The sequence below is a fragment of the Mesorhizobium sp. M0761 genome, from assembly GCF_040320205.1.
Classification (GTDB): Bacteria; Pseudomonadota; Alphaproteobacteria; order Rhizobiales; family Rhizobiaceae; genus Mesorhizobium.
The window spans coordinates 169,366-212,936 of sequence record NZ_JAMYPF010000010.1; the positions used below are offsets into that span (position 1 = coordinate 169,366).

Below are 43,571 nucleotides of genomic sequence, written 5' to 3' on the forward strand. Positions count from 1 at the left end.
CTCGCTGCCCGGCACGGCAAAGACGTTGCGGTCCGTCTCGGTCGAGGTTAACGATCCCGATGCCTGGCCGTTCATCGCCCACCAGCGCTACAAGCGCGGCAACGACATTCCCGAGGAGCTGATTGCCGCCGCGCAAGCCAGGCAGAAACAACAGGTCGAGCGCGCCATCGGCCAGCCCATAACCGATCTGGCTTTCCGTGGATTTACCGGCGCTTACAGCTCCGCCTTGATTCACGATGTGAATGCCGTGCACGGACTGCTCGACGCACTCGGCGTGCCGGAGGGCGAGGTTGTCGGCGCGCAGATCTTCGCTAATGGCGATGGCGGCCAGGGCGCGGTAAAACTGCTCGACGGCCGGGCGCTGTGGACGATGACGCATCTCACCGTGCCGAAGCTCGCCGACTACAAGGAACGCATCACGCTCTTCTTCGACGATGCCAGCCTTGAGCTCGAATTCCCCTCGCCCTGGCTCAACCATCATCCGACCCGGCTGACTGTGAAGACCTCGGACGGCCACACACTGTCGACCAGGGATCTGCGCGCCGGCTACGGCGAAGCCTTCGTCGAGGAACTGCGCGGCTTCTGGGGTGCGATCGTCAATGGCGACGAGGTGGTCAACCGCCCCGAGCACGCCGCCCGCGACCAGGCGCTGCTGATCGCGCTGACCAGGCAACATTTGGCCACTTCGCAGACCGGCTGAGCGCTCGCAGGATGTGTTGAGATTCAGGTCAGGCCGCGCCGAAAACATTGGGTTTCGAGAACCGGAGCGGAGCGTACTTAAGTACGTGAAGCGCGAAAGCCGGCGTTTGCAGGCCGGCCTCACCTGAATATCAGCACATCCTACCGGGTGTTGATGACGCCGTCGGTATTGGCGAGCAGCTTGCGCACCGCGTTGCGGGCCGCATCCGGCCGCTGCAGGCGGATGGCCTTCTCGATCGCCTCGTGCAGTTGCTGTGCATGCTGCAGATCGTCGAGTTCGCGCGTCGTATAGGTGAACAGATGATCGAAGGCGGATTCGATCAGCACGCCGAGCGGCACCAGCAGATCATTGCCGGAGGCGCGCAGGATGGCCAGATGGAAACGCGTATCGGCGCGCGTGCGCTCCTGCAGGCTCGACGCCTCGCCCATCTCGCGGCAGGCCTGGCTGATCTCGGCCATCTGCTCCTCGGTGCGTCGCATGGCGGCGAAGGCAGTCGCTTCCGGCTCGATGATATGGCGGAATTCCTGCACCGTCTTCAGGAACACCTCACGGTCGGGCGCGGTCGCGTACCAGGCGAGCACATCGCGATCGAGCAGGTTCCAGCGCTCCCTGGGCTCCACCCAGCTGCCGATCTTGGGGCGCGATGCCAAAAGGCTTTTGGCCATCAGCATCTTGATCGCCTCACGCACCGCCGAGCGGCTGACGTTGAAGGTTTCAGACCATTTGGCTTCATTGGGCAGGATGGTGCCCGGCGGATAGTCGCCGCGCACAATCCGAAGCCCGATTTCGCTGGCCAGTGACGCATGCACGCTGGTGCCGGGCATCCGGGCCGCGTCAGCCCGGCGAAGGGTCGCCGGGCGCTCTGCGGATGCCGCCTTTTCAGGCATCTTTCCCTTGTTCGGCTTTCCGTCCCTCATGCCTCCACAAAGTCCGGATTTCGGAAGCTGTCAAGCAAAGGGCGGGACGTTGACGGCAAAGGCTGCGGCTGTGCACAGATCAGGTCGCAACCTTGCCCCCGGCCGGCCTATTTGACGTATTTGCGCCAGCTGTGCTCGGGACGGAAGCCAAGCATGTCCCTGGCTTTGCGGTTGGAAAGCAGCGTCTCGTATTCGTCGAGCTCCGCCTTGACCGGCACGTCGGGGTAAAACCGCTTCAAAAGTTCCGCTGTCGGCAGGTCGGACGAGGTATCGTCATTGGCCGCGTTGAACACCTGGAAGCCGAGCCCGTCGGTTTCAACGGCGCGCAGCGTGATCTGGCCGAGATCGCGTGCGTCGACATAGCTCCAGGCGATGCGCTTGCGAAAGCCTGGATCGGCGAACCACTTGGGGAACAGCGAATACTCATGCGGTTCGATGACGTTGCCAATGCGCAGCGCATAGATATCGGTGCCGTTGCGCTGCGCAAAGGCGCGCGCCGTGTGCTCGTTGACGACCTTGGACAGAGCATAGCTGTCCATCGGATCGACGTCGTATTCTTCGTCGAGCGGGAAATATTTGGGGTCGCGCGGTTCGTTGGCGAACACCACGCCGTAGGTGGTCTCGCTGGACGCGATCACCACCTTGGGGATGCCAAGCTTCACCGCCGCCTCGATGACGTTGTAGGTGCCCATCGCATTGATGCGGAACACCTCATTGTCGGTCGTGATCATGATGCGCGGTATGGCGGCGAAATGCACCACGGCATCGACCGGCTGCGGGCGCAGCGACGGATCGAATTCATGCAGGCCCATATAGCTCGACAGCGCGTTGAACGCCTGGCCGCTGTCGGTGATGTCGGTGATCAGCGTGCGTACCTTGGGATTGTCGAGCGGCTTGGTGTCGATGTTGAGCACCTGGCAGCCCTGTTCGACCAGATATTGCACGACATGGCGACCGGCCTTGCCGCTGCCGCCGGTGAACATGATCCGCTTCGTCATTTTCGTCTCCAATGCCTAGGATTTCTGTGTATTGTCAGACAATATGGCATTCTGCAACCACCCTCGCCCGCAAGACAGCGGCGCCCAATATCAATCATCGCAACAGGACTTCAAGACATGACCACGACCGCCGCGAGCGAAAAGATCGGCTTTATCGGCCTTGGCCTGATGGGGCACGGCATTGCCAAGAACATCGTCGACAAGGGCTATGGCCTGACCTTCCTCGGCCGCAAGAACCGCAAGCCGGCGGAAGACTTGGCTGGCCGCGGTGCGAAGGAAGTGGCCACCTCGCGTGAGGTGGCAGCGGCATCCGATATCGTCTTCATCTGCGTCACCGGCTCGCGCGAGGTCGAAGCCATCATCCGTGGCCCCGGCGGCCTCAAGGAGGGCCTGAAAAGAGGCTCGGTTGTCGTCGATTGCTCGACCGCCGATCCGGTCTCGACCGTGGCGCTGGCGGCGGAACTGAAGGAGATCGGCGTCGACTTCGTCGATGCACCGCTCAGCCGCACGCCGAAGGAAGCCTGGGAAGGCACGCTCGACGCCATGGTCGGCGCGCCCGACGCGCTGTTTGCCCGTGTGAAGCCGGTCATCGAAACCTGGGCCGGCCGCATCGTCCATATTGGCGACACAGGTGACGGCCACCGCATGAAGCTGCTCAACAACTTCATCTCGCTGGGCTATGCCGCGATCTATTCCGAGGCGCTGGCGCTGGCCGAAAAGGTCGGCATCTCGCCACCGCGTTTCGACAGCGTCATCCGCAACGGCCGCATGGATTGCGGCTTCTACCAGACCTTCATGCGCTGGACGCTGGAGGGCGACCGCGACGCGCATAAATTCACCATCGCCAACGCCTTCAAGGACCTGACCTATCTGGAATCGATGGCGGGTGCGGCCGGCATCGCCAACCCGCTCGGCAACGCCACCAAGAACTCCTTCGCCGGTGCCTATGCCACTGGCCCGGCCGAGCAATTCGTGCCGATGCTGGCGACATATGTCGGCAAGGTCAACGGCGTCGACCTGATGCCCAGCAAGGACGGCAAGAAGCAGACGATTTGAAGGCGGCGAAAAGCCTGTGTCAGCGCCTCGACCGGCCGATAACATCGTCGGTGTTGGCGAGCAGTTTGTGCACCGCATTGCGCGCGGCCGCAGGGCGCTGCAGGCGGATGTTCTTCTCGATCGCCTCATGCAGCGCCTGCGCCCGCCGCTGATCGCTGGTCTCGCGTGTGACGAAGACAAAGAGATGATCGAGCGCCGACTCGATCAGAACGCCAAGCGGCACCAGCAGATCGTTGCCCGAGGCGCGCAGTATGGCGAGGTGAAAACGCGTATCGGCGCGGATACGCTCCTGCAGGTTCAGAGCCTCGCCCATCTCACGACAGGCCTGGCTGATCTCGTCCATCTGCTCGTCGCTGCGCCGCGTGGCGGCAAAGGCCGACGCTTCCGGCTCGATGATGTGACGGAACTCCTGCACCGTGCGCAGGAAGGCCTCCCGGTCCGGCCCGGTCGCGTACCAGGCCAGCACATCGCGGTCGAGCAGGTTCCAGCGTTCTCTGGGCTCGACCCAGCTGCCGATCTTGGGCCGTGAAGCCAGCAGGCTTTTGGCCATCAGCATCTTGATGGCTTCGCGCACCGCCGAACGACTGACATCGAAGGTCTCGGCCCATTTGGCCTCGTTGGGCAGAATCGTGCCGGGCGGATAATCGCCGCGCACGATTCTGAGGCCGATCTCGCCGGCCAGCGAGACATGGACGCTCGCTCCCGGAAAATGCGCGGCACCGGCCCTGCGCATGACAGCCGGACCGCGGCTGGCTTGTGCCTTGGCCCGCTCGGTTCGCTTCTTTGATTTCTCGTCCGGCATTCACGTTCCAATGCGTCGGCCGTCTGCGTCCGGACTGGTCCGAACCTGCACGGCGCGCCGATCTCGTTGCCGAAAAATCCAAACTACAGACGCGTCAAAGCCGGAGCCTGCTGCCCCAACCGTTGCGTCCGTCCGGGAAGAGACGGGGCGCCCGTCAAAGGGCGCCCCGAAATCGAGAACCTACTTCTGGATGCAGGTGTCGACCGTGTCCTTGGTGCATTCGTCGAGGCCGGTGAACACCGGATCGGCGACGGCCTTGCCTTCGACCAGATCGATCATCACCGATGGTGCCTTGTAGCCCATTTCGAACGGCCGCTGACCGACCAGAGCGGTCACAAGGCCGTCACGGGCGATCGCCACTTCATCGCCAATCGTATCGGCGGCGCCGATGACGAAGTCGTTGCTGGCGATGCGGTCCTTGAGCGGCCCGAACAGGTCGCGATAAGGCTGCGGTGCGCCAAACAGCGGCCAGCCGCCCATGATGCCGAAGGCGTCGAGCTTGGGATTGGCGGCGAGGATGTCGGTCATCGCCTGCACGCCCTTGGCGCCGTCGTCATTGGTGAACACCGGGCAACCGGCAACTTCGGTCCAGCCGCCTTCGCCGGCAAGTGCCGCCAGGCCTTCCTTGCCCGACAGCGCGTCACGCATGCCCTGCGCCCGGCGCAGGATGTTGTCGGCCGCGGGATTGCCTTCGATGGTACAGATCGTGCCGCCGTTCGGCTTGCCCTTCTTGATGTACTCGCCGATCTTGTGACCCATCAAATAGTTGTCGGTGCCGAGATAGGTCTTGCGCAGCGCGGCATCTTCCTTGCTGAGATCGGCGTCGAGCGTCATGATCGGGATCGTCGGATTGGCGGTCTTGATCGTCTGAGCGATCAGCGGCGCGTTGGATGGCGAAATCGCCATTGCCACCGTGTCGGCCTTGCTCAGCATGTCCTGGACGATCTGCGCTTCGCCGGCCTCGTCGGAGGTCGATGCCGGGCCGGTGTAGAAGCATTCATATTCCGAGCTGGCATTTTCCTTGTTCCATTTCTCGCAGCCCTGGTGGATGGCTTCGAAGAATGGATTGTCGAGACCCTTCACCACGATGACGAGCTGTTTCTTGGCCAAAGCCGGCCCGGCGCCCAGCGCCATGGCGGCGACGGCGGCGAGCAAAAGTGTTTTCCTCATATCAGTCCTCCCTTGAAACAGACGGACACGGCGTGCCCGCCACACAGATCGACCGGATGCTTAATGACCGAGGTTCGTTTCACGAGCACTCGTGTCGCCAAGACAGATCGATAAGCATTTCCAGATGCGGCATTGGCCCGGCTCAACACAAGGGTGGCGCCGCAACCTCGACCGATAAACCTCCGCCGATTCCGCCCGGCTAACCGCCAGCGGCATCGGCATGATCTCCTCCGACGCTTAGCTAATATCGGCTTGCGGCCAACGTCAATGCTATTTGTCCTACAAAACGGATTTTTGGATAACCAAGGCTTCAATTCGTCCGACAATTGATTGACGAGCGCCGGCTTTTGCGTAAAAGAACGCTGACGCTGTTTCCGGGAGGAGATGGGGAGAGCGGGGCCAAAGCAGCGCCGGCATTCACGCCGGGAACAGCAGCGGGTCGCAAAACACGGGGAGGCAAAGACTGGTGGCGGTTCTCGAACTCACCAATATCTCGAGGCATTTCGGCGCCATCCAGGCGGTCAACGACGTATCGCTGTCGATCGAGCCCGGACAGGTGGTCGGCCTGATGGGCGACAACGGCGCCGGCAAGTCGACGCTGGTCAAGATGATCGCCGGCAATTTCCGCCCCAGCCATGGCGTCATGCGCATGGACGGCAAGGAGTTGATCCTGCACAAGCCGGCGGAAGCTCGCCAGCACGGCATCGAGATCGTCCACCAGGACCTGGCGCTGTGCAACAATCTGACCGCTGCCGCCAATGTCTATCTCGGCCGTGAATTGCGCCGCGGCGTCGGCCCTTTACGCATCCTCGACTATGCCGCCATGTACAAGCGCGCCGGCCAGCTCTTCGCCGAGTTGAAGTCCGAGACCCGTCCGCGCGACCTCGTCAAGCAGATGTCGGGCGGCCAGCGTCAGGCGGTAGCGATCGCGCGCACCATGCTGTCGCAGGCCAAGATCGTGTTGATGGACGAACCGACGGCCGCGATCTCGGTGCGCCAGGTCGCCGAAGTGCTGAACCTGATCCGCCATTTGCGCGACCAGGGTATCGCAGTGGTGCTGATCAGCCACCGCATGCCTGACGTGTTCACCGTCGCCGACCGCGTCATCGTCATGCGGCGCGGCCGCAAGGTCGCCGACAAGACGATTGCGTCAAGTTCGCCCGAGGAAGTCACCGGGCTGATCACCGGCGCCATCGAACAGGTTTGATCTCAGCGAATTTCACCACGCACAGCACATGAAGGTCGACGATGGCACTGACAATTGACCAGCCGATCGAACAAAAGCAGCAATCCTTGCCGGCAAGACTGTTTGCCAGCCAGACCTTCTGGGTGGTGATCGCGGTCATCCTGGCCTGCCTGTTCCTGTCTTTTGCCACCGACGCCTTCGCCACGTCGAAGAACCTTTACAACATCACCCGCAACATCACCTTCGTCGCCATCATCGCGCTCGGCATGACCTTCGTCATCATCACAGGTGGCATCGACCTGTCGGTCGGTTCGGTGCTCTGCCTGTCGTCGATGGTGCTGGCCGTCACCATGCATGCCGGCTACTCCATCGAGGTCGGCATCCTCGCCTCGATCGCCACCGCGCTCGCCATAGGCGCCTTCAACGGCATCATGATCGCCTATCTCGGCTTTCCACCCTTCGTGGTGACGCTCGGTATGCTGTCGATTGCCCGCAGCCTCGCCATGGTCGCCTCCAACAACACCGTCGTCTTCCAGTTCGGCCCGGATCACGACAAGCTTCTGGCGCTGGGCGGCGGTGCCTGGGTGTTCGGCATCGCCAATCCGGTGCTCTACATGATCCTTTTGGCGCTGATCACCGGCTTCACGCTGCGCTGGACCAAGTTTGGCCGCCACATCTTCGCCATTGGCGGCAATGAGCACGCGGCGACGCTGACCGGCGTTCCCGTCAAGCAGATCAAGGTCGCCGTCTATATGATCTCGGCGCTGGCGGCGGGCATTGCCGGCATCATCCAGACCGGATGGCTGGGCGCCGTCACCACCAATCTCGGAACCGGCATGGAACTGCAGGTCATCGCCGCCACGGTCATTGGCGGCGCCAATCTCGCCGGCGGCGTCGGCACCGCCTTCGGCGCCATTGTCGGTGCCGCGCTCATCGAAGTGATCCGCAACAGCCTTGGTCTGCTCGGCATCAATGCTTTCTGGCAAGGCGTGTTCATCGGCGGCGCCATCCTGCTCGCGGTGCTGTTCGACCGGATCCGCAACTTCAGGCGCAATGACTGAATGTTTTTGGACTGAACCTTTCGGCTGGAAACCGTTGCCTTGACATCGAAATCCCTGTTCGAGCTCAACGGCCGGCTGGCGCTGATCACCGGCTCCGGCCAGGGCATCGGCCTGGCGCTGGCGCGCGGCCTTGCCGAGCATGGCGCAAGTGTCGTGCTCAACGGCCGCGATGCCGGCAAGGTTGCCGGTGCCGTCGCCGGCTTGCGCGACGCCGGCTTCAAAGCGCACCCCTCGACCTTCGACGTGACGGATTTTCGCGCGGTCGATGCCGATGTCGCCCGCGTCGAGGCCGAGATCGGCGCCATCGACATCCTGATCAACAATGCCGGCGTGCAGTTTCGCGCTCCGCTCGAGGACTTTCCCGAGGAGCAGTGGGAGCGGCTGTTCAAGACCAATGTCTCCGGCGCCTTCCATGCCGGCAAGGCGGTCGCCCGCAATATGATCGCGCGCGGCAAGGGCAAGATCATCAACATCGGCTCGGTGCAGAGCGAACTCGCCCGGCCCAACATCGCGCCCTATACGGCCACCAAGGGCGCAATCCGCAATTTGACACGTGGCATGTGCACCGACTGGGCGAAATACGGCTTGCAGGTCAATGCCATCGCCCCCGGCTATTTCCGCACCGAGATGAACCAGGCGCTGGTCGACAACCAGGAATTCTCCGCCTGGCTGGAAAAGCGCACGCCGGCTGGCCGCTGGGGGTATGTCGACGAACTGATCGGCGCCGCCGTGTTCCTCGCCTCCGACGCCTCATCCTTCGTCAACGGCCATACGCTTTATGTCGACGGCGGCATGACGGCTTCGGTTTGACGGGAAACCCTATCGCTCAGTCTGAAAATCCACCACTACGGCCGGCAGCACACAGCGGCTTTCGCCCCGCGCCTTGACGCGAGCCCGAACTCAGCCGCACAATCCCGTCGCAGGCGAAGGGAGGCCAGTCGTCTGCGGGAGGTATAACCCATGACGGACGCGATCAGGCTCTATTGGGGCCGGTTCGGACATGTTTCTGTCCTGAATGTCGCCAGCGACTTCGTCACCCATGCGCATGTCGAGGCCCACATCATCATCTGGCTGGAGGGCACGGCCGGCGAGATGACCGTCGGCCGCGAGACGGTGCCGCTGGGTCCCGGCACCGCCGCCGGCATCAATTCCTACCAGCCGCACAGCCACATTCTGTCGCAGAACGGCAGGCCCGGCCTGTTCCTCGCTTTCTACATCGATCCGGATTGGGCGCGCCGGCGCCGCGACCTGCCTTCGTCGGCGCCGTTGTTTGCACAGGCTGCGATCACGCTCGAACCCTGGCTGCACCAGGCCGCCGCCAACCTGCTCGACCATTTGAGCGATAATGAAAGCATCGACGACGTCGCCAATTACGAGATCGAGCGCTTCATCGATAGCCTGCTCGACGCCGCCGACGCCTCGGCGCCGCAGGAGGCGCGGATCCGGGTCAACACAATGCAGGATTTCCGCGTCCGCAAGGCAATCCAGCTGATGAAGGCCAATGTCTGCGAACGCATCTCGTTCGACGACGTCGCCCGCAGCGTCGGCCTGTCGCGGCCGCACTTCTTTGCTTTATTCAAGGAACAGACCAATCTGACGCCCAATGTCTACTGGAACACGCTGCGCATGGAGGAAGCCGTGCGGCAGCTGCAGTGGTCGCAGGAGCCGCTGATCTCGGTCGCCTGCAATCTCGGCTTCACCACCCAGGGCAATTTCTCGCGCTTCTTCCGCGACCATGTCGGCGTGCCGCCGACGCTTTACCGCGAGGCGGCGCGGGCCATGGCCTGAGCCAAGCCGCTCGTTTTTCAGACTCCTTGATAGGGCCGCAAGACCCATTGATAAGCGCAGCGCCGGCCGCCGCCCTACCCTGCAGCGTATCGAATTCGTAGGGGAATGATCATATGGCTGAAGTCACCGTCTCCAGCGTCATCGACGCGCCGGTCGAAAAGGTCTGGGCGCGCATCCGCGACTTCAACGGCCTGCCGGGCTGGCATCCGCGCATGGTCAAGAGCCATATCGAAGACGGCAAGAGCGCCGAAACCATCGGCTGCGTGCGTAATTTCGAGCTCGCCAGCGGCGCGCGTGTCCGCGAAAAACTGCTCGACTTCTCCGATGCGAATTTCCGCGTCAGCTACTCCATCCTGGAGACGCCGCAGCCGCTGACCAATCACAAAGCGACGCTGCAATTGCGCCGCGTGACCGACGGCGACCGCACCTATGCCGAATGGACCGCGAGCTTCGACGCGGCGCCCGAAGAGGCCGACAAGATCGCCGCCGGCATGGCCGCCAATGTCTTCCAGGGTGGCTTCAATGCGTTGAAGAGCCATTTTTCTGGCCAGAGCTGAGTCAGGGGAGACTGCCATGGCGCTTGCCCTCCAGACCTTTTCGGCCGTAAGGGATGCCAACGCGGCGCTGAAGGCGCCCGGCACCCGCTATCTTGGCGGCGGCACACTGGTCGTGCGCGCCGCCAATGAAGGCGATATCTCCGTCTCCGGCCTTGTCCGTTCGACCGATCCGACCCTTTCCGGGATCACCGTTGCCGGCGGCAAGGTCCGCATCGGCGCTTCGATGACGATGGCGGCTATCGCCCGCCATCCCGAGCTTGCGGCGCTGTCCAAGGCCGCGCGCGCCGTCGGCGGCCCGGCGATCCGCAACATGGCGACTGTCGGCGGCAATCTGTTCGCACCCGCGCCCTACGGTGATTTCGCTGTCGCCCTGCTGGCGTTGGATGCGACGGTCGGCACCGATGATGGGGAATTGCCTATCGAGGATTTCCTGGCCAAGCGGGACGGCAGCCGCGCCATCGTCACGTCAGTCGCCTTCGCGCTGCCGAAGGCCGAGAATTTCCGCTTCCTGAAAGTGTCGCGAGTCAAGCCGAAGGGCGTCTCGGTGCTCAGCATCGCCGCCGTTCTCGAACAGGCCGGCGACGGCACTGTCTCCTCGGCGCGGATCGCGCTCGGCTGCATGGCGGACCGCCCGATGCGCGCCAAAGCGGTGGAAGAGGCATTGATTGGCAAGCGGCTTGACCACGACGGTATCGCAGCGGCGCTCGCTGCGGCAGGTGAAGGCACCGCGCCGATCACCGACCCGATCGCCAGCGCCTGGTATCGCGCCGAAGTTTTGCCGGTCCATCTCGGCCGGCTGCTGCTGACCTGAAACACCCGGTTGGGGGGAGCGCGTCTGTCCGGCCCATCCGGGCAGGCGCGCATGGAGGAAGAATGGCGAAGGTCCCGATCCAGTTTACGCTTAACGGCTCCGAAAAGGCCGAATTCGTCGAGGGCGGCACGACGCTGCTGTATGCGCTGCGCGACAAGGTTGGCGACACTTCGCCAAAAGGCGGTTGCCACCAGGGCACCTGCGGCGCCTGCTCGGTGATCATCGACGGCGAATTGAGGCTCTCCTGTCTGACGCTGGCCGAGACCTGCAGCGGCGCCGACATCCGCACCACATCGGGCCTCGCCGAGGCCGGCATCCTGCATCCGCTGCAGCGTGCCTTCCTCGATGCCTTCGCCACGCAATGCGGCTTCTGCACGCCGGGCATGATCATGGCCGCCAAGGTGCTGCTTGACCACACGCCCAATCCGAGCCGCGAGGATGTGGTCGAGGCGCTGTCCGGCAATATCTGCCGCTGCACCGGCTACGAGCCGATCATCCAGGCGGTGCTGACCGCGGCCCGAGCCAATTCGCAGAACGCGGCCTAAGGACCAAAAGAATGGAACTGCGCAAAAACTATTTCGCCGATCAGCGCAAGGACGGCCTGCACGAGATCGGCCATGGGCGGCCTCGGCTGGATTCGCCAGGACATGTGACGGGCAAGACCGCCTATTTCGCCGACCGCAACTTCCCGAATATGCTTCACCTGAAAATGGTGCGCAGTCCGCACCACCATGCCCGCATCCGTTCGATCGACACTTCCGAAGCGGAGAAGCATACCGGCGTGGTGAAAATCCTCACCGCCAAGGATGTGCCGCACAATGTCTACACCATCCTGATCCTGATCCAGGTCGGACCGGAAGACGAAACGGTGCTGGCCGACGGGAAGGTGCGCTGGAAGGGCGAGGCCGTGGTGGCGGTGCTGGCCGAGACCGAGCGCGCGGCTCAGGAAGCGGCAGCCAAGGTCAAGGTCGATTATGAGGTGCTGCCGGCCGTCTTCGACATGGAAGAAGCGCTGAAGCCCGGCGCGCCTTTGGTCAACGAATATCACGGCCAGAATTATTACCTCTATGACAGCGGCGAATGCCGCAAGGTGCGCTTCGGCGATGCCGAGGCGGGCTTTGCCGGCGCCGACCACATCCTGGAACAGAGCTACCAGTCCTCGCCGATCGAGCATGCGCCGACCGAGACCACGGGCTGCGTCGTGGTGCCCGAAGGCAATGACCGCTTCACCTGCTACACCAACACCCAGGCGATGTTCTTCACCCTCGACAACGCCTCGATCATCCTGCAGATGCCCGGCTCAAAACTGCATTTCGTCGGCGGCACTGTCGGCGGCGGCTTTGGCGGCAAGGTCGACGTCATCGTCGAGCCGATCGCCGTTCTTGGCGCCAAGCTCACAGGACGTCCCGTCTCCTTCATCTACAGCCGCGAAGAGGAGATGCAGATCTCCTCGCCGCGCGCCGCCGAAAAGATAATCATCAAGGACGGCGTGATGAACAATGGCCGTATCGTTGCGCGCAAGGTGACCGGCTATACCGATGCCGGCGCCTATTCGCGCCATTCGCCTTATGGCGCGCAGAAGGGAGCGGCGCACTATCCCGGCCCCTACACCATTCCCAATGTCTGGATCGACACCTACTGCGTCTACACCAACCGCACACCCTCCTCCGCCATGCGCGGCTTCGGCGTCACCATCGGCGACTTCGCGCTTGAGGTGCAGATGGACAAGCTGGCGCGGCTGATCGGCATGGACCCGCTCGAATTCCGCTTCATCAACGCCTATCGCGATGGCGACATGAAGGCGCATCGCCAGCCGACCGAAGGAGCGGCGCTGATCGAGTGCATGCAGGAGGCGTCGCGCGCCGCCAACTGGCCGGTGGCGGAGAAGTATATGGCGATGTCCTCCTACACGAAGGGAGCTTGAGATGGCGATAAGGCGCGGACGCGGCGTCGCCGCGATCAACTACCCGACGGGCATGAACCTTGGCGGCGACCCGACGCAGGCGCTGGTGCATTCGACGCCGACCGGCAATTTCATGGTCACACTTTCGTCGGTCGATCTCGGCCAGGGCCTGAAGCAGATCATGGCGCAGATCTGCGCCGAGACCATCGGCGTGCCGACCGACCGGGTCACCATCGACACCGCCGACACCGACACCGGCCCGCACTGCATGGGTACCTTCGCCTCGCGCGGCACCCACCGCGCCGGCAATGCCGTCATCCAGGCGGCCAAGGAAGCGCGCCAGGTGATGTTGGAAGTGGCGGCGGAAGAGCTGGAGGTCAACGCTTCCGACCTTGAGACTGACGGCCAGGGCAATATTCTGGTCAAGGGCGCGCCGCAAAAGTCGATCTCGATCTTCGATGTCGCGCTGTCGGCTCATTTCAAGCGTGGCCGCTCGATCTCAGGCCGCGGCATGTTCCTGATCCCGCGCTCCTATCCGGAGAAAGAGACCGGCGCGATGAAGCCGTCGACCTGCTACGCCCATGCCTGCACGGTGGCCGAGGTCGAGGTCGATGACGAGACGGGCGAGGTTACGGTGCTGACCGTGAAGAACGTCTATGAGATCGGCCGCGCGCTGAACCCGAAAATGGTCGAGCAGCAACTGGTCGGCGGTTCCTGGATGGGCATCAGCCACGCGCTCTACGAAACGACCGAGCCCTATTATCCCAACCGCGACCATGGCGGCACCGACTTCAACCAGTATCTGATGCCGGGACCGGGCGATCTCGCCCAAACCGAGATCATCGTGCTGGAGCGGCCGTCGGCGGATGGTCCTTACGGTGCCAAAGGGCCAGGCGAAATGTGCGCGAACCCGCAGATCCCCGCGGTTGCCAATGCCGTCTTCGACGCCGTCGGCGTGCGCATCGACACGCTGCCGATCACACCGGAGCGCATATTGCGCGCGCTGAAGGCGCAAGCGGCGAACTGAGGACGACATGCAGGAGCCGAATGCCGTGACTGTCGCGACCTCGCCGGAGGCGGTGGCACAGCATCTCGCTGCTTCGCGCTACCTCGCCGACGACAGCCTGGCCACCGCCATCTTCCTGGCCATACGGCTCGGCAAGCCGCTGCTGCTGGAAGGCGCGCCCGGCGTCGGCAAGACCGAAGCTGCCAAGGCGGTCGCACAGCTCCTCGGCCGCGATCTGGTGCGGCTGCAATGCTATGAAGGCATCGACGCTGCGCACGCGCTCTACGAATGGAATTACCAGCGCCAGTTGCTCGCCATCCGCCATGCCGGCGAGCACGAGGTCGACATCTATGACGACCGCTTTCTGATCGCGCGGCCATTGCTGCAGGTGCTGCGGGCGCCGGAGCAGCGCGTGCTGCTGGTCGACGAGATCGACCGCTCCGACCACGAATTCGAAGCGCTGCTTCTCGAATTCCTTTCCGATTTCCAAATCAGCATCCCTGAGCGCGGCACGATCCGCGCCGAGGCGCAGCCGATCGTCATCCTGACCTCGAACCGCACCCGCGAACTCGCCGAAGCGCTCCGGCGCCGCTGCGTCTATCACTGGATCGGCTATCCCGACGCCGAGCGAGAAGCCGCCATCATCATGCTGCGCGCCGGCGATGTCGCCGAGACCACCGCCCGCGCCGTGGCGACCGCTGTGCAGGAGATCCGCGTCCGCCCGCTGGCCAAGCCGCCCGGCATCTCCGAGGCCGTCGAATGGGCCAACGCCGCCACCATACTGGAGAAAGGCGGCAGCCCATGGCCGCAAGCCTTCCGCCGAGCCATCGGTGTGCTTATCAAGGACGAGGAGGATTTGTCCGCGATCGCGCCGGAGCTTGGCCAGATTGTCGAGGAGGCGCTGGGGTGACGTGTGAGGTCAACAGCTCGTTCATAGCGAGGTGGCCTCACCTGGGCACTCTGCAACGCTGGCGGGACAGCGCCCCCCTCTGTCCTGCCGGACATCTCCCCCACAAGGGGGGAGATCAGCCGTCATCCTGGCTTTCGCCAATCTCCAGCGGCGCAGAAAGAACCGAAGCGCCAAAGCTGCTGATCTCCCCCCTTGTGGGGGAGATGTCCGGCAGGACAGAGGGGGGCGCGAAGGAATGATGCGTCAGGGAACCCTTCCTCTCGCCTCCGCGCCCTTCCTCCACTTCGCCCGGCTGCTGCGCCGCCACGCCTTTGCCGTCGCCCCCGAGCAGGTCTCCAGCTTCATGCAGGCGGTCACCCTGCTCGGCCCCCGCTCGATGGCCGACATCCGCGAGGCGGCGCTCGCAACGCTTGCCCCCCCGCCCGATCGCCGCGGCGAATTCGAGGCGCATTTTCGCAATCACTTCCATGGCGATGGCCAACCCTCCGTCGAAGGCGAAGACGACGAGGAAACCCGCATCAAGGACGATGGCGGCACGCGCCAGGAGGAGAAACAGACCACGCGCCAGGAGAAAGGCGGCGAGCTGTCGTCGGCAATCGAACAGCTCAGCAGCCGCGATTTCCTCCGCGACGACGATGGCCTTGGGCCCTTCCGCCGCAAGCTCGCTTCAGCCCTGCCCGCGCGCCGCTCCTTCCGCACCGTGCGCACCCATTCGCGCGGCAAGCTCGACCTGCGCCGCTCGCTCAGGGAAATCGTCAGCGCCGATGGCGATATCCCCTCGCCGCAGCTCCGCCGCCGCCAGACCGTTTCGCGCAAGCTGCTGATCCTGATCGATGTTTCCGGCTCGATGAAGCTGTACACGTCGGATTATCTCAAACTGGCGCACGCCGCCGTACAAGGTGCTGACCGTGCCGAAATCTTCACCTTCGGCACGCGGCTCACCCGCATCACGTCCGCACTGCGTATCCGCGATCGCGACCAGGCTCTCGCCCGAGCGGCGGCACTCGTAGACGACTGGGACGGCGGCACGCGCATGGGACCGACCCTGCTCGCCTTCCTCTCGGTGCCGCGCTTCTCAGCCTTCGCGCGCGGTGCCGCTGTGATCATCCTGTCGGACGCGCTGGAGCGCGGCGACCATGCCGATCTCGAAACGGCGATACGCCGACTGAGCGCGCGCGCCTTCCGGCTTTCGCTGGCGACACCTTTGGCCGGCGATCCGCGCTTCCAGCCGGCAACGGCGGCGTTGCGCGCCATCTTGCCCGATCTCGACGATCTCATCGACGGCTCGTCGCTCGGGAGTCTCACCGATTTCATCCTGTCGCTCGCCCGCCCTGCCCCGGCGGCGTCGGCAATCTGGAAAAGGGTATCGTGATGCAGAAAGCCATCGACGCGCATTTCCACATCTGGCGCCAGCAGGATCAGCCCTGGCTGGTCGGGCCGATGGTGCCGCGCATTTTCGGCCCCTACGAGCCGATCCGCCGCGACTATCCGATCGAGGAATTTCTCGCCGATCAGCAAGGCGCAGGTGTCGAGAAGGCCGTCTATGTCCAGACCAACTGGGCCAAGGAGGATTTCGAAAAAGAAGTCGCCTTACTGCAGAAGACTGCCGACGAGACCGGCTGGCCGCACGCTATCGTCGGCTATACCGATATGACTGTCGACGATGTCCGGCCCCAGATCGATCGATTGAAAAAGTACCCTCTGCTGCGCGGCGTGCGCATGCAGTTACACTGGCACGAGACGCCGGCCTTCCGCTTCGCTGCCTCGGCCGATCAGGTCATCGACCCCAAGGTGCGGGCCAATGTCGCGCGGCTTAAAGACTATGGCCTGTCCTTCGACCTGCAGCTTTTCCCCGCCCAGATGAAGGACGGGCTGACGCTGGTCGGCGAGAACCCGCAGACCAACTTCATCCTCACCCATGCCGGCATGCTGACCGGCATGGAGGCTGAGACGATCGAGGCCTGGAAAGCCGGCCTGCGTACTCTATCAACAGCGCCGAACTTCTACGCCAAGCTGTCGGGCCTCGGCACCTTCGTCCACCGCAACGATCCGGCGTTGATTGCCTACATCGTCGACAATGCAATGGACATTCTGGGCGCTGACCACCTGATGTTCGGCTCCAACTTCCCGATCGAAAAACTCTGGACCAGCCACGCCGAACTGATCAAGGCGCACCGCGCCGCGGTGGGCAAGCATGGCGCGGCCGCCGAGGCGGACATCTTCTGGAACACGGCGGAGAAAGTGTACCGACCGGTGTAGAGCGGGCGCCGTCACTTCCCCCGCAGGGGGAGGAGGCAAGGCGCGCGACTGCCTACTTTAAGTCGAACTGCGGATCGACCGGAATCTGCATCGCAGTCACCAGATGGTTGGTCTGCCCGGCCAGCCCGATGATCGACACCAGCTCGCCATGCTGCGCATCGGTCATGCCTTTGGCGCGGGCAGCTGCCGTATGCGAGTGGACGCAGTAGGAGCAGCCATTGGCGGTGGAGACAGCAATGTAGATCATCTCCTTGGTCAGCGGGTCGATCGCGCTCTCCGTGGCCATCACCACCTTCACCTGTTCCCATGTCCGTTTCAGCAAGGCCGGATCGTTGGCGAGCCCACGCCAGAAATTATTGACGAAGTCCGATTTGCGCGTCGCGCGGATGTCGTCGAACACAGCCTTCGCTACCGGGATTTTTTCGACCTCGGCATCGCTGAGGAGTTTTGTGGCGGCCATGGCATTTCCTTTCGTTGAATCGGTGGATCAGGTAGTTGAATCAGGTTTCGAGCAAGGGCGGCTAACCGGCTATTCCGATTCAGTTTTTGATGCTGACAGAACCATGGCGATTGGCCGAAGCATCTCAGCTTCGTCATTCACGGGCGAAGCAGGCGCGAAGCGCCGTCGCGGAGACCCAAGGATGACGAAGCTGAGATGCTTCGCCAATTGGTGACCTATGCGCACCGTCAAACACCGACCGGCAACCTAATGAACTGCCGCATACATGATCTTCTCCTCCGTCGCCTCCGCCGGCGAGAACTCCTCGACGATGCGCCCCTGTCGGCACACCAGAATCCGATCCGACAGGTTCATGATTTCCGGCAGGTAGGACGAGATCACCACCACGGCCAGCCCCTCATCGGCCAGCCGGTTGATGATCTGGTGGATCTCGGCGATGGCGCCGACATCGACGCCGCGCGTCGGCTCGTCGAAGATCACGATACGCGGCTGCTGCACCAGCCCCTTGCCGATCACCACCTTTTGCTGGTTGCCGCCGGAAAGCTCGACCACGCGGGCATTGTCGTTGATCGCCTTGATGTTCAGCGTCTTCGTCCATTCAGCGGAAAGCGTGCGCATCTCCTGCTGGTTGATCACCCAGGCCTTTTCGCGGCCCGCTGCCAGCAGCCCGCCGAACAGGTTCTCGGCGATGCCCATCGTCTCGAAAATGCCCTCGCTCTTGCGGTCCTCGGTAACATAGACGATGCCGTCGGCGACCGCCTCACTGGGCACGAGATAGCGCACCGGCCTGTCGTTGAGTTCAATCGCGCCACCGCGCAAAAAATCGCGCTTGTAGATGCCGGAGACGATCTTGAAGGTCTCGGTGCGGCCGGAGCCGATCAGCCCGAACACGCCGGTGATCTGTCCCTCGAAGATCGAGAAGGAGGTGTTGCGCACGACATTGCTCATCGAAATGTCCTGCACCGACAGCACCTTCTTGCCGGCCTTGCGCAGCCTGGCCTCGTCGCGCTGGCGGTAGATCTGTCCCGACAACGTACGCCCGACCATGGCGGCGACGATCTTGTCGCGGTCGAAGGCCGATGTGTCGTCGGTGATCACCAGTTCGCCATCGCGCAGGATTGTGATGCGGTCGGCGATCATCAGCGCCTCTTCCAATGCATGGCTGATGAAGACGATCGAGACGGCGTTCGCCTTCAGCCGCCGGATCAGCGCGAAGAAGTGGCGCTTCTCCTCCGGTGTCAGCGTCGCTGTCGGCTCGTCGAAGATGATGATCTCGGCATTGTGGTGAACGGCGCGCGCGATTTCGACCATCTGACGCTTGGCCGCGCCCAGCGTCGCCACCATGGCGTTCGGATCGACGGGAAAATTCAGCGATTGCAGGAATTGCTGCGCCGAAATGTAGGTGCCGCGCAGCCGGTTGAGAAACTTTTCGGTGCCGAGATAGAGGTTCTGCGCCACCGTCATCGACGGCACAAGGCTGGTCTCCTGGAACACCATGGCGATGCCCGCCTCAAGCGCCGCATGCGGCGAGGCATAGGCGATCTCGACGCCCTTGTGGAACATCTTGCCGGAAGTGGCGTCGACGACGCCGGCAATGATCTTGGTCAGCGTCGATTTTCCGGCGCCATTCTCGCCGAGCAGCGCGTGGATTTCGCCCTTGCGCAGTTCGAAGCTGACTTGTCTGACCGCGGGCACGCCGCGATAGTTTTTGGTGACGTTTTCCAGGCGCACGATCGGTTCCATCAGAGACCTCCTGCGTCGATGGCCAGCACGCAATCGCCGCCCCTGGAGGCGATGAACAGGCGGCCGTCCGTTTCCGCCACGCTGCAGATGCCATGGCGCGTGCCGTCGGCGCGGCTGTGCAGGCTGAATTGCGGCTGCATGTTTTGATCGAGCCTGACCACCAGCCCATAGGAGCGGCTCGGCGACCAGGGCTTGTGGATGCCCATGGTGCGGATGCCGCCGCATTGCAGCGGTTCGAGGAAGCTGCGATTGGAGGCCAAAGCCGGCGCGATCCAGTAGGCCGGCGCCACCTGGTCTAGCATATCGCGCCGATAGTGGGTTTCCTGGAGAACGAATTCGATCAGCCGGTTGCGTGGCGCGAACAGAGCCAGCCACGCGCCGCCATCGCCGGCCGGCGCGAGGCGCGCGGGATAGCCGGGCAGATGCGTCAGCACGGTCGAGCGGCGACCGGTCGCACCATCGAAGCGAACGAGCTGATGGCGCCAGCTTTCGCTGACCAGCACATCCCGCCCAATGGGATGCAGCCCATAGGGAAAGGCGATATCGCCGGCCACTTTGCGGAACTCGGCGGCGGCCGCGTCCCGCCTCCAAAGCGAACCGGACGCGCCCTTCTTCATCAGGTCGGCGGCCCATTGCGACGGCGTGTGCTCAGCCGAGCCATTGGCCAGCCACAACGTGCCGTCGTCTGCATAGGCAAGCGCGGTGATGCAGCTGACGCCGGCCGGCAGCGAAACCTCCTTGCCGGCAACCAGCAGCTTGCCGCTTTCCAACCCCACCGTCAGTTCGCCCGACAGTGATAGAGCCAGCGCCGTGATGGGGGAAAGAAAGGTCCCGACAACCTTCGGCTCCACCCCTGCGGCAAGCGAATATACCGCATTGCCGCTGGAAACGAGCAGCCGGCCATCGGCAACCAGAAGATTGTCGGGCTCCGTCAAATCGGCGAACACTGGCGCCTCGTCCAGCCGCGTGTTGGGCCGGAAGGCACCGTCGAGCGGTGGGATGGTCACCGCCTTGCCACGAAACAGGTCGAGCACAGGATCGAGGATCATGGCTTCGCTCCCCAATAAGAAGCGGAACTGGTCCAGTTCGGGTCGGCGCCCGCAATCTTGTAGCGGCCGATGCGGTTGTTAAGGATGCCGCCGACGAACAGGAAACCCTTGTGCTCGCGCATCGAGGTGACCATCGGATGCGCGCCGCCGGTGAGGTCGCCCATCGCCTCGATAATGCCGCCCTTGTCGTTGAATTTCACCACGCCGCCGGTGTTGATGTTGGGGAACAGCCACTCGTCCTGCGGCAGCCGGCGCGTCATGCGCTTGCGCATATCGGGATGGCGCAGCGACAGGTCGAAGCTCGGCGTGCGCATGCCGAGCCATGCCATCCAGTAATTGCCGTCGGAGGCGCGGTTGATGTTGTCGGGATAGCCCGGCATGTCGCGGATGACGCATTCGGCGGCGCCCGCCTTCGGCCCTTCCAGCCAGTAGCGATGCACGCGGCAGGCCCAGCTCTCAGCGAAGAACAGCGACTTGCCGTCGTGCGCCATGCACACACCGTTGGTGTAGCGGTAGCCGTCGAGCAGTGTCTTCGTCGAACCGTCCTTCGGGTCATAGACCAGCAGCCGGCCGGTGGCGCGGTTCTCGATCGAGTCTAGCGCCCAATCGTGGGCGTCATAGCGCTTGGTGGAGTCGGTAAAATAGATCCGACCGTCCGGCGCGATGTCGCAGTCGTTCGGGTCGCGCAGCCGCGCATCGTCGACGATCGATGTCCAGGAGCGCGATGTCTCCGCCGACAGGCGCTTCACTTCCCGATCCGGCGAGACGGAATAGAGCCCCATGGCGCCGACGCAGCTGATCAGATTGCCCGATTTGTCGAAGGTCAGGCCCAGCGGAAAGCCGCCGATATGGGCAAACACCTCCGATTTGATATAGTCCGGCGCGAAGAAGCGGACGATCTCGCCATGGCGCGTGCCGCAATAGAGGTGATCGTCGCGGTCAAGGATGACGTCTTCCGGCCCCTCCAACTCGCCCAGCCCGATATGGTCCGCGGCCGACAGACGGTTGTCGAGCGCGTAGGGCGTACCTGATCCCGGCACGGCAGACTGTGTCTCGCCCATCTTGAGATAGACCGGCGCGACATAGACCTCGTTGAGCACCTTGTGGCGGTTCTTCAGCCAACGGATGTCGATGGTAACCGCCACCGCCAGCATGATGCCCAGCACCATCTGGTTGGTGCCGGTGCCATAGCCCAGCCGGATCAGCCCGTTGGTCATGGTCAGCACGATGATGGCGCCCATCAGCCCCTTGATGACCGAGCCGCGGCCACCACCCAGGCTGACGCCGCCGACCACCGCCGCCGTCAGAGCCATGATCTCCAGGTTGAGGCCGGTGCCCGGCCCTGCCCCACTCAGGCGGCAAGCGATCAGGAAGCCGCCGATCGAGGCGCAGAAGCCGGAAAAGACATAGGTCATGAACACGGTGCGGCGCACGCGAATGCCGGCATTGTGCGCCGAGCGCCTGGAGCCGCCGACCGCCAGCACATGCCAGCCCGGCCGTGAGCGCGTCAGCGCGATATGGGTGACGATGGCAAGAATGATCGCCAGCCACACCGAGACCGAAAGCCCCCAGAAGGTGCTGTCGCCGATGAAGTCGAGCACATCCGATGTCGCCTGGGAAAGCTGCACGTCGGCGGCATAGGTGGTGACGAGAATATCGAACAGCGCCCGGCCGAAGATGAACGTCACCAGGGTGGTGAGGAAGGCGCGCAGCCTGAGGTAGCCGACGAGGTAGCCGTTGACGGCGCCGAAGATCAGGCCGGTGGCGAGCGATGCCGCCAGCGCCAGCCAGATAGACTGTTCGAGAATGAAGAAGACATAGACGGCGGAGAAACAGGACAGCGCGAAGATCGAGCCGACGGACAGGTCGATGCCGCCGCCCAGCATCACCACCGTCATGCCGGTGACCACCATCGAGAACTCGCCGAGCTGGCGGGTCGATTCCTGCAGCGAAGTCAGCTTGAAGAAGCCGGGAATGATCGAGCCGAACACGCTGAGCGTCGCCACCAGCGCCAGGAACGGAATGGCGTTGTCGGTCCAGCGTTTTGTCAGGATCTCGCCGACCAGATGGTCGGGCACGAGATTGTAGCGCCAGGACTGGAGGCGTTCGCGAAAGGACATCGGCGGCTGCTATTCCATGAGGGAACGAGGTGACCGGATTGTCCAGTCACCTCGTTTATTTCAGTCGAAAAGCGCGGCTTACTTCGCCGCCGCTTCGGCCTGCAGCGCCTTCAGGTCCCAGCAGCTGTCGGGCTTGAGGTCGGCTTTGGTCGTAGCCTTCTCCAGCGTGTAGATGTAGGTGTGCGACGTGCCGGCCGGCTGGCCGCTCTGCAGCAGGAACTTGATGATAGCGTTCATGTCGCCGGACTGGCGGGCAAGGTCTGTCATGACAACGGCGCCATAGGTGCCGTCCTGCAGCTTGTCGCAATCGGCCGCCTTTTCGCCGCCGCCGGTGGTGACCAAAAACACCTTGCCGTCGAGCTTGGCGTCGCGGATGGCGGCGGATGCGCCGGTGGCGTCGCCATCCCAGAAGTCGATGATAGAGCAGATGTCCGGGTTCTGCTGCAGCATTGTCGTCGTCACGTTGCGCGACGTCGTCGGATCCCAGTTGGAGTCGGGCTTGGCCACGACTTTGAAGTCGGGGTGCTTCTCCAGCACCTTCATGATGCCGGCATACTGGTAGAGACTGGACGAGTTGGCCTGATCACCCTGCACAAGGCCGATCTTCTTCGACGAATTCTCGCCGCAGCCCTTGATCGCCGCTTCGGCCTCGAGTTGGCCGAGCCGGTCCCAGTCACTGCCGACAAAGGCGTCGGCCGGGAAGTTGGCGGGATTGTCGACCAGTATGACGTAGGTGCCGGCGGCCTGCGCCTTCTTCATCAGCTTGGAATAGGAGTTGAGGTCCGGCGCATGGATGATCAACACGTCCGGCCTTGTGTCGGACGAGATCGCGTCGGTGATCGCCTGTGCACCGGCATCGACGACCCAGTTCGGATCGCGTGTTTCGAAGGTGCCGCCCCAGGCTTCGACTTCCGTCTTCAGATAGTGCGACCAGCCCTGCGCAAGGTCGAAGCCCATCGCCAGCGGCACCAGCATGACGCGCTTGCCCTTGAGCGCCTGCGCGTATGCGGCCGGGCCCGGATCGTCGGCGGCGAAGGTCGGCGCGACGAAGGCGGTAGCGGCCAGCGCCGTGGCGGCGGCCATCAGTGTTCTGATCAGTTTCATGTCACATCCTCTGTTTTTCACTTATTGCCGGCCGGTCGGCATGACCCGGTCGGGTACCCCTTAGATGTCGCCCTGCTGCGCGGTCTGTTCGTCACGCGGATTGATGATGCCGTCGACGATGATGGCTCCGAGCAGGATCGCCGCCTTGATCAGGTTTTGATAGAGCAGCGGAATGTCGATGATGGTCATCGCGTTCGACAGGATGCCGATAAGTGCAGCGCCCACCAGCACATTGCGCACCCCGCCCCGCCCGCCGGAAAGGCCGATGCCGCCGATCACCGCCACCAGCACGATGTCATAGAGCAGCGTCGAGTTGACGACGCGGGTGTTGATCGAGTGCAGGCTCGACGCCGTCAGCAGGCCGGCGATCAGCGCGACGAAGGCCGAAACCACATAACGCAGCACCAGCATTGGCCGCACCGGAATGCCGATGTTGCGCGCGGCGACCGGATTGTCGCCGGCGAAATAGATGTAGCGGCCCCATTTGGTGTAGCGCAGGAACAGGAAGAACAGGAAGGCGAGCCCGGCGAAGACGAACACTTCGATCGGAATGTCGAGGAAACGCAGGCCGCCGAGCAACTCCACCCAATGGCCCTGAGGCACCGGCACCGCATCCTGTGTGATCAGTTGCGAGCGGACATAGCCGAAGACGAAGGAGCCGGTCGCCAGCGTCACGAAGATCGCCGGCACGTCGGCATAGGCGACGAGAAAACCGTTGAGCAGGCCGATGGCGAGCACGCCTGCCAGCACATAGGCGAAGGCGAGCCCATCAGGCGTTCCGGCGTTGAGCAATTGCAGATACCAGGCGACCGACATCGCCATGATCGCCACCGCCGACAGGTCGATGCCCCTGCCGATTATGACGACCGCCATGCCGAGCGCCAAAATGCCTAGCACCGACACCGAGCGGACGATGGCAACGAGATTGTTGGCAGCGATGAAACCAGGCAGCCCAATGGCAGCGGCGACGAACAGCACCACGGCGATGGCAAAGACAATGCCTTCCTGATTCAGGCTCCTGACATTTGGCCAGCCAATCGTGTTCATGTCTGCATTCGCCCCGATGGCAGCTCTGCCACCCCTTCCGAAGAAAGCTAATCGGCTCGGCGCCGCTTCGTCAAATGAATCCGCGCTCGGAACACCCGTTGGCAGTGATAATCTTCCAGTGGACGCACCGATTGCTAGAACTGGCGCAATGCTAGGAAAAGGCTGCGCTTTTGGCATTTGGTTGCGCCATTGCGCGTATGCGCGAAGGTGCCGTTCTGAGGCGAAAGCACAAGGCGGAATTAATTGCCGCCTGAGCGGCGAAAATCGCGAATTCAGGTCCTGGACGTGTGGCCTGAAACTTCGGCGCCTGCACCGGGCGGCAGCACGAGGAACCGCAACGCCGCCACCAGCCCGATGGCGCCGATGATCAGGAAGGCGATGCGAAAATCGACGAGGTCGAGCGCCGGCCGGTCCCTGACGATCTGCGACAGGTTGAGAATGGCAGCCGCCACCGCCACGCCGAACAGCATCGATATCTGCTGCAGCATGGACGACAAAGTCGCCGCCGAGCTGCGCTGCGCGGCATCGATGTCGGCGAAGGCCAGAGTATTCAGCGCCGTGAACTGCATCGAGCGCGTCAGGCCGGCGATCAGCATCAGCATCACTACCAGCGCCTGCGGCGTTTCGGGCGAGATCGCCGCGCAGGCCATGATCGAGGCCGAGGCGATCAGGCCGTTGACGACCATGACCGTGCGAAAACCAAAGCGCCGCAGCGTCGGCGTCGTCACCGTCTTCATGCCGAGATTGCCGAGGAAATAGGCCAGGATCATCAAGCCGGCATCGACCGGCGAAAGGCCAAAGCCGACCTGAAACAGCAGCGGCAAAAGGAACGGCGTGGCGTTGATCGCCACGCGAAAAATGGTGCCGGCGGCAAGCGTCGAGATGGCGAAGGTCTGCACCCTGAACGCGCTGAGATCGAGCAGCGGATGCGGCGCGCGCCGGAGATGCCGCACCGCCAGCCAGCCGATGACGATGCCGGCGGCAATCAGCAGCACGGCGGGCAAAGCGCCGTCTTCCGGATGTGCGATGCGCTCAAGGCCGTAGAGCAGCAGCGCGAGCCCCAGCGACGTGAGGAAAAGCCCCGGCCAATCCAGCGGCTTGGGATCGGCCGCGCGGTCGCCCGGAATGAAGCGCGCGACCAGCGCCAGCCCGACCAGCCCAAGCGGGATGTTGATGAAGAAATTCCAGTGCCAGGAGAGATAGGTTGTGATGAAGCCGCCAAGCACCGGCCCGACCACGGGCGCAAACAACGCCGGCCAGGTGATCAGCGCCGTGGCGTTGAGCAGCTCCGACTTCGACGCATTGCGCAGCACCAGAATTCGCCCGACCGGCGTCATTAGCGCGCTGCCAAGGCCTTGCACGACACGGGCGGCGACAAACTGGGTCAGATTTTGCGAGAAGCCGCAAGCGAGCGAGGCCAGCGTGAACAGCACAATCGCCAGCAGGAAGATGTTGCGCGCGCCGAAGCGGTCGGCAAGCCAGCCCGACAGCGGCACGAACACCGCCATGGTCAGCATGTAGGCGGTGATGCCGATGCTCATCGCCACCGCCGTCACGCCGAAGGATTGTCCCATCTGCGGCAGCGAGGTCGAGATGATCGTCGAATCCAGCAGCTGCATGAAAAAGGCGATGGCAACGATCAACGCCACGCGCCGCGCATTGCTGGCGGTTGCGGCGGAGGCCTCGGTGTCGGGAACGGCAGTCATGGCGAACCGCGTTGAACAGCATATGGCTGGCCCCGTCCAGAGCTTATCCAACAAACTTCCGTGTCGGCTCGCAGCCTGTTATGGATGGGCGGGCGGCCAAGGACATTGCATGAAGCCTATCTATATCGACTACCTCAATGGCCTCGATATTGAAGCCCTGGAGATGACCGACGGCGAAATCATTGCCGCTGTCGAAGCCGGGCTTATCGCGCAAGGCAATGGCCAGACGGTGATCGAGCCGCGCGTCCATCTTGAACCCGACCCTTCCTTCCATGGCCATTTCAACGTTCTGCGCGGCTACGTTGCGCCGCTCGATACGGCGGGCGTGAAAATCGTCGGCGACTATGTCGACAATTATCTGCACGGGCTCCCTTCAGAATTTGGCATTCTAAACCTGTTCGATCCGCGCACCGGCACGCCGCGCGCCATTCTCGATGCCACCGTCATCACCGACATGCGCACCGGCGCTGTCACCGCGATTGGCGCCAAGCATCTGGCGCGCAAGAATTCCAAGGTGCTGGCCCATATCGGCGCGCGCGGCACCGCCTACTGGAACGTGCGCCTGCTCGACCATCTCTTCGACTTCGACGAGATCCGCGTTCATTCGCGCCGCCCGAAAAGCCGCGACGGCTTCGCCGCCAAACTCTCCGCCGATCTCGGCAAGACCGTCACGGCGGTCGCCGACTGGGAGAGCTGCGTCAAGGGCGCCGACATCGTCGTCGAGGCCTCGCGGCTGCCGGAGCCGCAGCCGCTGCTCAAGACCGAATGGATCAAGCCCGGTGCGCTGGTCGTGCCCTATGGTATGATGAGCGCGGTGGAGCTGTCATTGACCGACATCATGCAGAAAATGGTCGTCGACGACTGGGGCCAATGCAAAGGCGGCAAGTTCGGCTCGCTGCGCGCCCATGTCGAGACCGGGCGGCTGAGCGAAGCGACGCTGCACGCCGAGCTCGGCCAGATCGCTGCCGGTCTCAAGCCGGGACGCCAGAGCGACGACGAGACGATCCTGTTCTGGCATCGCGGCCTGTCGCTGTCCGACATTGCGCTGGGCAAGGCGATGCTGGCCAAGGCTGCTGATAAAGGCATCGGCCAGAGGCTGCGCTTCGCATGAGCGCGCTCGTCCTCACCGGCGCCGGCGTCAGCGTCGAGGATGTCGCGGCGGTCGCCCGCGCCGGCCGCAAGGTGGAGGTTGAGCCTGCTGTCATCGAGAGGCTCGACAAAGCGCGAAAAGTGCTCGACCAGGTCGCCGCGTCCGGCCAGCAGATTTACGGCCTCAACACCGGGCTGGGCGCCAATCTCGGCACGTCGGTCGAGGGCGATGCCAGCGCCTTCCAGCGCCAGTTGCTGGAAGGGCGAAGCGGCGCTGTCGGCGAGCCGCTGCCGCAAGAAGCGGTGCGGGCGACCATGTTTGCCCGTGCCGCGATGTTCTCTGTTGGCGGTTCCGGCATTTCGCCGGCGGCTTTCACCGCCCTTGTCGATGCGCTCAATGCCGGCGTGCATCCGGTAGTGCCGCAGCTGGGCTCGATCGGCGCCGGCGATCTCGTGCTGATGACGGCGCTCGCCCGTCTGCTAACCGGCGACGGCGAAGCTGACTATCAGGGTCGGCGCATGCCGGCGGCCAAGGCGTTGATGATGGCGCGGTTGGCTCCGATCAGCCTGGCGCCGAAAGACGGCCTGTCGCTGATCAACGCCTCGGCGGTTTCAACCGGCAGCGGTGCGCTGGCGCTGGCCGACGCGCTGGCTGCCTTTGTGCAACAGCAGCAGGCGGGAGCGCTGACCATGGAAGGGTTTGGCGCCAACCGCACCATCCTCGATCCGCGCCTGCATCTGGCGCGGCCGGCAGCCTGCCAGCAGCTGGCGGCCAGGGGCCTGCGCGACCTGCTTGCCCGCGACGAAGAGCCGGCGCCGACCACCTTGCAGGACCCGTTGTCGATCCGCTGCATGCCGTCGATCCATGGCGCGCTGATCCAGGCGATCGACCAGGCGCGGCTGGCGCTGGAGATCGAACTCAATGCCGCCGCCGACAATCCGCTGGTGGTGGGCGATGACGGGCTGGTTCTGTCGACCGGCAATTTCCACACCGCATCGCTGGCACTTGCCTTCGAGACGCTCGGCCTGGGGATCGCGCAATGTGCCGCGGCAAGCGTTGCCCGCTTGATCCAGCTCGCCGGCTCCGGCCGCAACGGCCTGCCGAAATATTTGTCGCCGGTCGGCGGCGCCTCGGCCGGTTTCGTGCCGCTGCAAAAGACGGCAACGGCAATCCTGGCCGGCATCCGCCACAAGGCCAATCCGGTGATGCTGGATTTCCTTCCCGTGTCCGAAGGCGTCGAGGACCATGCGACGCAGACCCCTCTGGCAGTGTCGAAATGCGCCGAAATGATCGCGCTATGGCGCCGGCTGATCGCCTTCGAACTGATGGCCGCCGCGCAAGCCGTCGATCTGCGCGATAGCCTCAAGCTGGCGCCCGGCACCGCAGCGATCCATGCTGCGGTGCGCGCGCATGTGGCGATGCTGAGGGAGGACCGGCCGCTGGGAACGGATGCCGAGGTACTCCATGCCATGCTCGCCGACGGAACATGGCAAGGTGCAGCGATGATCGGCAAGGAGGCCGAGTAGTCAGCCCTTTGCGTCCACCCGTTTCATGAACAGGCTGAGCTCGGCCGGATCCATGCGCACGACATGCCTGTCTTCCGGATAGGCGCCGCTATCGACGTCGGCAACGTACTCGGAAAACGCCGCGACGCGTTCGGCCTGCAGGCGATCGTACTCGGCGGCGAAGTTGCGGTAGACCTTGGAATGGCGCGGCATGTGGCCCCGGTTCTGGCCAAGAATATCGTCGGCGAACAGATACTGCGCGTCGCAGCCGGTGCCGGCACCCATCGACAGCATGATCAGCGAGGTCCGTTCTGAGATCGCCTTCGCCACCTCGACCGGCACCACTTCGATCTCGGCGCCAAGCGCTCCAACGGCCTCATACTGCTTGACCGCCTCAAAAATCTGCATGGCGGTGTCGGCGGTCTTGCCGACGGCCTTGAAGCCGCCGGTCCAGGTGGCGCGGGACGGAATGAGGCCGACATGGCCGATCACGGGGATCGCGTCGTCGGCGAGCCGCTTCACGGTGGCGAAACCGGCGCTGCAATAAACGGCGTCGGCTCCGGCCTTGTAGAGCCGGAACGCCCAGCGCAGGAAATCGTCCGCCGTGCCTATTTCATAGAAGTTCTCGCCCGGCATGGTGAACAGGCTAGGCGCCGCATCGCGATACTCAGGGTTGAGCACCAGCTCGGGCGGCACCGAGACGATATCGACCCCTGCCCGCTCGGCAGCCTCGGCCTCGTCCATGGTCAGAACGCGCAGCATGGTCAGCTGGCGCTTGCCCTTCATGGCGCGCAGATCGGCGACGGTCGGTCTCTTTCGGCTCATCGGGATGTCCCTGTTGGCTGGTTGCTTTTCCCGGTCACCTTACCGGCCCCGTAACAGGCCGGATAGAAGGCGGGTGGTTTATTCGCTACTCGGCCGCCGCCGACATATCGAGCTCGTGAAATTCACCGCGATAGGGCCGCGCCGTCGGCGGCAATTCGCGCTTGAGGAAATAATCCTCGTACCGCAGCTGCTTCAGCAGCACCGGCCAGACCTCGCGATAGGCATGCCACATGGACGGGTTCGCCGCCGGCAGGTCGTGCTTGATCAGCTCGTGCAGCCTCGGCAGCGCATGGTAGGGCACCATCGGAAACATGTGATGCTCGACGTGGTAATTCATGTTCCAGTAGATGAAGCGGCTGACCGGGTTCATGTAGACGGTGCGCGTGTTCAGCCGGTGGTCGACGACATTGTCGGCCAACCCGATATGCTGGAGCAGGCCGGTCAGAACCATGTGCCAGCTGCCATAAAGACGCGGCAGGCCGATCAGCACCAGCGGCAGCCATGAACCCAGCGCGATCGCGAGGGCGATCGTCGCAACGTACACGGCGACATGCCAGCGCGCCGCCGTGATGGCCTTGCCCTGTTCGGTCTCAGGAATGTAGCTCTTTTCGTCGTCCGACAGCTTGCCCAACGCCTGGCGCGCCAGGATCGGCAGCGAATAACGGAAATCGAGAATGCCGGTGAAGGCAAGCGCCGCCTTGACCAGATTTGGCGGCCGCATTACCGCGATCTCGGCGTCACGGCCGACGATGATCGTGTCGGTGTGATGCCGCGCATGGCTCCAGCGCCATTGCACCGGATTGCGCACCACCATGAAGCTGGCGATTTCGTAGATCGCATCGTTCATCCAGCGTGTGCGGAAAGCGGTGCCATGGCCGCATTCGTGCCAGCGCGAGTCGCTCGACGATCCATACAGCACGCCATAGACGAGCAGGAACGGCACCACCCACCACGTGCCCCAGAACCAGATGATGCCGGCGGCCGAGCCCAGGATGGCTGCGATCCAGATGATGGTATCGCGGATCGCCGGCCCGTCGGAGCGCTGCATCAGTTCCTTCATTGCCTTGCGCGGCACGTCGGTGTGATACCACTCGGCCGAGGCCAGCCCGGTCTCGATCGCCCGGCGGGTGCTTTCGCCGACCAGGCCGTAATCGCGCTTTGTCTTGGCCGACGTCGCCATCACCGTCTCGCCTACCTCAAAGCCCGTTGGCGCGGAACTTCCCGTCGAGAAATGTTTTCGCCCGCGGCACGTCGTCCTCGGTCAGATGCTCGATGATGACGGGGATGTTCGGGTGCTTCTCACTGAGCCGCTGCAGATAGAGATCGTAATTCAGCGATCCCAGCCCGGGCGCCGGCAGCTCGATCTCACCGACGCCGCGGAAGGTCAGCCCCTCATGCGCGTCCGCGTCGCCGATATCGGCATGCTTCTCGGTCTTGTCGCTGCCTGAGCGCTTGACGTCCTTGGCGTGCGCGATGCGGATCTTGTCGGCAAGCGTGTCGAACACCTGGTTCAGGATCTGGTCCATCCTGTCGATGTTGTGGGTTTCGAAATAGTTGGTCGGATCCATCAGCAGGCCGAGGCCTGGATGGTCGACCTGCGCGAACATTTTGACCGTCTCCTCGACCGAGCCGACGACATTGTTGACATAGGTTTCGAGCAGGAACACCGCGCCGTGGTCGTAAGCCGTCTGGGCAAGGTCCGAGATCACCTTGCGGCATTCCTCGAAGCCTTCCTCGGTCTTGTTTTTGGGATGATGCACCCAGTCGGATTCGGTGTTGTAGGTGCCGGTCTCCGAGATCACGTAGGGCGAGCCGAAGTCGCGCGCATTGCGGATGATCTCCTTGAGATAACCGACGCGCTTGTTGCGCTCGACTTTATCGGGGTGGATAATGTTGGTGTAGCCGGAGATGCAGCACACCGGCAGATTGTGGTCGCGAAACGTGTCGCGCACTGTCCTCGCCTTGTCCCCGGTGATCTGCCCGGCTGTGAGATCGACATCCCTGAAATGCATGTCGAGCTGCACTGTGTTGAAGCCGAGTGCGCGGATGCGGCGGGCGGCCTCCGCGAGCTCGCAGGGGAAATAGCCGGTGAATATACCTGCCTGCATCATGATGTGACTCCTCCCGGTAAGCGATTCAGCCGCCACACTATTCGGCGGGCATGTTCAGTCGATCGATATCTCGGACAGTTTGACGGTGCGGCCTTGCGCCATCGAGCGATAGCCGGCCTCGACCAGCGCCATCGTCTTGACGTTGTCGGCCACCGATAATGCCGGCGGCGTGCCGGTCTTCAAGGCGTGCTGCAGTTGCTCCATGACGCCGATGAAGGCATGCGGGAACCACATCGTGTCCCAGCTCGGGCTGACCCATTCGCCGCCGGTCGTCTCGGTCGAGGCATAGGTCAGCGTCGAGGCCACGCCTTTCGGCCAGCCGATCGTTCCCTTGGCGACACCCTTGGTGCCGTCGACGCGCCAGTTGATGTGCTGGTCGTCCTCATAGCCCTCCTGGCGCGGTCCGGACCAGACATCCTCCAGCGACACGGCGAGCACGCCGGAGGGAAAGCGCAGCGTCGAGACGGTGATGCCGTCGCTATGCTCGAATGTCGTGCGCGGGTCCTTGCGTGTCAGCGTGGTGATTTCCGAGGGATCGCCGAACAGGAAGCGCAGCACGTCCAGATGATGCACGCTCATATTGGCCAGCGTCAGCCGGTCGTAGTCCTGAAGGAAGGTCTGCCAGTGCGGGATCGCATGCATGTCGATCTGCGCAAAGACGATGTCGCCCAGCGCGCCGCTGTCGATGATCTGCTTCAGGACGCGCATCGACTGGTCGTAGCGCATGTTCTGGTTGACCGAGAGGATCTTGCCGGACTTTGCGGCTTCGTCGCGCAGTTTCACGGCTTCATCGACCGACAGCGCCAGTGGCTTCTGCGCCAGGATCGCCTTGATGTGAGGCTGCTTCAGCGCATGGCGGATCAGCGCCGGCTGCTGGTCGGGCGGGAAGGCAAGGTCGACGATCTCAATCTCGGGATTCTCGATCAGTTGTTCCGGCGTGTCGTGGACGGTCGGAATGCTCCAGCGTGCAGCTACCTTCTCGGCGCTGGCCTTGGTGCGCGAAGCGATGGCGACGACTGGGAAACCGGCCTGCGCATAGGCGGCAAGATGGCATTCGGCCATGATCATGCCGGCGCCGATGCAACCGATCCGGTATTCGCTGGTGCGAACCCTCACATCCGGCTCGAAACCCTGGCCTGCCATCCATTCCTCCCTTGGACGACAGGATATAACGCCATGGCCGGCCCATCAGCCAAGGTCCGCTCCATCAATTCCCATCAGAACCATGCCGGGGTGACGGTGCGAACTAGTTTGCGGGAATCAGCACGGTGCTTTCCGGCGACCAGCTGAGCATTACATTCTGGCCCTCGGCCAGCCGGTCACTGCCGGTATTCTGGACGATGACTTTCAACGTCTGGCCGGCGCGCTCGACGAAATAGGTGCTGTTGTTGCCGGCGAAGATGCGCTTGGAGACTTGCCCCTTCAGCGTGTTGGCATTGCCGCTCGATGCCTCGGCATCGGTGGCGATGCGAATGCGTTCGGGGCGCACGGCGCAGCTGGCCTTTGTGCCGGCGGCAAGCCTGTCGCCTACGCCGGCAACGATCGCCGTGCCGTCAAGCAGGCGGATGCCGTCGCCGGTCGCATCGCCACGAAAAATGTTTGCGTCGCCAAGGAAGGTGGCAGCAAACTCGCTCTTTGGGCGGTCGTAGATCTCCTCCGGCGGCCCCTCCTGCACGAGCCTGCCGTCGCGCAGGATGCCGATGCGGTCGCTCATCGTCAGCGCCTCTTCCTGGTCGTGGGTGACGAAGATGGTGGTGATGCCGGTCTCGCGCTGGATGCGCTTCAGCTCGATCTGCATGTCGACGCGCAGCGCCTTGTCGAGCGCGCCGAGCGGCTCGTCGAGCAGCAGCACGCGCGGCTTGGTGACGATGGCGCGCGCCAGCGCCACACGCTGGCGTTGACCGCCGGAGAGCTGGTGCGGCCGGCGCTCGCCGAGCTTCCCGAGTTGGACGAGATCGAGCGCGCGCTGCACTTCGGTGGCGATCGTCGCTTTCGTTTCGCCGCGCACCGACAGGCCGAAGGCGACATTGTCGGCAACGCTCATATTGGGAAACAGCGCATAGTTCTGGAACACCATGCCGATGCGCCGCTTTTCGACCGGCACGCGTTCCACACTCTCGCCGCCAATGGCAATGCGGCCAGTATCGGGAAAGTCGAAGCCGGCGATCTGGCGAAGCAGCGTGGTCTTGCCGCTGCCCGATGGGCCGAGCAACGCATAAAAGCCGCCATCGGCAAAATCGATGGAGACGTCGTCCAGCGCCTTGTGCGCGCCAAAACTGCGCGAGACGTTCGATACCTGCACGCCGGCCATTATTTCTCTCCGCCGAATTTGAAGAAGCGCGCCGTGAGCAGCATCAGCGCCATCGACACGACGATGATGATGGTCGAGACCGCGTTGATCTCGGGCGTGAACCCCTTGCGGATCGCGGCGTAGATTTCCACCGGCAGCGTCGTCTGCCCCGGCGTCGCCAGGAAGTAGGAGACGACAAACTGGTCGAACGACACGGCAAATGCGAACAAGCCGCCGGCAATGACGCCGGGCATGATCCACGGCAGCGTCACACGCCTCGTCACTTGCCACTGGTTGGCGCCGAGCGAGCGCGCCGCCTCTTCCAGCTCCGGCGCAAAGGTTTGCAGCCGGGCCGAGACGACGACGATGACATAGGGCAGCGCCAGCGCGACATGGCCGAGCAGGATGGCGGACAGGCCGCGGCCGATGCCGACGCCGAAGAAGAAGATCAGCATCGCCGTGCCGGTGATCAGCCATGGTATGGCGATTGGCGGGAACAGCAACGCCTGCAGCACTTTCTTGCCGCGGAAGTCGTAGCGGAAGAGCGCCAGCGAAGCGGCCGAGCCAAGCACCACTGAGATGAGCGTGGTGATGACCGCGATCTCGAGGCTGTTCCAGGTGGCCGCGATCAGCTGGTCGTTCTGCCAGAGCGAGGCATACCATTCCGTCGTCCATTCGAACGGCAATTGGTAGAAGGGCGAGACGTTGAACGACATCAGCGCCATGATGATGATCGGCAGATAGAGGAAGGCGAGCAGCAGGAAGATGTAAAACCGGCCCAGCCCTTGGAGGATGCGGGTGGTCTTCATCACGCGGCCCTCTTCAGCACCGGCGAGGCAACTGCGAGGATGACCAGCACGACGGCGAGCATGATGAACGACAATGCCGCACCAAGCGGCCAGTTGAACACGGCGACGAACTGGTCTTCGATCACCGTGCCGTAGAAGGTGCCGGTGCGACCGCCGAGAATGCGCGGCTCCATGAACGAGCCGACGACCGGCACGAAGATCAGTGCCGCACCTGCCACCAGGCCGGGCATAGACAGCGGGATGATCACCCGCTTCAGCACCTGCAGCCGCGAGGCGCCGAGCGAGCGCCCGGCCTCGATCAGCGAGTCGTCGATTGCCTGCAGCGTGAGATAGCAGGTCAGCACCATATAGGGCACGTAGGAGTGCACCAGGCCGATGATGATTGCGGGATAGGAATACATCAGGTCGATGTTGATCTTGAACGGCAGCACGGCGTTGAGCGCCGTGTCGAGGATGCCGCCCTCGCGCAGCACCATCGCCCAGGAGAAGATGCGCACCAGCCCGTTCGACCAGAACGGCAGGATGACCAGCAGGAAGATCGCCTCGCGGCTGCGCCCCTTCAGCACCTTGGCCAGCACATAGGCGGCGGGGTAGCCGATGACGACGCACCACAAAGTCACTTCGAGGCCGAGCCGCAGCGAAGCGAGCAGCAGCGTCAGGTACAGGCTCTGCGAGAAGAAGGCGGCGTAATTGCCAAGGGTGAACGCCCACGGCTTTCCCGACAGCGGCAGGTCGGTCATGAAGGAGAAGAATACCATGGCCGAGAGCGGCAGGAAGATCGCCACCGTCAGCCAGAGATAGGCCGGCGCCAGCAGCGGCAGGGCCGATCTCAGCCCGCTGCGCGACGCGACCGCACCCTGTACTGCCATGATACCCTCCTCCCCAGGATTGAAGGGCCAGCCGGCGCCAACCGCCGGCTGGTCCGGACGTGAGCGTTACTTCACGTCGACCTTGAGCTGCTGCCACAGCGCCAGATAGGCCTCGCGCTGCGCGTCGTTGATCGGCGCCTGGAACTGGATGCGCTTGGCCACCTCGGGATCGCCCATCACCTTGCGGTTGAAGGAGTCTTCAGGCAGCGCTTCCACCGCCTTGGTGTTGGCCGACACCGGAGCGCCGACCTTGGTGACCCATTCGACATAGAATTTCGGATCGATCATCCAGTTGATGAAGGCCTGCGCACCTTCGACATTCTTCGAGCCCACCGGGATCGAGAACGCGTCGAGCCAGGCGACGGCGCCTTCCTGCGGAACGACCAGCGAGACCGGCAGCTTGAAATGCGTCTTGGCGCGGTCGGCCGAGCCGCTCCAATAGGTGCCGATGTCGATCTGGTTGGAGGCGACCATCTGGTTCCAGTCGTTCTCCGAGCTCCAGAAGGTCTTGATCTGCGGCATCAGCGAGGTCAGCTTGGTCTTGACCGCGTCCATATCCTTGATGTCGTTGATGTTCTGGCCGGTGGCGATGGCGCCGAACTGCACCGCTTCGACAGCGTCGTCGCGAATGACGACCCGGCCCTTATGCGCTGGGTCCCACATTTCGGCGATCGAGGTCGGTGGCTTGTCGAAGGACTTTTCGTTGATAGCCAGCGCCGTCAGGCCCCACACCCACGGCACGCCATAGACCTTGCCGTCATGGTCGAGCATCGGCGATTGCGCCTTGTCCTTGCTGATGTCGGCATAGTTCGGCAGCTTGGAGGTATCGATCGGCTGGATCAGCTTTTCCGCCATCGCCTGATCGTTGAAGGCGGCGTTGATCATGACCACGTCATAGAGGCCCGGATTGGTGCGGATCTTGGTCAGCATTTCCTGTTCGGAATTGAAGAAGTCGTTGACGACCTTGTTGCCGGTCGCCTTTTCGAAGGCTTCGATCGCCCACGGCTCGTCGGCGCCGTAGCCCTTCCAGTTGAGCACATGCACTTCGGCGGCACTGGCGGCCAGCGTGAGCGCGGAGGTGATGACGGCGGTCGCCCTCAGCAGGGCAGTCAGTCTTGGCATGCGCATGTTCGTTCCTCTCTTGTTTGCCCGCTTGGCGGGTCAGGCTGTCTGATGGGCCTTCTGGTTCTGGCCCGGCTCGCCCGTGGCGGCCTGGCTCAGGAAAGTCTGGATCTCGCTGTCGGTCGGCGCCGATGAGCCGCCATGGCGGGTGACGGAAAGTGCTGCCGCCGCATTGGCATAGCGCGCCGCCTCGAAGGGATGCACGCCGCGCGAGAGTGCACTGACCAAACCGCCGATATGGGTGTCGCCGGCGCCATTGGTGTCGATGGCATCGACCTTGAAGCCGGCAATGGTCTGCGTCTCGCCATTGACCAACCTCACGAAACAGCCCTTGGCGCCGGCGCGGATAACGACGCCTTCGGCCTTTGGGCAGTGGTCGGCGAGCAGCCGGGCGGCGAGTGCCTCGACATCGCCTTGCCCAGCGATCTCGACCGCTTCCGTCATGTTGCAGCTCAGCCATGTCGTACGGGCAAGCACCCGCGACAGGATGGGACGTGGGATATCCGCGATGACCGGCGTTGGATCGAAAACGAAGGGAATGTTTTCTGGCAGCGCCTCGATCCAGTCGGTCAGCGCGTTGTGGCTTCCGAGATAGCTCAGCGTGTAGCCTGACGTGAACACCCAATCATCAGACGCGACCACCACGGGCCTCATCATCTCGAGGCTGAGAATGCTCTCCGCACCGGGCCACGACACGAAGGTGCGCTCGGCATCCCCGGAGATCATGGCGACGCAATTGCCGCTGTCCATGACCGGCGATGGCGACGTCAGCGTTATGATGCCTTCGGCCGCAAACGCGGCGCGCAAAAAATCGCCATTCGGTCCGCTGCCGAGCTGGCCGCCGAACACCACCGTCATGCCGGTGCGGCTGGCCGCGACCATCATGTTGAAGCCGCCGCCGGCGACCTGCGCAAAGCTCGACGCGGTCTTCTCGCAGCCCGGCGCCGGCAAGGCGTCGATGCGGTAGACATAGTCGACGACGGCGCTGCCGATATGGACCAGACGCCCACTCATGCCGCGGCATCCTTGCTGGCCTTTGCCGTGCGCGCCGCGACGAGGTCTTCGGCAAGCGAGCGCACCTCCCCCATATCTATGCCGACGAGCCCGGCAATGTGTTGTTGCGGCAGTTGCGAAAAGCCGACGCAGGCGCCGGCCATGCCTGAGGCAATCGCGCCGATCGTGTCGGTGTCGCCGCCGAGATTGGCGCTGATGATTGCCGCTTGCCAGGGATCGCCCTGCGCGACTTCAAGCACGGCGAAAGCTGCCGGCACGGACTCCTGGCTGGCCACACCGGTGCCGACGAGATCGGTGATGAGCCCGATCGCATCCCGCATGGTCTTGCCGCGCACGAGCTCCTGCGCCCAGGCGATACGCGCGGCGATATCGCCACCAGTCACCCAATGTCCGAGCCGGGCGCCTCGCCGCGCGGCTGCTACCGCGCTGTCGGAAGCGGCACGCCAGTCGCCACCGGCGACGCCGTGGCTGACACCGGCAGCGACGGCAGCGGCCGAAGCAATGGCAATCGACGTGTTGTGCGTGGCACGGCAGGTCTCGGCCACCTTGGCGACGAAACCATCGAGCGGTTCCAGCGGCATCATGATGCCGACCGGCGCGATGCGCATGGCCGCGCCATTGGTGTCGCCCCGGCTTCCCGCCTCTTCCGCCGGCACGCCGTCATTGATGGCGTCGATGGCGCGCTTGGTCGATGGTCCCAGCAGGTCATAGCTGCCGCGCGCCTTGACCTCGCGCTCCCAGTCGAGCAGTGCGTTCACCCAGCGCGCATGGTCGAAGCGGTCGCCGGACTGGACCAGAATGCGACCAAGCAGCAGCGCCTGTTCGGTATCGTCGGTGATGGTGCCGGCAACGAGCCCCTTCGACACCGGATGGTCGGCGAAGGGCGCCACGAAATCCTCGACATGGCCGTATAGCTCGGCGATCCGCGCCGGCGACAGAAGCTGTGTCGGCATGCCGAGCGCATCGCCCAGCGCGCCCCCGACAAGCGCGCCCATGGCGCGATCGAGAATGGTGCTGTCTGGCATCGCTCAAAACCTCATATGCAGCGCGAAATGCGCCGGGTTGAGCAGGCTGGTGACATATTCGATCGGCCGGTCGTCAGCCGCACGCGTCAGCCGGCGTCCGCGCAGGAACGGCGTGCCTTGCGGGCAGCCGAGGATGGTGGCGTCTTCGGCGTTGAGCATCTCGATGCCGACCCATTCCTCGCCATGGTCTGGAATGAGACCGGCGGCTCGCAGCGTCTGGTGGAGCGAGCCTTCGCGCAGACCACGCAGCGGCACGTCCTCCAGTTCGGGCGACAGCGGCAGGCGGCTGCGTTCGATGGAGATCGCATGGCCGTCGCTGGCATTGGTGCGCACCCGGTCGACGGCGATGAAGAACGGGCTTTCGATGCCAAGCAGCGCGGCAAGATCGGCATCCTCGATCACTTCAAGCCGCAGCGTCCGGGTCTCGGCATTGGCGCCGGCATTGGCCAGCGCCCGCGACCAGCCAATGCTGTCATCGACCGGCTTGCCGTCGAAAGTGACGAAGGAGCCGATGCCGACCTTGGTGGTGATCAGCCCACGGCTGGACAGCTCCTCGAGGCCCTTGCGGACCGTGTTGCGGCTGACGGAAAAGCGCTGGACGAGTTCGTTCTCGCTTTGCAGGCGGTCGCCGAAGCCAAGCACGCCGGAGCGGATCTCATGTTCGAGAACGGTGGCGATCTGCTCGGGCTTGCCCGTGCCGGGAGAAAGTTGAACCGCGCGCCGCTTCATATGGGTACCTGTTCAGTAAACCTGTATAGTCCTGTTCGATATTGGAGTTGAAGGGCGGCGTCAACGATATATTTGGATTCACGCATATGCGTTGTGCTCAGGTGCCCCGGGCATCCTTTGTTCGCATGGCGACGCTAACCGCGCAGGGCGTCGCGTCTCCGAGACAGAGCGGGGGCAGCGCTTCCCTCAGGCGATTAGCCTTGCGCTCACACGAAGAAAAATTCCTCAATCCGTTGCTTGGCCGTCCGCAGCGCTGGCAGGATATCCCGCTCCATCGCCTCGACGGAGAACCGCGCCGACTGCGTCGAGACGTTGATCGCCGCCACGGTCTTGCCGGCGCGGTCATAGATCGGCACCGCTATCGAGCGCAGGCCAAGTTCCAGCTCTTCATCGACGACGGCAAAGCCATCCGCCCTCGCCGCGTCGATGGCCTTGGCCAGCGCGGCGCGGCTGGTGATCGTCTTCGGCGTGCGCCGTTCGATCCTCGCCTCTGCAAGCAAGGCCTTCAGCTCATCCGCGCCCAGCCCCGCAAGCAGGACGCGCCCCATCGAGGTGCAATGCGCCGGCAGCCTGGTGCCGACATCGAGCGAAACGCTGAGGATGCGGCGGCCAGGAATGCGCGCGACATAGACGACTTCCTCGCCCGACAGCACCGCCGCGTTACAGGCCTCGTCGAACTGGGCGGCCACGTCGCGCATGATGGGTGCGGCGAATGTCCACAGCGAGGCGCCGCCGAGCCAGGAGCGCACGATGGTGAGCAGGCGCGGCGATAGCGAAAACTGCCGGCCGGATTGCGTGGCATAGCCGGTCGCGGTTAGCGTCAGCAGGAAGCGACGCGCGCCGGCGCGGGTCAGCCCCGCCTCCTCCGCCATTTCGGTCAGCGTCATCCCGGCCGGATGCCGGGCCAGTATCTCCATGACTGCAAGGCCGCGCTCCAGCGAGCCGACATGGTCGCGTGTCGTTGCCTCGTCCTCCATGCGGCCTCCGCAAGACAATGCGCCGCCTTGACTCGTCTCGGCGGCGCGATGTAAAAATATCTCATACAAAACAAATGTTCGCAATACGAACTTTTTGAACTTCGGAGTTCTTGGCGATGGTCAATTTCCTGCCGCTCAAACAGGCCGTGGCTGAGAACCTGCATGATGGCGATACGGTCGCCTTCGAAGGCTTCACGCATCTGATCCCGACGGCGGCGGCGCATGAGGCCATCCGCCAGGGCTTTCGCGACCTGACGCTCATCCGCATGACCCCCGACCTGATCTACGACCAGATGATCGGCATGGGCATGGCCAAGAAGATCATCTTCTCCTATGTCGGCAATCCCGGCGTCGGCCTGCTGCGCCGCGCCCGCGACGCCATCGAGAACGGCTTCCCCCGGTCGATCGAGATCGAGGAGCACAGCCATGCCGGCATGGCCAACGCCTACGAGGCGGGAGCTGCCGGCCTGCCTTGCGCGGTGTTCCGCGGCTATCGCGGCGCCGGGCTGGCGGCAGTCAATCCCAACATCCGCTCGGTCACCTGCCCGTTCACCGGCGAGGTGCTTGCCGCCGTTCCTTCCATCCGACCGGACGTGACCTTCATCCACGCTCAGGAGGCCGACAAAAAAGGCAATGTGCTGGTCGAAGGCATTATCGGCATCCAGAAGGAAGCGGTGCTCGCGGCCAAGCGCGCCGTGGTGACGGTAGAGGAAGTCGTCGACAATTTCGACGACCTGCATCCCAACCTCACCGTGCTGCCGCGCTGGACCATCGCTGCGATCTCGGTGGTATCAGGCGGTTCGCATCCCTCCTACACGCACGGCTACTATGCCAGGGACAACGCCGCCTATCTCGAATGGGACGACATCGCCGCCGACCGTGAAAAATTCCAGACCTGGATGCAGGCCAATGTCCTTGAGCGCACGGCGGACGATTTCGCCGGCCGCGTAAAGCATCTGAGGAGCGCGGCATGAGCGGCTTTACTCCCAATGAGATGATGACGATTGCCGCCAGCCGAGCCCTGAAAAACGACGATGTCTGCTTCGTCGGCATTGGCGCGCCGTCGGCCGCCTGCAACGTCGCGCGACTGACGCATGCGCCCGACATCACGCTGATCTATGAAAGCGGCACCATCGGCACCGCGCCCGATGTTTTGCCGCTGTCGATCGGTGACGGCGAACTTTGCGACACCGCCGTCACGACCGTCTCGGTGCCGGAGATGTTTCGCTACTGGCTGCAGGGCGGTCGCATTTCGATCGGTTTCCTCGGTGCCGCCCAGCTCGACAAGTTCGGCAACATCAACACCACCATCATCGGCGACTATGCGCATCCCAAGACCCGCCTGCCCGGCGGCGGCGGCGCGCCGGAGATCGCCACCTCGTCGAAGGAGATCTACATCACCATGGCGCAGTCCAAGCGCGGCATGGTCGAGAAGATCGACTTCTTCACCTCCTTCGGCCATGGCAATGGCGGCGACCATCGCCAGCGCCTCGGCATCGAGACCGCTGGACCGACGCTGCTGATCACCGACCTCGCCATCTGGAAGCCCGACCCGATGAGCAAGGAATTCACCGTGGTGTCGCTGCATCCCGGCGTGACGCGGCAGCAGGTGCAGGACAGCTGCGGCTGGATCGTAAAGTTCGCCGAGGCGCTTGACGAAACGCCGGCGCCGACGGAACTCGAGCTGACGACATTGCGTGACCTGCAGGCCCGCACCAAGGCGGCGCATGAGGGAAGCGGAAAAGAAAAGGCCGCATGACATGACCGAGGCATTCATCTGCGATTACATCCGCACCCCGATCGGCCGTTTCGGCGGCTCGCTGTCGTCGGTGCGGGCCGACGATCTTGGCGCCATCCCGCTGAAGGCGCTGGTCGAGCGCAATGCCGGCATCGACTGGCAGGCTGTCGACGACGTCGTCTATGGCTGCGCCAATCAGGCCGGCGAGGACAACCGCAATGTAGCCCGCATGTCGCTGCTCCTGGCCGGACTGCCGAAGGAAATTTCAGGCTCGACCGTCAATCGTCTCTGCGGGTCCGGCATGGACGCGCTCACCATTGCCGCCCGCGCCATCAAGGCGGGCGAAGCCGAGTTGATGATCGCCGGCGGCGTCGAATCGATGAGCCGCGCGCCCTTCGTCATACCCAAGGCCGAGACCGCCTTTTCACGCCATGCCGAGATCCATGACACCACCATCGGCTGGCGCTTCATCAACCCGCTGATGAAGAAACAATATGGCGTCGATTCCATGCCGGAGACCGGCGAGAACGTCGCCGAGGACTTCCAGGTGTCGCGCGCCGATCAGGATGGGTTTGCCGTGCGCAGCCAGGACAAGGCCGTCGTAGCACAGGCCAATGGCCGGCTGGCGAAGGAGATCACCCCGGTGACGGTCCCGCAGAAAAAGGGCGATGCGACTATCGTATCGAAGGATGAGCATCCCCGCGCCGGCACCACGGTCGAGTCGCTGGCCAAATTGCCGACGCCGTTCCGGCAAGACGGCACGGTCACCGCCGGCAACGCATCGGGCGTCAACGATGGCGCGGCGGCGCTGATCATCGCCTCCGAAGCGGCTGTGAAAAAACACGGCCTGACGCCGATCGCCCGCATCCTCGGCGGCGCTGCCGCCGGCGTTGCGCCGCGCATCATGGGCATCGGCCCTGCTCCGGCGACACAAAAGCTCTGCGCTCGCCTCGGCCTGACACCGCACCAATTCGATGTCATCGAACTCAACGAAGCCTTCGCCTCCCAAGGCATCGCCGTGGGCCGCCCACACCGCCACCCCCCGGGTTCGGGGCCCGGGAACCCCCAAAGCGGCGCCCCCCCGCAGGGTGATACCCTGGGGGGGGGGGGCGCG

General features: G+C 63.8%; 42 protein-coding genes (1 of these 42 running past the window's edge). 19 read left to right on the forward strand and 23 right to left on the reverse strand.

From position 1 onward, the window contains the following. Positions 1-700: the 3' portion of a Gfo/Idh/MocA family protein gene (locus tag NKI32_RS18380; protein WP_353003117.1), read on the forward strand. The gene continues 407 nt to the left of window position 1, outside the view; 700 of the gene's 1,107 nt are visible here — the last part of the coding sequence; its start codon lies off the left edge, out of view; its stop codon occupies positions 698-700. Positions 701-840: 140 nt separating this feature from the next. Here the strand turns inward: NKI32_RS18380 and NKI32_RS18385 are convergent, their stop codons facing one another. Next, positions 841-1,617, reverse strand: a complete 777-nt coding sequence (locus NKI32_RS18385; protein ID WP_023682233.1) for a FadR/GntR family transcriptional regulator — start codon at positions 1,615-1,617, stop codon at positions 841-843. Between the two features lie 107 nt (positions 1,618-1,724). Beyond that, a complete protein-coding gene (locus NKI32_RS18390) occupies positions 1,725-2,615 on the reverse strand; it encodes an NAD-dependent epimerase/dehydratase family protein (RefSeq protein WP_031201451.1) in 891 nt (296 codons plus the stop codon). A 117-nt stretch (positions 2,616-2,732) separates the two neighbouring features. Here NKI32_RS18390 and NKI32_RS18395 point away from each other — a divergent pair, with 117 nt between their 5' ends. After that, positions 2,733-3,671: an NAD(P)-dependent oxidoreductase gene (locus NKI32_RS18395; RefSeq protein WP_023696205.1), complete on the forward strand. Its 939-nt coding sequence runs from the start codon at positions 2,733-2,735 to the stop codon at positions 3,669-3,671. A 19-nt stretch (positions 3,672-3,690) separates the two neighbouring features. Here the strand turns inward: NKI32_RS18395 and NKI32_RS18400 are convergent, their stop codons facing one another. Next, positions 3,691-4,473, reverse strand: coding sequence for a FadR/GntR family transcriptional regulator (locus tag NKI32_RS18400; protein ID WP_023690787.1), 783 nt, complete (start codon positions 4,471-4,473; stop codon positions 3,691-3,693). A 180-nt stretch (positions 4,474-4,653) separates the two neighbouring features. Continuing rightward, positions 4,654-5,643, reverse strand: coding sequence for a sugar-binding protein (locus NKI32_RS18405; protein ID WP_023673050.1), 990 nt, complete (start codon positions 5,641-5,643; stop codon positions 4,654-4,656). A gap of 466 nt (positions 5,644-6,109) precedes the next feature. Here NKI32_RS18405 and NKI32_RS18410 point away from each other — a divergent pair, with 466 nt between their 5' ends. From NKI32_RS18410 to NKI32_RS18465, 12 genes are all read left to right on the forward strand, one after another. Continuing rightward, positions 6,110-6,850 (forward strand): ATP-binding cassette domain-containing protein, encoded by a 741-nt coding sequence (locus NKI32_RS18410; protein WP_023696206.1) that lies wholly within the window; start codon positions 6,110-6,112, stop codon positions 6,848-6,850. Between the two features lie 41 nt (positions 6,851-6,891). Further along, a complete protein-coding gene (locus NKI32_RS18415; RefSeq protein WP_023673048.1) occupies positions 6,892-7,890 on the forward strand; it encodes an ABC transporter permease in 999 nt (332 codons plus the stop codon). Between the two features lie 39 nt (positions 7,891-7,929). Continuing rightward, positions 7,930-8,700 carry an SDR family oxidoreductase gene (locus tag NKI32_RS18420; protein ID WP_023696207.1) on the forward strand — a complete coding sequence of 257 codons (771 nt, stop codon included), beginning with the start codon at positions 7,930-7,932 and terminating at the stop codon, positions 8,698-8,700. Between the two features lie 150 nt (positions 8,701-8,850). Beyond that, entirely contained in the window at positions 8,851-9,678 is an 828-nt protein-coding gene (locus NKI32_RS18425; RefSeq protein ID WP_023673046.1) for an AraC family transcriptional regulator, read from the forward strand. A gap of 113 nt (positions 9,679-9,791) precedes the next feature. After that, entirely contained in the window at positions 9,792-10,235 is a 444-nt protein-coding gene (locus NKI32_RS18430; RefSeq protein WP_352513499.1) for an SRPBCC family protein, read from the forward strand. 16 nt (positions 10,236-10,251) lie between these two features. Further along, on the forward strand, positions 10,252-11,046 hold the full coding sequence (locus NKI32_RS18435) for an FAD binding domain-containing protein (protein ID WP_353003118.1): 795 nt from the start codon (positions 10,252-10,254) through the stop codon (positions 11,044-11,046). A gap of 62 nt (positions 11,047-11,108) precedes the next feature. Next, complete coding sequence (locus NKI32_RS18440; RefSeq protein ID WP_353003119.1) at positions 11,109-11,591, forward strand: (2Fe-2S)-binding protein; 483 nt, start codon at positions 11,109-11,111, stop codon at positions 11,589-11,591. A gap of 11 nt (positions 11,592-11,602) precedes the next feature. Continuing rightward, on the forward strand, positions 11,603-12,970 hold the full coding sequence (locus NKI32_RS18445) for a xanthine dehydrogenase family protein molybdopterin-binding subunit (RefSeq protein ID WP_353003120.1): 1,368 nt from the start codon (positions 11,603-11,605) through the stop codon (positions 12,968-12,970). A 1-nt stretch (position 12,971) separates the two neighbouring features. Further along, complete coding sequence (locus NKI32_RS18450) at positions 12,972-13,976, forward strand: xanthine dehydrogenase family protein molybdopterin-binding subunit (protein ID WP_353003121.1); 1,005 nt, start codon at positions 12,972-12,974, stop codon at positions 13,974-13,976. Between the two features lie 7 nt (positions 13,977-13,983). Then, positions 13,984-14,865 (forward strand): AAA family ATPase, encoded by an 882-nt coding sequence (locus tag NKI32_RS18455; protein WP_353003122.1) that lies wholly within the window; start codon positions 13,984-13,986, stop codon positions 14,863-14,865. 235 nt (positions 14,866-15,100) lie between these two features. Continuing rightward, a complete protein-coding gene (locus NKI32_RS18460) occupies positions 15,101-16,237 on the forward strand; it encodes a vWA domain-containing protein (protein WP_352512570.1) in 1,137 nt (378 codons plus the stop codon). Next, positions 16,237-17,124 carry an amidohydrolase family protein gene (locus NKI32_RS18465; RefSeq protein ID WP_352512572.1) on the forward strand — a complete coding sequence of 296 codons (888 nt, stop codon included), beginning with the start codon at positions 16,237-16,239 and terminating at the stop codon, positions 17,122-17,124. The genes NKI32_RS18460 and NKI32_RS18465 overlap by 1 nt, the downstream gene beginning before the upstream one ends. A 52-nt stretch (positions 17,125-17,176) precedes the next feature. Here NKI32_RS18465 and NKI32_RS18470 read toward each other — a convergent pair whose 3' ends face one another. The 7 genes from NKI32_RS18470 to NKI32_RS18500 all read right to left on the reverse strand — a co-directional run bounded on the left by NKI32_RS18470 (position 17,177) and on the right by NKI32_RS18500 (position 26,353). Continuing rightward, positions 17,177-17,584, reverse strand: coding sequence for a carboxymuconolactone decarboxylase family protein (locus NKI32_RS18470; RefSeq protein ID WP_352497890.1), 408 nt, complete (start codon positions 17,582-17,584; stop codon positions 17,177-17,179). Positions 17,585-17,830: 246 nt separating this feature from the next. Beyond that, a complete protein-coding gene (locus NKI32_RS18475) occupies positions 17,831-19,327 on the reverse strand; it encodes a sugar ABC transporter ATP-binding protein (RefSeq protein WP_353003123.1) in 1,497 nt (498 codons plus the stop codon). Continuing rightward, entirely contained in the window at positions 19,327-20,376 is a 1,050-nt protein-coding gene (locus NKI32_RS18480; RefSeq protein WP_352512568.1) for an NHL repeat-containing protein, read from the reverse strand. Before NKI32_RS18480 ends, NKI32_RS18475 begins: the two co-directional genes overlap by 1 nt. Continuing rightward, positions 20,373-22,496 (reverse strand): ABC transporter permease, encoded by a 2,124-nt coding sequence (locus NKI32_RS18485; RefSeq protein ID WP_352512567.1) that lies wholly within the window; start codon positions 22,494-22,496, stop codon positions 20,373-20,375. Before NKI32_RS18485 ends, NKI32_RS18480 begins: the two co-directional genes overlap by 4 nt. A gap of 78 nt (positions 22,497-22,574) precedes the next feature. Continuing rightward, positions 22,575-23,600: a sugar ABC transporter substrate-binding protein gene (locus tag NKI32_RS18490; protein ID WP_023668177.1), complete on the reverse strand. Its 1,026-nt coding sequence runs from the start codon at positions 23,598-23,600 to the stop codon at positions 22,575-22,577. 60 nt (positions 23,601-23,660) lie between these two features. Further along, complete coding sequence (locus tag NKI32_RS18495) at positions 23,661-24,647, reverse strand: ABC transporter permease (RefSeq protein ID WP_023668176.1); 987 nt, start codon at positions 24,645-24,647, stop codon at positions 23,661-23,663. Positions 24,648-24,919: 272 nt separating this feature from the next. After that, entirely contained in the window at positions 24,920-26,353 is a 1,434-nt protein-coding gene (locus NKI32_RS18500; RefSeq protein WP_353003124.1) for a DHA2 family efflux MFS transporter permease subunit, read from the reverse strand. Positions 26,354-26,462: 109 nt separating this feature from the next. Between NKI32_RS18500 and NKI32_RS18505 the strand changes: the two genes are divergently transcribed. Continuing rightward, entirely contained in the window at positions 26,463-27,464 is a 1,002-nt protein-coding gene (locus tag NKI32_RS18505; RefSeq protein ID WP_353003125.1) for an ornithine cyclodeaminase family protein, read from the forward strand. Continuing rightward, positions 27,461-28,969: an HAL/PAL/TAL family ammonia-lyase gene (locus tag NKI32_RS18510; RefSeq protein ID WP_353003126.1), complete on the forward strand. Its 1,509-nt coding sequence runs from the start codon at positions 27,461-27,463 to the stop codon at positions 28,967-28,969. The genes NKI32_RS18505 and NKI32_RS18510 overlap by 4 nt, the downstream gene beginning before the upstream one ends. Here the strand turns inward: NKI32_RS18510 and NKI32_RS18515 are convergent, their stop codons facing one another. The 12 genes from NKI32_RS18515 to NKI32_RS18570 form a co-directional block, all read right to left on the reverse strand. Then, positions 28,970-29,773, reverse strand: a complete 804-nt coding sequence (locus NKI32_RS18515) for a 3-methyl-2-oxobutanoate hydroxymethyltransferase (RefSeq protein ID WP_023725437.1) — start codon at positions 29,771-29,773, stop codon at positions 28,970-28,972. Positions 29,774-29,858: 85 nt separating this feature from the next. Beyond that, positions 29,859-30,953, reverse strand: coding sequence for a fatty acid desaturase family protein (locus NKI32_RS18520; protein WP_353003127.1), 1,095 nt, complete (start codon positions 30,951-30,953; stop codon positions 29,859-29,861). A gap of 16 nt (positions 30,954-30,969) precedes the next feature. Next, the gene (locus NKI32_RS18525; RefSeq protein ID WP_353003128.1) at positions 30,970-31,884 is read right to left on the reverse strand and encodes a sugar phosphate isomerase/epimerase family protein; all 915 of its coding nucleotides are present in this window, start codon (positions 31,882-31,884) and stop codon (positions 30,970-30,972) included. Between the two features lie 54 nt (positions 31,885-31,938). Beyond that, complete coding sequence (locus NKI32_RS18530; RefSeq protein WP_353003129.1) at positions 31,939-33,027, reverse strand: Gfo/Idh/MocA family protein; 1,089 nt, start codon at positions 33,025-33,027, stop codon at positions 31,939-31,941. A 103-nt stretch (positions 33,028-33,130) separates the two neighbouring features. Then, entirely contained in the window at positions 33,131-34,195 is a 1,065-nt protein-coding gene (locus NKI32_RS18535; protein ID WP_353003130.1) for an ABC transporter ATP-binding protein, read from the reverse strand. After that, entirely contained in the window at positions 34,195-34,983 is a 789-nt protein-coding gene (locus NKI32_RS18540; protein ID WP_353003136.1) for an ABC transporter permease, read from the reverse strand. The genes NKI32_RS18535 and NKI32_RS18540 overlap by 1 nt, the downstream gene beginning before the upstream one ends. Further along, on the reverse strand, positions 34,983-35,852 hold the full coding sequence (locus tag NKI32_RS18545) for an ABC transporter permease (RefSeq protein ID WP_353003131.1): 870 nt from the start codon (positions 35,850-35,852) through the stop codon (positions 34,983-34,985). Before NKI32_RS18545 ends, NKI32_RS18540 begins: the two co-directional genes overlap by 1 nt. A 66-nt stretch (positions 35,853-35,918) precedes the next feature. After that, positions 35,919-36,980 carry an ABC transporter substrate-binding protein gene (locus tag NKI32_RS18550; protein ID WP_353003132.1) on the reverse strand — a complete coding sequence of 354 codons (1,062 nt, stop codon included), beginning with the start codon at positions 36,978-36,980 and terminating at the stop codon, positions 35,919-35,921. Between the two features lie 33 nt (positions 36,981-37,013). Continuing rightward, complete coding sequence (locus NKI32_RS18555; RefSeq protein WP_352512558.1) at positions 37,014-37,988, reverse strand: PfkB family carbohydrate kinase; 975 nt, start codon at positions 37,986-37,988, stop codon at positions 37,014-37,016. Next, the gene (locus NKI32_RS18560) at positions 37,985-39,013 is read right to left on the reverse strand and encodes an ADP-ribosylglycohydrolase family protein (protein ID WP_353003133.1); all 1,029 of its coding nucleotides are present in this window, start codon (positions 39,011-39,013) and stop codon (positions 37,985-37,987) included. The genes NKI32_RS18555 and NKI32_RS18560 overlap by 4 nt, the downstream gene beginning before the upstream one ends. Before the next feature lie 3 nt (positions 39,014-39,016). Continuing rightward, positions 39,017-39,742, reverse strand: coding sequence for a GntR family transcriptional regulator (locus tag NKI32_RS18565; protein WP_352512554.1), 726 nt, complete (start codon positions 39,740-39,742; stop codon positions 39,017-39,019). Between the two features lie 206 nt (positions 39,743-39,948). Next, positions 39,949-40,719 (reverse strand): IclR family transcriptional regulator domain-containing protein, encoded by a 771-nt coding sequence (locus NKI32_RS18570; RefSeq protein WP_023714833.1) that lies wholly within the window; start codon positions 40,717-40,719, stop codon positions 39,949-39,951. Between the two features lie 116 nt (positions 40,720-40,835). Here NKI32_RS18570 and NKI32_RS18575 point away from each other — a divergent pair, with 116 nt between their 5' ends. The 3 genes from NKI32_RS18575 to NKI32_RS18585 all read left to right on the forward strand — a co-directional run. Then, positions 40,836-41,693 carry a CoA transferase subunit A gene (locus tag NKI32_RS18575; protein ID WP_353003134.1) on the forward strand — a complete coding sequence of 286 codons (858 nt, stop codon included), beginning with the start codon at positions 40,836-40,838 and terminating at the stop codon, positions 41,691-41,693. Further along, on the forward strand, positions 41,690-42,478 hold the full coding sequence (locus NKI32_RS18580) for a CoA-transferase subunit beta (RefSeq protein ID WP_023685267.1): 789 nt from the start codon (positions 41,690-41,692) through the stop codon (positions 42,476-42,478). Before NKI32_RS18575 ends, NKI32_RS18580 begins: the two co-directional genes overlap by 4 nt. Position 42,479: 1 nt before the next feature. Beyond that, positions 42,480-43,571: thiolase family protein (locus tag NKI32_RS18585; protein ID WP_353003135.1), on the forward strand; the 1,092-nt coding region annotated here is incomplete at its 3' end.

Coding starts and splice junctions, on each gene's coding strand:
- NKI32_RS18565 (WP_352512554.1), bottom strand. CDS start 39,742: ATGAAGCGGCGCGCGGTTCAACTTTCTCCCGGCACGGGCAAGCCCGAG.
- NKI32_RS18515 (WP_023725437.1), bottom strand. CDS start 29,773: ATGAGCCGAAAGAGACCGACCGTCGCCGATCTGCGCGCCATGAAGGGC.
- NKI32_RS18440 (WP_353003119.1), top strand. CDS start 11,109: ATGGCGAAGGTCCCGATCCAGTTTACGCTTAACGGCTCCGAAAAGGCC.
- NKI32_RS18430 (WP_352513499.1), top strand. CDS start 9,792: ATGGCTGAAGTCACCGTCTCCAGCGTCATCGACGCGCCGGTCGAAAAG.
- NKI32_RS18495 (WP_023668176.1), bottom strand. CDS start 24,647: ATGAACACGATTGGCTGGCCAAATGTCAGGAGCCTGAATCAGGAAGGC.
- NKI32_RS18525 (WP_353003128.1), bottom strand. CDS start 31,884: ATGATGCAGGCAGGTATATTCACCGGCTATTTCCCCTGCGAGCTCGCG.
- NKI32_RS18530 (WP_353003129.1), bottom strand. CDS start 33,027: ATGGCAGGCCAGGGTTTCGAGCCGGATGTGAGGGTTCGCACCAGCGAA.
- NKI32_RS18570 (WP_023714833.1), bottom strand. CDS start 40,719: ATGGAGGACGAGGCAACGACACGCGACCATGTCGGCTCGCTGGAGCGC.
- NKI32_RS18535 (WP_353003130.1), bottom strand. CDS start 34,195: ATGGCCGGCGTGCAGGTATCGAACGTCTCGCGCAGTTTTGGCGCGCAC.
- NKI32_RS18455 (WP_353003122.1), top strand. CDS start 13,984: ATGCAGGAGCCGAATGCCGTGACTGTCGCGACCTCGCCGGAGGCGGTG.
- NKI32_RS18390 (WP_031201451.1), bottom strand. CDS start 2,615: ATGACGAAGCGGATCATGTTCACCGGCGGCAGCGGCAAGGCCGGTCGC.
- NKI32_RS18385 (WP_023682233.1), bottom strand. CDS start 1,617: ATGAGGGACGGAAAGCCGAACAAGGGAAAGATGCCTGAAAAGGCGGCA.
- NKI32_RS18400 (WP_023690787.1), bottom strand. CDS start 4,473: ATGCCGGACGAGAAATCAAAGAAGCGAACCGAGCGGGCCAAGGCACAA.
- NKI32_RS18500 (WP_353003124.1), bottom strand. CDS start 26,353: ATGACTGCCGTTCCCGACACCGAGGCCTCCGCCGCAACCGCCAGCAAT.
- NKI32_RS18405 (WP_023673050.1), bottom strand. CDS start 5,643: ATGAGGAAAACACTTTTGCTCGCCGCCGTCGCCGCCATGGCGCTGGGC.
- NKI32_RS18475 (WP_353003123.1), bottom strand. CDS start 19,327: ATGGAACCGATCGTGCGCCTGGAAAACGTCACCAAAAACTATCGCGGC.
- NKI32_RS18445 (WP_353003120.1), top strand. CDS start 11,603: ATGGAACTGCGCAAAAACTATTTCGCCGATCAGCGCAAGGACGGCCTG.
- NKI32_RS18490 (WP_023668177.1), bottom strand. CDS start 23,600: ATGAAACTGATCAGAACACTGATGGCCGCCGCCACGGCGCTGGCCGCT.
- NKI32_RS18555 (WP_352512558.1), bottom strand. CDS start 37,988: ATGAGTGGGCGTCTGGTCCATATCGGCAGCGCCGTCGTCGACTATGTC.
- NKI32_RS18435 (WP_353003118.1), top strand. CDS start 10,252: ATGGCGCTTGCCCTCCAGACCTTTTCGGCCGTAAGGGATGCCAACGCG.
- NKI32_RS18415 (WP_023673048.1), top strand. CDS start 6,892: ATGGCACTGACAATTGACCAGCCGATCGAACAAAAGCAGCAATCCTTG.
- NKI32_RS18580 (WP_023685267.1), top strand. CDS start 41,690: ATGAGCGGCTTTACTCCCAATGAGATGATGACGATTGCCGCCAGCCGA.
- NKI32_RS18395 (WP_023696205.1), top strand. CDS start 2,733: ATGACCACGACCGCCGCGAGCGAAAAGATCGGCTTTATCGGCCTTGGC.
- NKI32_RS18560 (WP_353003133.1), bottom strand. CDS start 39,013: ATGCCAGACAGCACCATTCTCGATCGCGCCATGGGCGCGCTTGTCGGG.
- NKI32_RS18450 (WP_353003121.1), top strand. CDS start 12,972: ATGGCGATAAGGCGCGGACGCGGCGTCGCCGCGATCAACTACCCGACG.
- NKI32_RS18465 (WP_352512572.1), top strand. CDS start 16,237: ATGCAGAAAGCCATCGACGCGCATTTCCACATCTGGCGCCAGCAGGAT.
- NKI32_RS18545 (WP_353003131.1), bottom strand. CDS start 35,852: ATGGCAGTACAGGGTGCGGTCGCGTCGCGCAGCGGGCTGAGATCGGCC.
- NKI32_RS18575 (WP_353003134.1), top strand. CDS start 40,836: ATGGTCAATTTCCTGCCGCTCAAACAGGCCGTGGCTGAGAACCTGCAT.
- NKI32_RS18510 (WP_353003126.1), top strand. CDS start 27,461: ATGAGCGCGCTCGTCCTCACCGGCGCCGGCGTCAGCGTCGAGGATGTC.
- NKI32_RS18505 (WP_353003125.1), top strand. CDS start 26,463: ATGAAGCCTATCTATATCGACTACCTCAATGGCCTCGATATTGAAGCC.
- NKI32_RS18460 (WP_352512570.1), top strand. CDS start 15,101: ATGATGCGTCAGGGAACCCTTCCTCTCGCCTCCGCGCCCTTCCTCCAC.
- NKI32_RS18540 (WP_353003136.1), bottom strand. CDS start 34,983: ATGAAGACCACCCGCATCCTCCAAGGGCTGGGCCGGTTTTACATCTTC.
- NKI32_RS18480 (WP_352512568.1), bottom strand. CDS start 20,376: ATGATCCTCGATCCTGTGCTCGACCTGTTTCGTGGCAAGGCGGTGACC.
- NKI32_RS18520 (WP_353003127.1), bottom strand. CDS start 30,953: ATGGCGACGTCGGCCAAGACAAAGCGCGATTACGGCCTGGTCGGCGAA.
- NKI32_RS18485 (WP_352512567.1), bottom strand. CDS start 22,496: ATGTCCTTTCGCGAACGCCTCCAGTCCTGGCGCTACAATCTCGTGCCC.
- NKI32_RS18550 (WP_353003132.1), bottom strand. CDS start 36,980: ATGCGCATGCCAAGACTGACTGCCCTGCTGAGGGCGACCGCCGTCATC.
- NKI32_RS18425 (WP_023673046.1), top strand. CDS start 8,851: ATGACGGACGCGATCAGGCTCTATTGGGGCCGGTTCGGACATGTTTCT.
- NKI32_RS18470 (WP_352497890.1), bottom strand. CDS start 17,584: ATGGCCGCCACAAAACTCCTCAGCGATGCCGAGGTCGAAAAAATCCCG.